The sequence below is a fragment of the Micromonospora sp. NPDC005173 genome, from assembly GCF_040608515.1.
In the GTDB taxonomy this organism is placed as follows: domain Bacteria; phylum Actinomycetota; class Actinomycetes; order Mycobacteriales; family Micromonosporaceae; genus Micromonospora.
In genome coordinates, this window is sequence record NZ_JBEXIK010000045.1 from 1 (window position 1) to 53,573 (window position 53,573).

Consider the following 53,573-nt stretch of genomic DNA (forward strand, 5'->3'; position numbering starts at 1 on the left):
CGACATCTACACCCCCGCCCACACCCTCTTCCCCTACCCGACGCTCTACCGATCTGGGCGGGCGCGCCCGCCCTCACCACCGCCCCGGCAGCGGGGTTGCTGACCCGGCCGGATCAGTCAGACGTCTCCGCGCGGAGCTGCCGGAAGAACGTTCGGATGTCAGCGACCAGCAGATCGGGTGTCTCCATCGCAGCGAAATGCCCGCCTCGGTCGAACTCCGTCCATCGCACGATGTTGTTCGTTCGATCGGCGATGTGCCGCAACGGAATGAAGTTGTCCCGTGGGAAGGCGGCCAAGGCTGTCGGTGCGGTCGACGGCTCCGGCGGCGACCCCCAGTAGTCCGCATGTGCCCGCTCGTAGTAGATGCGGGCGGACGAGCCGGCCGTTCCGGTGAGCCAATAGAGCATGACGTTGGTGAGCAGGTGATCGCGGTCGACGGCGTCCTCCGGGCGGGCCGACGAGTCCGTCCACTCCTTGAACTTCTCCGCGATCCAGGCCAACTGGCCGACCGGGGAGTCGGTCAGACCGTAGGCAAGCGTCTGCGGCCGCGTGGACTGGATAACCGCATAGCCCGCGCTGTCGCGGTCCCACTGTTGGGTGCGCCGCCACGAGGCCAGCGTTCGCTCCCGTTCCGCCGGGCTCAACGTGGCGAGCAGGTCGGCGTCCGGTTCCTCCGTCACGGACGAGTTCGGCAGCAGGTTCAGGTGTACGCCGATGACGTGGCCGGTCTGGGTACGGCCGAGTTCGCGGGAGATGACCGACCCCCAGTCACCGCCCTGCACGCCGTACCGCTGATAGCCGAGACGCCGCATCATCTCGGCGAATGCGGCGGCCACCCGCCGGAACTCCCATCCGGTCTCCCGCGTCGGCCCGGAGAACCCGAACCCCGGGATGCTCGGCATGACCAGGTGGAAGGCGTCGGACGGGTCGCCGCCGTGGGCCCGCGGATCGGTCAGCGGCCCGGCGACCTCGGTGAACTCCACGATTGAGCCCGGCCAGCCGTGCGTGATGAGCAGCGGAGTCGCGCCCGGCTCCGGAGACCGGACGTGCGCGAAGTGAATGTCCGCCCCATCGATCGTGGTAGTGAACTGCGGCCACTCGTTGAGCCTGGCCTCCGCGGCACGCCAGTCGTATTCGTGCCGCCAGTACCGCACCAGGTCCATCAGGTAGTCCCGCGGGATGCCGTACTCCCAGCCCACCCCGGGCAACTGGTCGGGCCACCTGGTGCGATCGAGCCGCTCGTACAGGTCGTCGAGATCGCGTTGCGGAATGTCGACCCGGAAAGGATGGATGCTCGAATCGGGCGAAGTTGTCACGACTGCGGATACTATGTTCTGTTCCGTCGAGCGCCCACCTCACAGGGGATCGTCGCGACCCAACTCCCAGAAGGCGACCGCGGCTGCGGCGGCGACGTTCAACGAGTCCACTCCGCGCCGCATCGGGATGACCACCCGTACGTCGCTGGCTGACTGGGCCGCCGCGGTGAGGCCAGGGCCTTCGGCCCCGAGGAGCAGCGCCGCCCGCGCACGCTGCGCCGCAGTGAGCCGCTGGATCGGTACGGCGTCCGGAGCCGGCGTCATGGCGAGCACGGTGAAGCCCGCTTCCCGCACCTGGTCCAGGGCCACCGGCCAGCGCTCGAGCTTGGCGTACGGCACCGCGAAGACCTCGCCCATGCTGACCCGTACGCTGCGTCGGTAGAGCGGGTCGGCGCAGGTGGGCGAGAGCAGCACCGCGTCGATGCCGAGCGCGGCGGCACCCCTGAAAACCGCGCCGAGGTTGGTGTGGTTGTTGACGTCCTCCAGGATCACCACCCGGCGCGCGGTGGCGAGCACCTCGGCCGCCGTCGGCAGCGGACGGCGGTGGAACGACGCCAGCACCCCCCGGTGTACGTGGAATCCGGTGGCCCGTTGCAGCACGTCCTGCGTCGCCGCGTAGACCGGCGCGTCGCCGGTGTCCAGGTCGGCGAGCTGGTCGGCCCGCTTGGCGTCGACCAGGTACGACCGGGCCGGGTAGCCGGCGCGCAGCGCGCGGCGCAGCACCAGCTCCCCCTCGGCGATGAACAGGCCGTGCGGCGGCTCCCAGCGGGTGCGCAGCTCGACGTCGGTGAGCGCGCGGTAGTCGGCGATCCGGTCGTCGTCGGGATCGGTGATCTGGTGGACGGGCACCCGACGATTCTGCCGGACGGCCCGCCCGGCACTCCGGGGCCGGTCGAGCCCACCCCACCCGGGGCGTTTTGTCCGGAAAGGAAGGGGAATGGCGGGCGGAGTAAAGGACTCAACCGGAAGGACCAGCCAGGTGAGCCCAGACCACGCCGCGCCGGGCGAAGCGGGTGCCCTGCCCAAGCACGCCACCGTCGCGGACCACATCGTCGCCCGCCTGTTCAGCTGGGGCGTGCACCGGTACTTCGGCTACCCGGGCGACGGCATCAACGGCCTCACCTCCGCACTGCAACGCACCAACGAGCGGGCCCAGTTCATCCAGGTGCGACACGAGGAGACCGCCGGCTTCGCCGCCTCGGCGCACGTCAAGTACGGCGGCGGGCCGCTGGGCTGCGCGCTGGTGACCAGCGGGCCGGGCGCAATCCATCTGCTCAACGGCCTGTACGACGCCAAGCTCGACCACCAGCCGGTTGTCGCTCTGGTCGGGCACACCGCGGTCACCGCCGAGGGCGGCGGCTACTACCAGGAGGTCGACCTGCTGGCCCTCTACAAGGACGTGGCCGCGGCGTTCCTGGCCCAGCTCGACCACCCGGCGCAGGTCCGCCATCTGGTCGACCGGGCGTGCCGCACGGCGCTGGCCCGGCGTACCGTCACCGCCCTGGTGCTCCCCTCGGACCTGCAGGACGAGCCGGCCATCCCGGATCCGCCGTACGCGCACGGCTACTACCACACCAGCAACGTGCCGAGCAGCCCGGCGACCGTGCCGCCGGAGGTGGACCTGCGCCGCGCCGCCGAGGTGCTGCGCAGCGGGCAGCGGGTGGCGATGCTGGTGGGGCAGGGCGCGCTCGGGGCACCGGACGAGGTCCGCGAGATCGCCCAGCGGCTCGGCGCGGGGGTGGCCACCGCGCTGCTCGGCTTCACCGCCGTCGACCACCGGGAGCCGTGGGTCACCGGCTCGATCGGGCTGCTCGGCACCCGGCCGAGCTGGCAGCTGATGACCGGCTGCGACCGGCTGCTGATCGTCGGCAGCAACATGCCGTACTCGGAGTTCTACCCGCCGCAGGGGCAGGCCCGCGCGGTGCAGATCGACGTGGACGGCACCCAGCTCGGGCTGCGATACCCGACCGAGGTGAACCTGACCGGCGACGCCGGCCCCACGCTGCGGGCCCTGCTGCACGAGCTGGGCCCCGGCCCCGGGCCGACCGCCTGGCGGGCGGAGATCGCTGAGGCCACCTCGTCGTGGCGCCGGGTGCAGCGCGAGCTGGCCGAGCAGACCGCCGACCCGGTCAACCCGCAGTTGCTGTTCAGCACCCTCAGCGAGCGGCTGCCCGACGACGCCATGATCGCCGTGGACTGCGGCACCACGACCGCCTGGTACGCCCGGCACGTGCAGGTCCGCCCCGGGATGCTGGCCAGCCTCTCCGGGACCCTGCTGTCCATGGGCGGCGCCATGCCGTACGCGCTGAGCGCCAAGTTCGCCCACCCGGACCGCCCGCTGGTGGCGCTGATCGGCGACGGTGCGATGCAGATGAACGGCGTCAACGAGCTGATCACCGTGGCCAAGTACTGGCGCAGCTGGGCGGACCCACGGTTCGTGGTGCTGGTGCTCAACAACCGGGATCTGGCGTTCGTCAGCTGGGAGCAACGCTCCAGCGAGGGAACGCCGATGTTCCCGGACAGCCAGCAACTGCCGGACATCGGCTACCACCAGTGGGCGCAGGTGCTCGGGCTGCACGGCGAGCTGGTCGACTCCCCGGAGCAGGTGCCGGCGATCTGGGACCGGGCGCTCACCGCCGACCGGCCGGTGGTGATCAACGCGCTGGTCGACCCGGCGGAGCTGATGCTGCCACCACACTTCACCGCCGAGCAGGCGCGCAAGACCGCGGCGGCAGTGCTACGCGGCGACACCGACTGGGCCGGAATCATCCGCCGCGGCCTACCCGCCACCCTGGCCAGCTACCGCCCCCGTCGTCGGCAGGGCTGACGGTCCCCCCGCTCCTCAGGAGCCGGGGCGGGGGCAGGCAGGGCGGTCAGCCGCGGCGGTCCAGCCAGCGTTGCAGGAGTGAGCGAGGGTCGTCCTCCCGGGTTGGTCGACGGTCCGGAACGGGGACGCGCTCGACCGGGCGGCGGGGTTCGCCGGCCAGCTCGCGGCTGGGCGCGACGAACGCCTTCTCCGGCTGGCCCTTCACGGCGGTGGCGATGACCCGGGCGACCGCGTCGATCACCTTGGCCTGCACCGCGGAGCCCACCGAGTCGGTCGGGTCGTCCGGGTTGGCGGCGATGCCGGCGACCGCGACCTGCGGGGTGAAGCCGACGAACGTCTCGGTCGAGTTCTGCTCCGAGCTGCCGGTCTTGCCGGCCACCGGGCGGCCGTCGAGGATGTCGTTCACGCCGGTGGCGGTGCCGCCGTTGCACTGCCCGTACGGCGACTGCTGGCCGACCGGGCAGCGGGCGGCGTCGGTCGCGGCGCGGGCCACGTCGGCGTCGAGCACCCGCTTGCAGGCCGGCTGCCCGACCGGCACCTTGTCCCCGTTCGCGGCGGTCACCGAGACCACCGGCACGGGCGTGCAGTAGGTGCCCTCGGCGGCCACCGTGGCGTACGCGTTGGCCAGGTCCAGCGGTGTGGTGGCGGCCACGCCCAGGGTGAACGAACCCCAGTTGGCGGCGTCGTCCTTGGCGAAGGCGGCGTCCGCGTCGGCGCGGAAGGTGATGCCGAGCCGCTGCGCCATCTCCACCACCTTGTCCTGGCCGACCTGCTCGGCCAGCCAGACGAAGTAGGTGTTCACCGAACGGCCGAAGCCGTCCCACATCATCCGGTACCCGTCCATCCAGTCCGGGTTGGCGTTGGCCGGGCACCAGGTGCCGTCACAGCTGCCCGGGCCCTCGGCGGCGTACCGGGTGGGCAGCTTGGCGGGTGCGTCGAAGCCGGTGGAGAGGGTACGGCCCGACTCCAGCGCGGCGAGCATGGTGAACAGCTTGAACGTCGAGCCGGCCTGGTACCCGTCGACGCTGGCCCCGCCGGAGATCAGCGGGTTGACGGTGTTCGGGTAGTTGGCCTGCCCGCCCGGGTTGTCGGCCAGGCTGTAGTGCCGGTTGACCGCCATCGCCAGCACCTGCCCGGTGCCCGGCTGCACAGCCGCGATCGGCAGGGCGCGCTTGTTGTCGTACCCGTAGACCTTGGTGGCCTGCTGCTGCGCGGTGGCCTGGATCTGCGGGTCCAGCGAGGTCACGACGGTGTAGCCGCCCGACCGCAGGGCCTGCTCGCGCTCCGGCACGGTGGCCCCGAACGCCGGCTGGGCGACCCACCACCGGCGCAGGTAGTCGCAGAAGTAGCCCCAGTCGTCGTGACCCTGGGCCACGGCGGTGCAGCCGTTGGGCTGCGCGGTGGGGTGCAGGGTCAGCGGCTCCGCCTTGGCCTGCGCGGCCTGCCCGGCGGTGATGGCGCCGGTCTCGGCCATCGAGTCCAGGACGTACGACCGGCGGGCCAGCGCGTCGTCCTTGTTCCCGTCGATGGGGCTGTACGCGTCCGGGGACTGCACCAGGCCAGCGAGCAGGGCCGACTCGGCGAGGGTCAACTGCGCCGGAGGCTTGCCGAAGTAGCGCTGGCTGGCCGCCGCGATCCCGTACGCATTGGAGCCGAAGTAGGCGATGTTCAGGTACCGGTTGAGGATCTCGTCCTTGCCGAGGCTCTGCTCCAACGCGCCCGCGTACCGGATCTCCTGGATCTTGCGCGGAATCGTGGGGTCGGTGGCGGCGGCGCGTTCCTCGGCGGTGCGGGTGGGGTCGGTCTTGAGCACGTTACGGACGTACTGCATGGTCAGCGTCGAGCCGCCCTGCTCGGTGCCGCCGCCCTTGACGTTGGACACCAGCGCGCGGGCCAGCCCGCGCAGGTCCGCGCCGCCGTGCGAGTAGAACCGCCGGTCCTCGGCCGCCACAATCGCCTGCCGCATCACCGGGGCGATGTCCGCCAGCGGGACGTCGGTGCGGTTCACGTCGTAGAACGTCGTGATCAGCGTCTTGCCGTCGTTGGCGTAGAGGTAGGAGCGCTGCGGGGTGGCCGGGGTGCGCAGCGCGTCAGGCAACGCGGCGTACGTCCCGATCGCGGAGCGGGCGGCGAACCCGAGCAGCAGGTTGCCCGGCAGCGCGGCGACTGCCAGGGCGAGCCCGGCCAGCAAGCCGGCGAGCAGCACGGTGAACAGCCGCGACAGCGGCGAGCGGGAGGCGGCCATGCTCCCCAGGATTGCCACGAATGCCGCCAACCGACCACCCTCGCAGCCCGATTGTCAGCAACTTCACCACCCCCCATCAGCCAACTCCCACCCAAACCCGCCCGCGCCCCCTCCTCCGACCCTCTCCGCCCCTCGCACCGGTGATCAAGAGGTTTGCGTCAGCCAAGAGGCCGTTTCCGACGCAAACCTCTTGATCACCAGGTGGGGTGGGGTGGGTGGGGCGGGGTGGGTGGGGTGGGTTAGGGGGTTGGGGTGGAGAGGCTGGCGCTGGCGGCGTCGCGGGCGATGTCACGGGGCACCAGGCGCCCGGAGCGGTAGCCGATGCCGATGCCGGCGATCAGCACGAAGATCGCGCCGAACGTCTGCAGCGACCCGATCAGGGCGCCGCCCAGGCCGAGCAGCGGCGCGGCGATGATCAGCATGACCCCGTCGCCGAGGCTGAACGTGCCCGACCGGGCGACCGCCCATCCGGTGAGGAACCAGCCCACGCTGTAGAAGGTGGCGCCGACCAGGACCAGCGAACGCGCCGTGGTGCCGAAGACCGGTGTCTGCTCGGCGAGCCCGGCGAAAGGCAGCATCAGCACGGTGCCGGCGATGCTGACCAGCAGACCGGCGGCGGCCACCCGACGACTGCGGGTCGCGGCGAGCAGCCCGGTGAGGGCCAGCAGCGCGAGCAGACCAAGCCAGACCGCGGCCACCCAACCAATCAGGTACGCCGCCCGACCGTCGGCCGGATACGGGTCGTTGCCCACCCCGCCGTCGCTGGCCATCGCCACCACGCCGTAGAGGATGGCGTACGCGGGCAGCAGCCACACCGCCGCCCGCGCGAACCGGCGTATCGACCAGGCCCAACTGGCGTTCGTTGCCGGCCCGGCCGGGGTCGGCTCGCCCACGAACGGCAGTACGCCGAACCCTCCGCCGCTGCTCCGGGAACCCAGTGGGCCGGCCGGGTCGTGCGCGCCGGGCACCGGGGCGGAGGACCACATCCGATTCGCCGGATCCTTCATGCGTCACCTCGCTCGTCCGCGAGCGGTGCGGGACGCGCCGGGGCGCCCCGATTGCCTGGTCACCACCCGTCCTAGGACCGATCGTGGCAGGCGTCGGAGCGCCCCATGAGTCTTTCTCGCATTTACCCGGCCGGGCGGCCGCTGTACTGGATCAGCCGCGCTCGCGCTGATCGGTCGGGTCGTTGACCAGGCTGGTCGGGGAGACCGGCTCCGGCGCGGGCAGCCCCTGCGGCCCCTTGGTGCCGGTGGCCTGCGCCTCGGCGACGCGGACCTCGTCGTGGATCTGCTGGGCGGCGGCCGCTGCGGCCTGCGCCGCCTCCGCGGCCTCGCGCTCGACCTGGCTCGCGTGGTCGGCTGCCTCCGGTGCGGGAAGGTCCCCCACCATCTGGCTCAAACCACCCAGCGCGCCACCCATCCCCTCAAGTGCCTTGGTCAGCTCGGCCGGGATGATCCAGACCTTGTTGGCGCTGCCCTGGGCGATCTGGGGCAGGGCCTGCAGGTACTGGTAGGCGAGCACCTTCTGGCTCGGGTTCGCCTGGTGGATCGCGTCGAACACCGTCCGGATCGCCTTCGCCTGGCCCTCGGCCTGCAGGATCCGAGCCTGCCGGTCACCGTCGGCGCGCAGCACCGCGGACTGCTTCTCGCCCTCGGCGGTGAGGATCTGCGACTGCTTGTGCCCCTCGGCGGTCAGGATCGCCGCGCGGCGGTCCCGCTCGGCGCGCATCTGCTTCTCCATCGAGTCACGGATGCTGGCTGGCGGCTCGATCGCCTTGATCTCCACCCGGGTCACCTTGATGCCCCAGCGGCCGGTGGTCTCGTCCAGCACGCCGGAGAGGTGCCGGTTGATCTCGTCCCGGCTGGTCAGCGCCCGCTCCAGGTCCAGCGAGCCGATCACGTTTCGCAGCGTGGTGACGGTGAGCTGCTCGATGGCCTGGAGGAAGCTGGAGATCTCGTAGGTCGCCCGGACCGAGTCGACCACCTTGAAGTAGAGGACCGTGTCGATCGAGACCACCAGGTTGTCCGAGGTGATCACCGGCTGCGGCGGGAAGCTGACCACCTGCTCCCGCATGTCTACCTTGGTACGGACCGCGTCGATGAACGGCACCAGCAGGTTGAGGCCGGGGCTGAGGGTGCGCTTGTACTTGCCGAGCCGTTCCACCACGTCCTGGCGTTGCTGCGGCACGATCCGCACCGCCTTGGCCAGCGTCACCACGGCGATCAGCGCCACCGCGATCACCAGCACCCCTATGACCGTCATCCCGTTCACCCTCTCGATTCCGGCAGCTCGCCGGCGGAAGAAACATCGTCCTGCCAGACCAGGGCGGTCGCGCCCCGGACCTTTATCACCCGAACCCGTTGACCGACGTCGTAGACCTGCGTCGTGTCGTACGACCGGGCGCTCCACAGCTCTCCGTCAATCTTGACGAGGCCGTGCTCGGCGTCCACCCGTTCCAGCACCAACGCCGTGGAGCCTTCGATCGCCTCCAGGCCGAACGGCTGCTCGCCGCTGTCCAGCGCGGTCCTCTGATGCCGCCGGATGACCGGTCGGACCACCACCAGGCTCAACGCCGACACCACCGCGAACACCAGCGCCTGCACCGCCACCGGCGCGCCCAGGGCGGCCGCACCTGCGGCGGCGAACGCGCCAGCCCCGAACATGATCAGAAACAGCGTCGTCGTGAAGATCTCGGCGACCACCAGCAACACACCCAACACGATCCACACCACGGCGTCCACCCCCTGATCGTGACACGCAATTGCACGCGCGGACGACCCGTGATGATCAGTAAGCTCGGCGAAACCCACCTGGCCGGCCGAAACGCCCCGTCTCGGTAGACCGGCCCGAGCCGACGAGCGAGGAGATCCCGTTGACCCTGCTGCCCGAGACCGCCCGACAGGTCGACGCCATGGTCGCCCAGGCACAGGTCGACGGCCGCGCCCCGTCGCTGGTGCTGGGCGTGGTCCGCGACGGCGCGCTGGTGCATCTGGCCGCCGCCGGAGAGCATCCCCGCCCGGACGTCGACCTGCAGTACCGGCTGGGCTCGATCAGCAAGACGATGACCGCCACGCTGATCATGCAGTTGCGCGACGCCGGCCGGCTGGCCGTGGACGACCCGTTGGAACGGCACCTGCCGGGCACCGGCGTCGGCACGCTCACCCTGCGCCAGCTACTCGGGCACGCCAGCGGCATCCAGCGCGAACCCGAGGGTGAGTGGTGGGAGCGGACCGAGGGCGCCGACCTCCGCACCCTGCTGGCCGGGCTGACCGCAGACAAGATCGCGTACCCGCCGCACGCCACCTACCACTACTCCAACCTGGCGTACGGGCTGCTCGGCGGCGTCCTCGAACGGCTCACCGGGACGCCCTGGGCCGACCTGCTCGGCGAGCGGATCCTCACCTCGCTGGGGATGGGCCGCACCACGTACGCGGCCACCGAGCCGTTCGCCCGCGGCTACGTCGTCCACCCCTGGCACGACACGCTGCGCGAGGAGCCCCGCACCGACACCGGGGCGATGGCCCCGGCCGGGCAACTCTGGTCGACGATCGAGGACCTGGGTCGCTGGGCAGCGTTCCTGGCCGACCCCGACCCCTCGGTGCTCGCCGCCGAGACGCTGACCGAGATGTGCTCCCCCGTGGTGATCAGCGACCTGGAGTCCTGGAACCACGGGCACGGCCTCGGGCTGGAGCTCTTCCGGGAAGGCGACCGGGTGTACGTCGGGCACGGCGGCTCGATGCCCGGCTACATCGCCTCGCTGGCCGTGCACCGGCCCACCCGCACCGCCGTGGTCGGCTTCGCCAACTCGTACGGCCTGCGTACCGGGCACCTCGGCGCGCTCGGCCGGCGGCTGCTCACGCTGGTGCTGGACGCCGAGCCCGCGCCAATCACCCCCTGGCTGCCGGCCGCCGCCGCGCCACCCGCCGAGCTGAGCGAGCTGACCGGCCGCTGGTGGTGGATGGGCAGCGAGATCGAGGTGTTCGCGGACGCCACCGGCGACCTGCACGCCGGCCCGGTCGGCGTACCGGATCTGCGCTTCGTCGCCGAGGGACCGGACCGGTGGCGGGGCCGCGCCGGTGGACAGGACGGCGAGATCCTCACCGTGCGCCGCGACGAGCAGGGCCGTGCGGTCGCCCTGGACATCGCCACCTTCGTCCACACCCGCCACCCCGACCAGGAACCCTGACCGCTCGCTGACTTCCTGGGCAAGATCCGCACAGAATCATGGATGTAGTGGCCTCCGAGGGTCGACGAGGCCACTACATCCTGGAAGTTGTGCGGACCTTGCGCGGCGCGGCGCGTTGCGGGTCAGGCCGGTTCGGTGACGAAGTCGATGAGGCGTTCCATGGCGTTGATCAGGGGGGTCTCCACGTCGGCGAAGCTGTTCACCCGGGACAGGATGTGCCGCCACATGTCGGCCGGCTCGGCCACGCCGAGAGCCGCGCAGACCCCCTCCTTCCACGGCCGCCCCGGCGGTACCACCGGCCACGCCGCGATGCCCAGCGCCGCCGGCTTGACCGCCTGCCAGACGTCCACGTACGGATGCCCGGTCACCAGCACGTAGGGCGAGTTCACCCGGGCCACGATCCGGCTCTCCTTGCTGCCGGGCACCAGGTGGTCGACGAGCACGCCGAGCCGCCGGGTCGGACCGGGGGCGAAGTCGCGTACCTCGGCGTCGAGGGCGTCGATGCCGTCCAGCGGCTCCACGACAACGCCCTCGATCCGCAGGTCGTCGCCCCAGATCCGCTCGACCAGCGCGGCGTCGTGGATGCCCTCGACCCAGATCCGGCTGGCCTTGGCCACCTGCGCGCGGACGTTGTCCACCGCCACCGAACCGGACGCGGTGCGCCGGCGGGCCGCCGGCACCGACGCGCGGGTCGGGCGGCGCAGCGTCACCGGACGACCGTCGAGCAGGAACGCCGCCGGCAGCAGGGGAAAGTTGCGCCGCTTGCCGTGCCGGTCCTCCAGCACCACCGCGCCGGACTCGAAGCCCACCACCGCGCCGCAGAACCCGGATTCGGCGTCCTCCACCACGAGATCCGGTTCGGCGTCCACCTCGGGGGTGACCTTCCGCCGCCGCCAGTCCCCCGCCAACACGTCCTCGCCGTATCGCCCCGCCATGTCGATCACGCTAACCCCGCCGCACCCACACATCACCCCGACACACCGCCGCCTGCCGGACACCACGCCCCACCGCCTCGATCACAGCGGCGGCGAAACGCCGCGAACCACCAGCGAACCCCCGCCACCACTGCGTTGTCGGCACGGCCGAGGCGGGGCGAAGGGGGCAGTTCGGGGCACGCAGGGCGGCCGGAGCGGCAGTCGAGACAGGGCCGCCGGTCACCACGTACCCTTTCGGCATGTCCACCCCCGCAACGGGCGCGGCCACACTCGCGCCGCGCCGGTCGAGCCGGTTTGTTGCCTGGGTGCGCGCGTGGCGCGCCGGGTTGGTGCCGTACGACGAGGTCGCCGACGCCATCGCCGGCGACGAGGAACACCTCGTGGCGGACGCTCCCGGCACCTGGACCGACGTCCCACTCAGCGCCGCGCTGCCCACCCTGGCCAAGCTCTCCCCGGACGAGATCCGCCTGGTGCTGCCCGCGCCGGGTGACCCCCGAGGGCTGCCCGGCCCCGGCGACTTCGCCGGCGCGGCACTGGTCACGGGCGAGGCGGTGGTGGCTGGCATGCTCGGGTTGATCCCGCAGGTCCGGCTGCACACCTCCGGCTCCGGGGACTGCTTCGAGACGGTGCTCTGGCGGGTGTACCCGCTGCCGGCCAACGCGCCCGCCGCGTCGCTCGTGTTGCCCGGTGCCGCCGAGGCGGAGGCCGAACTGGCCGCCGCGCTGGCCGAGACCACCGCCGCGCTGACCCGCCTGGACGTCGCCCAGTGGCGACCCGAGCTGGCCGGCGCACTGGCCGCGCTGCGCCGCCCGGACGGCGCCACCGATCTGCCGCCCGGCTTCGACCCCCGCGCCCGCCGGCTCTTCGCCCGGGCCGCGGTGCTCGACCGGGTGCTGGCGCTGGCCGGGCACGCCGCCCCCGGTGGCGCGATCAACAACTACGAGGCACAGCAGCGCGACGCCGCGCTCCGCCCGCTCACCGCGGCCTGCCGGCAGGCGCTGGTGGCCGCCTGCAACGCACCGCTGCGCCCCTGACGGGAGGCGGCAGGCCGGCCGGTCAGACCTCGTCGAGCAGGTCGGCGACCGAGTTGACGATCCGGGACGGGCGGTACGGGTAGCGCTCCGCCTCGGTGCGGCTGCTGATTCCGGTGAGCACCAGGATGGTCTCCAGCCCGGCCTCCAGGCCGCACAGGATGTCGGTGTCCATCCGGTCGCCGATCATCGCGGTGCTCTCCGAGTGCGCGTTGATGGTGTTCAACGCGGACCGCATCATCATCGGGTTCGGCTTGCCGACGAAGTACGGCTCCACCCCGGTCGCCTTGGAGATCATGGCGGCGACCGAGCCGGCGGCGGGCAGCGCGCCCTCCACGGAAGGGCCGGTCACGTCGGGGTTGGTGCAGATGAACCGGGCCCCGTCGTTGATCAGCCGGACCGCCTTGGTGATCGCCTCGAAGCTGTAGGTGCGGGTCTCCCCGAGCACCACGTAGTCCGGCGCGAAGTCGGTGAGCACGTAGCCCACGGCGTGCAGCGCCGTGGTCAGCCCGGCCTCCCCGATCACGTACGCGGTGCCGCCCGGCCGCTGGTCGGCGAGGAACTGGCCGGTGGCCAGTGCGGAGGACCAGATCGACTCCTCCGGCACGTCCAGCCCCATCCGGCTCAGCCGAGCCGTCAGGTCGCGCGGGGTGTAGATCGAGTTGTTGGTCAGCACCAGGAACGGCTTGCCGGAGGCGCGCATCCGTTTGATGAACTCCGGAGCGCCGGGCACCGGCTGGCCCTCGTGCACCAGCACGCCGTCCATGTCGGTCAGCCAGCTCTGCACGGGCTTTCGATCCTGCATCGATGATCCCAGGGTGTCGTTGGGCGGGTGGACGGTCAGGGGCGACGGGTCGGCACGCAGCAGACGGTGGGGCAGGTGTCCCACATCGGCAGCTCGCCCAGGCGGCGGCGCAGCTGTGCGCCGTCCGGGTCGGTCCGCTCGGTGACCAGCTCGCGGACCATGGTCACGAAGCGCGGGTCGGTGCCCGGGGTGCCGGCCCGGGCGAAGTCCAGGCCGAGCTGCTTGGCCGTCTCCAGCGCCTCGGTGTCCAGGTCCCACACCACCTCGAGGTGGTCGGAGATGAACCCGATCGGGCTGACCACCACGCTGGTGGTGTCGCCCTGGGCGAGGGTGGCCAGGTGGTCGTTGATGTCCGGCTCCAGCCACGGCACCTGCGGCGGACCCGAGCGGCTCTGCCACACCAGGTCGTACGGCAGGTCCGGGGCTGCGGCCGCGGCCACCAGCCGGGCGGCCTCGTGCAGTTGCGCCTCGTACCGGCCGCCGTGTGGGCCGGCGTTGGCCGCCATCGAGGTGGGGACGGAGTGGGCGGTGAAGACCAGTCGGGTGGTGGCCCGCTTGGCCGGGTCGAGCTGGCCCAACGCGGCCCGGACGGCGTCCGTGTGCGGCTCGATGAACCCGGGATGGTCCCAGAACTGGCGCAGCTTCTCGATCACCGGGGCGTCCGGACCGACCGCGGCCCGGGCGGCGGCGATGTCCTCCTGGTACTGCCGGCACGACGAGTAGCCGCCGTACGCGCTGGTGACGAAGGCCAGCGCCCGGGTGACACCGTCGTCGCGCATCTGGGTCACGGTGTCGGCGAGCAGCGGGTCCCAGTTGCGGTTGCCCCAGTAGACGGGCAGGTCGAGGCCGTTGGCGGCGAAGTCGGCGCGGACGGCGGCCAGCAGGTCACGGCACTGCTGGTTGATCGGGGACACCCCGCCGAAGTGCAGGTAGTGCTCGACGACCTCGGCCAGCCTCTCGGGCGGCACGCCGCGACCCCGGGTCACGTTCTGCAGGAACGGCATCACGTCCTCGGGCCGCTCCGGCCCACCGAAGGACACCAGCACCACCGCGTCGTACGCCATGGGCCCATTCTTGCCGGTCGGGCGGAACGACCCGGCGACGCCCCCTGCTCCGGCCCACACGGGACGGCGGTCGGGGGCGCCGCCGGGGACGTCAGGCGCCGATGGCGTGGTAGCCGCCGTCGACGTGCACGATCTCGCCGGTGGTGGCCGGGAACCAGTCGGACAGCAGCGCCAGGCAGGCCCGGGCGGCGGGCTCCTGGTCGGTGAGGCTCCAGCCCAGCGGGGCCCGCTCGGTCCAGGCGTCCTCGAACTGGTCGAAGCCGGGGATCGACTTGGCGGCGATGGTGCGCAGCGGCCCGGCGGCGACCAGGTTGCTGCGGATGCCCTGCTTGCCCATGTGCAGCGCCAGGTAACGGGAGGCGGATTCCAGGCCGGCCTTGGCCACGCCCATCCAGTCGTAGACCGGCCACGCCTTGGTCGCGTCGAAGGTCAGGCCGACCACCGCGCCGCCGGGGGACATCAGCGGCAGCGCCGCCATGGCCAGTGACTTGTACGAGAAGGTGGAGACGTGCAGCGCGGTCGCCACGTCCTCCCAGGGGGCGTCGAGGAAGCCGCCGCCGAGGCAGCTCTGCGGCGCGAAGCCGATCGAGTGGACGACGCCGTCGAGCCCGTCGACGTGCTCGCGGACCCGGTCGGCGAGGCTGGCCAGGTGCTCCGTGTTGGTCACGTCCACCTCGATAACCGGCGCCGGCTCGGGCAGTCGCTTGGCGATCCGCTCGACCAGGGAGAGCCGTCCGAAGCCGGTCAGCACGACCTGCGCGCCGTTCTCCTGGGCGATCTTCGCCACCGAGAAGGCGATCGAGGCGTCGGTGATGACGCCGGTGACCAGCAGCCGCTTACCGGCGAGCAGTCCGGACATGCAGGGGTTCCTCCGTACGTAGTCAGAAAGCGCTGGTCAGTGGCCCATGCCGAGGCCACCGTCGACCGGGATCACGGCACCGGAGACGTACCCGGCGGTGTCCCCGGCGAGCCAGGTGACCACGGCGGCGACCTCGTCCGGGTGGGCCATCCGGCCGGCCGGGATCGACTTGCGGATCTCCGCCTTGCGGTCGTCGGACAGGCCGGCGGTCATGTCCGTGTCGATGAAGCCGGGCGCCACCACGTTCGCGGTGATGTTGCGGCTGCCCAGTTCCCGGGTGATCGAGCGGGCCACGCCGACCAGGCCGGCCTTGCTGGCGGCGTAGTTGACCTGACCAGCACCTCCGGAGAGGCCCACCACCGAGGAGATGAAGATCATGCGGCCCCACTTGGCCCGGAGCATCTTTCCGGAGGCTCGCTTGGCGACCCGGAACGCACCGCTGAGGTTGGTGTCCAGCACGCCGGTGAACTGCTCCTCGGACATCCGCAGCAGCAGCGTGTCGTCGGTGATGCCGGCGTTGGCGACCAGCACCTCGACCGGCCCGAGCTCCGCCTCGATGGCGGTGAACGCCGCGTCGATCGAGGCCGCGTCGGTGACGTCGGCCCGCACCCCGAACAACCCCTCGGGGGCGTCGCCGCTGCGGTGGGTCACCGCCACCCGGTCGCCCTGCTTGGCGAAGGCCTGCGCGATGGCCAGGCCGATTCCCCGGTTGCCCCCGGTCACCAGCACGGTACGGGCCACGGTTCCCCCTTGCGAATGGTCAGCACGGACGCGTCGGAGCCTAGGCGTTACCGGCAGGTAAGCGCTAACGGGAACGCGTCACACCGGGGTACGACACCGGGATCAGCCCCTGGTGGCACGACCTGCGGGGGTGTTGGCCCGTAGCCTCCCGGTGGTGAACCGGCAACTGATCGCCGCGGCCCTGCGCGCTTTGCGGCAGACCCTGCTGGGCCCGGACGCCCCGGCCGGCCGTCCGTTGCTGGCCCGCTGGCCCAGGCTGGCCCGTTACTCCGCCCCGGTCGGGCTGCTCGCCGCGCTCGGCCTGTTCTGGATCACGTTTGCCGTGGAGAGCGACTGGGGCCTGCCGGCGCCGATCGGGGTGTTGTTCGCGGCGTTGACCGTGGCACCGCTGCTGGCGCTGCCCCGGCATCCGCTGCTGGCCTGGCGGCTGATGGTGCTGGCCCTGCTGGTGTGCACGTTCAACGCGCCGGCTGACGAGCCCTGGCCGTGGACCCCGCCGCTGGCGCTCGGGTCGATCGCGGTGGTCGCGGGGGTCGTCGCGCGGGTCGACCGGCCGGTGCTGGTCTGGCTGGTGACGATCACCACGGTGCCGGTGCTCACCCTGGTTCACCCCGAGAACCGGGCCGCCGTCCTGGCGCTACTCGGCGCGCTGGCGATCGTCGGCGACCTGGTCCGGCGCAACCGGTTGTCCCGCCGGGCACTGGCCGCGCAGACCGAGCTGAGCGAGCGGGAGCAGGAGCGCCGCGCGGTGCTGGAGGAACGCACCCGAATCGCCCGCGAAATGCACGACGTGGTGGCCCACCACATGTCGCTGATCGCGGTGCAGGCGGAGACCGCGCCGTACCGGCTGACCGACGTGCCGGCGCCGGCCGCGGCGGAGTTCGCGGCCATCGCCGGCTCGGCCCGCGCCGCGCTGACCGACATGCGGCGGCTGCTGGGCGTGCTGCGCAGCGAGTCGAACGGCCCGCAGACCGCGCCGCAGCCCGACCTGGCCGACCTGGGGGCGATGGTGGACGCGGCCCACCGGGCCGGGCTGCCGGTGACTCTGGACGCCGAGCCGGTGGACGACGGGCTGGTGCCCGCGCCGGTCGGGCTGGCCGCGTACCGGATCGTGCAGGAAGGGCTGGCCAACGCGGCCCGACACGCGGGCGGTGCCGCGGTGCGGGTCACCGTCCGCGCCGGCCGGTCCACCCTGGCGGTACGCGTGCAGAACGCGCCGCCCGACGACCTGGACGTCCGGCCGGCCGCCGAGGCCGGCGCCGGGCACGGGCTGACCGGCATGCGGGAGCGGGCCACCTCACTGGGCGGTACGTTCACCGCCGGGCCGCTGCCCGGCGGAGGCTACGAGGTGGCGGTCGAGCTGCCGTACGACGTTGAGGGCGGGGACCGATGATCAAGGTGCTGATCGCCGACGACCAGGCGATGGTCCGGCAGGGCTTCGGCGCGCTGCTCGCCGCCCAGCCCGACCTGCTGGTGGTGGGTGACGCCGCCGACGGCGCGCAGGCCGTCGCCGCCGCCCGCCGGCTCGACCCGGACGTGGTGCTGATGGACGTGCGGATGCCGGTGCTGGATGGGCTTGCCGCCACCCGCAAGCTGCTCGGCGACCGGTCGACGCAGGGCCCCCGGGTGCTCATCCTCACCACCTTCGACCTGGACGACTACGTGTACGAGGCACTGCGCGCCGGGGCCAGCGGCTTCCTGCTCAAGGACGCCCCGGCGGCCGACCTGGTGCAGGCGGTGCGGGTGGTGGCGGCCGGCGACGCCCTGCTCGCCCCGGCGGTCACCCGTCGGCTGATCGCCGAGTTCGCGGCCCGCCCGGACCGCCGCCGGCCCCGCCCCACCGACCTGGCCGGGCTCACCCCGCGGGAGACCGAGGTGCTGCGGTTGATCGCCCGAGGCCGCAACAACGCGGAGATCGCCGCCGACCTGGTGGTGGCCGAGCAGACCGTGAAGACGCACATCGGGCGGATCCTGGCCAAGCTGGGGCTGCGAGACCGGGCCCAGGCCGTCGTGTTGGCGTACGAGACGGGTCTGGTCGCCGCCGGCGAGTAGCTCCGCGGAGCCAGCCCGGGAACGGCTCTCCGGGACGACGACCGGGCGCCACCCACCAACGCACCCTGCCTCTGGACGACATTCCGGAGGGAGAACGTGATGCGACGACGAGGTGCCAGCCGGCTGGCGTTGGCCGCGCTGCTCGGCGTGAACCTGGTTCTACCCACCCGAGCCGAGCCGGTCGCGGCGGCCGGTTTCGTCGAGGCGTACCCGGTCACGGCGGCGGCGATGCGCGCGGCCGGCCCGCCATACGCGGACTGGGTGGCGGGCGGACGCCGGTTCCTGACGTTCGACCCGCGGGGCGACGGCCGTGCGGTCGAGGTGCTCGGCGACCTGGCCGACGCGGATCGGATCGCGGTGCTGGTGCCCGGTGTGGGCAGCACCCTGGCCGACTTCGACCGAGGGCTGGGCGGGGTCGCCCGTCGGGCGCCAGCGGTGCAGGCCGGGCAGTTGTACCGGGCACTGCGGGCGGCCGACCCGGCGGCGCGGGTCGCGGTGCTGGCCTGGCTCGGCTACGACCCGCCCGACGGGGTGCTGACCGCCGTCGGCGGCGCCAGCGCCCGGCGCGGCGCGGTCGGCCTGGCCGCGCTGTTGCGGGAGCTGGCCGGGCGCCGCCCGGCCGCGACGATCACCCTGGTCGGGCACAGCTACGGGGCGCTGGTGGTGTCGCTGGCCGCGGCGGCCGCCCCACCGCAGGTCAGCGACGTGGTCAGCATCGGCGGGATCGGCGCCGGGGTGCAGCACGCCGATGAGCTGCGCGGCGGTCGGCGGTTCTGGGCGGCCGAGGCACCCACCGACTGGATCCGCCGGGTGCCGTCGGTGCGGTTGGCCGGCCTCGGGTACGGCCGTCGCCCCGGCGACCCGGCATTCGGCGCCCGGCCGTTGCCGGTGGCCGGGGTGGCGGGGCACGACGGCTACCTGGTGCCGGGCAGCGCCACGCTGGTCGCGGTTGCGGCGGTCGTGCGGGACGGGGCCGCCGCCGAGCGGGCGGGGAGCGCCCGGTGAGCCGCCGCCGAGCGGGCGGGGAGCACCCGGTGAGCCGCGACCGGGCGGTCGACGCGCTGCGGGCGTACGCCATCGGCGGGGTGGTGCTGGGGCACTGGCTCGTCACCGGCCTGGTGCTGGGCGACGACGGCGGGCTGCACCAGGCCAGCCCGCTGACCGCGCTGCCCGCGCTGGCCCCGGCGACCTGGGTGTTGCAGACGCTCGGGTTGTTCTTCTTCGCCGCCGGGTTCGGTTCGGCCCGGTCGCTGGCCCGCCACCCGGGCGGGCCGGGCGGTTGGCTGGCCGGCCGGCTGCGCCGGCTCCTGCTGCCCACGGTGGCACTGCTGGGCGTGGGTGCCGCCGTGTTGCTCGCCGCCACCGTGGCCGGCACCCCGGACGACACGCTCGTGGTCGCGCTGCGGCTCGCGGTGAGTCCGCTGTGGTTCCTGCTGCCGCTGTTGCTGCTGGTCGCGTCGACCGGCCCGCTGGTCGCCGCCGTCCGCCGGTGGGGGGTGGCGCTCTGTGTCGCGCCGGCGGTGGTCGTGGTGGCGGCGGCCGACCTGGCGATGCGCCTGCTGCCGGCCGGCGCGGGACTGCCGCCGGTGAGTGTGGTGACGGCGTGGGCGGTGCCGTTCCTGCTGGGCGTGGCGCACGCCGACGGGCGGCTGGCCGGCCGGCGGGTGGCGGGCGCGCTGGCCGGTGGTGGCGCCGCGGCGCTGGCCGCGCTGCTGGCGCTGGGCTATCCGGTCAGCGCGGTAGGGGTGCCCGGGGCGGGGGTGTCCAACCTGAACCCGCCGTCGCTGCTGGCGGTGGCGTTGGCGGTCACCCAGGTCGGGCTGGGGCTGCTCGCCCGGCCGATGCTGGAACGGCTGCTGGCCCGGCCACTGCCGGGCCGGGCGGTGACCGAGGTGAACCGGAACGCGGTGCGGATCTACCTGTGGCACCAGCCGGTCCTGGTGGCGGTGACCGCGCTCGTCGCCCGGGGCGGGCTGGCCCTGCCGGGGCTGCACACCGCGCCGGACGACCCGGGCTGGGTGCTGGCCCGGTGCTGCTGGCTACCGCTTTTCGCCGTGGTGCTGGTCACCCTGGTGCGGGCGGGCCGGCCGGCGCAGCGGCTGGGCCAGCCGGGCGGTGGAGGGAGCGCCGGCCGGTCGGCCGAGTGCGTCCCGGCGGCGCCGCGGGTGTACGATCATCGACGTTCCGGCCCGGCCGACTTCAGGAGGTGATCGCTGTGCGAGATAGCGATCCTCCCAGTCGTGGCCGGGCCGATGGTCAGCCCCGCTGAGCCACGACTCAGTCTGGTGAGCTGACCCCGCTCCGCTCCCCGCCACCCGGCTCACGCCGAGGTGCGCGTGCCGCGCCGTCCGATTCCGGACGGTCGCCGGGAGCCGCCCGGTCACGACTTCGTGTGCGCGTCCCCACCCCTGCGGTCCGCCCCCGCACGCGGACCGTCCAGCCGCCACCCGGAGCCGTCCATGAGCCGCTACGTCGCCCCGTTGGGCTTCACCCTCGCCGCCGTCTGGGTGGCCGTCGTCTTCGTACTGGCCGGCGGCGGTCACTGACCCTCGTTCTCCCGCCCGCTCTCGTCACGCTGGCCGGACGAGCGGTGCCCGGGACCAGCCCGGGCACCGCCGACGTCAGAGCATTCGCGACGACCAGAGCAGGCTGAGCGCGCCGGCGCAGAGCGCCAACAGCAGTGCCAGACCGGCGTACCACTGGGTCACCTCGCGGGGCTCGGTGCGGAACCCGATCGAGCTGCCCATGTCCTGGTAGACCTGCTTCAACTCGCTCACCGAGGCCGCCTCGTAGAAGTAGCCCTCGGTGGTCTCGGCCAGCTCGGCCAGGGCCAGCCGGTCCACCGGCACCCGCTGGAGTTGGCCGCCGATGTCCACCTGGCCGGTGTCGGTGCCGAAGGCGATGGTGGAGACCGGCACGTTGGCCGCCTGCGCGGCCGCCGCCGCCTCCTCCACCGATCGGCCGGAGGTGCGGAACCCGTCGGAGAGCAGCACGATCCGGGCCGGCGGGATGCCCGCCGCGCCGTCGGCCGGCACCGACCGGATCGCCTCCAGACAGGTGAACACCGCCTCGCCGGTCGCGGTCGCCTCGGCCAGCACCAGCCCGTCGATCGCACTGGTCACCGCCGCCCGGTCCTTGCCGGGCGGGACCAGCACGTTGGCCGCCTTGGCGAACGAGACGAGGCCCAGGTTGTAGCTCTCCGGCAGCTCGCCGACGAACTGCTTGGCCGCCTCCTGGGCCGCCTCCAGCCGGTTCGGCGCCACGTCGTCCGCCTGCATGGACAGCGACACGTCGATGGCGAGCATCACGGTGGCCCGCTCCAGCGGCTCCTTGGTGTCCACCGCGGGCCGGGCCAGCGCGGTGGCCAGCACCAGCAGGCAGAGCAGGAACGCCGTCGCCGGAACGTGTCGTCGCCAGCCCAGCCCCTTCGGCGCCACGGTGCGCAGCAGATCCACGTTGGTGAACCGCATCGCGTACGTCCGGCGGTGCAGCTGCCGCCAGAGGTAGAACGCGGCGAGGGCGAGCACCGGCAGCACGGCCAGCAGCCACCACGGTTGCATGAAACGGATCATCGTGTCGTCCCCCGGGTGCGCGCGTGCCGCTGCGCGGCCACGAAACGCACCATGTCCAGCAGCCAGTCTCGGTCGGTACGCAGACGCAGGTGGGCCGCGCCGGCACCGCGCAGCGCGGCGGCGATCGTGGCCCGCTGGGCGGTGGCGGCCTCGGCGTAGCGCTGCCGCAACCGCGGGTCGGCGGTCTGCACCTCGTGCAGCTCGCCGCTCTCCGGGTCGACCACCGGCAGCACGCCCACGTCGGGCAACTCCAGCTCGCGCGGGTCGACCACCTCGATCGCCAGCACGTCGTGCCGGACCCGCAGCTTGCGCATCGGCCGGGCCCACTGCTCGGCCGGCGCGAGGAAGTCCGAGACCACCACGGCCACCCCGCGCCGTCGGGGCGGGCGGTTGAGCATCTCGATCAGTGCGCCCAGGTCACCCCGGCCGGGCTGGATCGCGGTGTTGGCGACGGCACGCAGCAGACCCTGCGCCTCCTTGCGGCCGGAGCGGGCCGGCAGCCGGGTGAGCACCCCGGGCCTGGCCGGCGGTGGTCCAGCCCGCCAGCGCCGGGTCGGCGCGGGAGCGCCGCCGCCGGTGCCGATCACCGCGCCGATCCGGTTGCCGCCGCGCACGGTCAGGTGGGTGATGGCGGCAGCGGCGGCCACCACCACCTCCCGCTTGAGCCACTGCCCGGTGCCGAAGTCCAGGCTGGCCGAGAGGTCCAGCGCCAGCCAGGTCTCCAACTCCCGGTCGGCGACCGTACGCCGCACGTGCGGCGTCGTGGTCCGCGCGGTGACCGGCCAGTCCATCCGGCGGACGTCGTCGCCGGGGCGGTACTCCCGCGACTCACCCGCCTCGCTGCCCGGGCCGGGCAGCAGCCCGGCGTAGTCGCCCTGGAGCATGCCGTCGAGCTTGCGGGTGACTAGCAACTGAAGCCGGGACAGCACGGCCTCGCTGCGATCGGCGAGAGGGGCGGGTCGAGGGGTGGGTGAGGTCACGGGCGCTGCCCGGGCCAGCCTGCGCCCGGCGGCGGGGCGGTCGGTGACGGGGATGCCTGCTGCCGGGGGGCGACCGCCGGGAGCGGGATGGTGGACATCACCCGGTGCACGATGTGGTCGGCCGGCACGTCATCGGCGAGCGCGTCGTAGCTGAGCACCAGCCGGTGCCGCAGGATGTCCGGGGCGATGTCCTGCACGTCCTGCGGCAGCGCGTAGTCCCGCCCGCGCAGCAGCGCCAGCGCGCGGGTGGCCCGGACCAGGCCGAGCGAGGCGCGCGGGCTGGCCCCGTACTGGATCAGCTGGGCGACGTCCGGCATGCCGTGCTCAGCCGGGGCCCGGGTGGCCAGCACCAGCCGGACCGCGTAGTCCACCAACGCGTTGTGCACGAAGACCTGGTCCGCCTTGCGTTGCAGGGCGATCAGGTCGGGGGTGTCGAACACGGCCGTCGGCTCCGGAGCGGCGACACCCATCCGGTAGACGATCTCCCGCTCCTCGGCGTCGGTCGGGTAGCCCACCACGATCTTCATGAGGAAGCGGTCCCGCTGCGCCTCCGGCAGCGGGTAGACGCCCTCCTGCTCGATCGGGTTCTGGGTGGCCATCACCAGGAACGGGTCGGGCACCCGGTGGCTCTCCCCGCCGATGGACACCTGCCGCTCGCTCATCACCTCGAGCAGCGCCGACTGCACCTTGGCCGGTGCCCGGTTGATCTCGTCGGCGAGCAGGAAGTTGACGAACACGGGGCCCAGCTCGACGTCGAACTTCTCGCTGGACTGCCGGTAGATGCGGGTCCCCATGATGTCGGCCGGCACCAGGTCCGGGGTGAACTGCACCCGGGCGAAGGACCCGCCGACGACCTTCGCGAGGGTCTCCACCGCCAGGGTCTTGGCCACCCCGGGCACGCCTTCCAGCAGGCAGTGGCCGCGGGCGAGCAGCGCCACGAACATCCGCTCCACCATCCGGTCCTGCCCGACGATGACCCGTTTGATCTCGAACAGCGCCCGCTCCAGCAGGGTGGCGTCCTGCGCGGGTGTGGTCACCGGCTCGGGTCTCTCCGGGGCCACCCCGTTCGGCGTCGGGGCGTCGGGCATGGTCGGCTGGGCCACCGGTCCTCCACAGCGTTGGTCGGTCGTCGCGGCTGGTGCGGTATCAAGACTCGCACGCCTTCCTGAGTGGCGAGGGGGGGAGAAGCCGATTTTCGCCGCGCCGTCCCGAGCGGCCGAATCGCCCACCACGGGTGGACACGGACCGGCCAGCCGCGTGTACGATTCACCCCGTCGCCGGGCGGCTCCCCCCGTGGCCGCCCGGCGCTCAAACCTTCCGTCCCGCCGTCCTAGACTGGCAGGGATGAGCACCCCCTCCCCCGCCGAAGAGGCCCTGATCTGCTCGGCCCGGGGCTGCCGCGCCCCCGCCGTCTGGGCGCTGGAGTGGAACAACCCCCGCCTGCACGACGCCGAACGGCGCAAGACCTGGCTGGCCTGCGGCGAGCACCGGGGCAGCCTCGGCGACTTCCTGGACGCTCGCGGCTTCCTGCGTGCCGTCACACCGGTGCCCGGATCGCCTACCCTCGACATGTGAGCGAGCGCAGCGGGCGAACCATGAGGCACAGCAGCGTGGCGTCTCGCGCCGCCGCAGAGCGAGGTGGCGCCGTGAGCGAGCGCAGCGAGCGAACCATGGGACACAGCAGCGTGGCGTCTCGCGCCGCTGCCGAGCGGAGCGAGGTGGCGGCGTGAGCGAGCAGAACGGATCCCATCGGTGAGCGCGGAGGACCGCGTCGACCCACCGGCTCCCCCCGGACCCACCTCCCCGTCCTGGCCGCCCACCCCGGCCACGTCACCTCCCCCACCGGCCGGCGTCATGCCAGCGCCCGGTGCCGTGCCGACGTCCGGCCCGCTGCCCGCCGCCGGTGGCCCCGGCCCGGCCAGCGCGGCACCCGGTCCCCTGCTGACGGGCGGGCCGGTCGGTCGGGGCCCCTTGGAGCCGTGGCCGGACACGGTCCGCTGGCAGCCGATCTCCTCCGACCTGATCTGGGTCGAGCTGATCCGGTTGGCGATCGTGGTCGCCATCGGGCTGGCGGTGACGGCGATCGGGTGGGCGCTGAGCGGTCACTGGTTGTTCGGGCTCGCCCTCGCCGTCGTGCTGGTGCTCGGCGGGTGGCGCGCCGTGGCCATCGTCCGCGCGGTCCGGGCCTGGGGGTACGCCGAGCGGGAGGACGACCTGCTCGTCCGGCACGGGCTGCTGGTCCGGCGGCTCTCCATCGTCCCGTACTCCCGCATGCAGTTCGTCGATGTCAGCGCGGGGCCGCTGGAGCGCCTCTTCGACCTGGCCACCGTGCAGTTGCACACAGCGGCGGCGGCGAGCGACGCCCGGGTGCCGGGGCTGCGGCCGGCGGAGGCGTCCCGGCTGCGCGATCGGCTCACCGCGCTCGGCGAGGACCGGGCGGAGGGGCTGTGAGCACTCGACCGGTCGACCACCGGCTGCGCCGGGGACCGGCCCGATGAACGACGGTCCCGCCGAGCCGGACACCCGGCCGCCCCCGCCACCCGGCGGCGCGCCCCCCGCCGGCCCGCCACCCGCCGACGCCGTGCCGTACGGCGCCGTACCGCCCGGCAGCGCCGTGCCGCCCGGCAGCGCCGCGCCCTACGGGGCTGGACCGCCCGGCGGTGCTCCGCACTACGGTGCTGTACCGCCCGGGGTGCCCTATCCCTGGCCGATGCCGCCGACCGATGGCGACGGCGAACCACGACAGCGGCTGCATCCGCTCAGCCCGCTGCTGCACGGAGCCAAGTCGCTGGTCGTGGTGATCGCCGGGCTGTCCTGGTCGACGCTGTCCCGGGTCGGGTTCGGCTGGTTCTCCGCCATGGTGGTGGTGCTGGCGCTCGGCGCGACCGTGCTGTCGGTGGTGAGCTGGTACAACACCGGCTATCACGTGGTGGGCCGCGAGCTGCGGGTGTACGAGGGGCTGCTCTGGCGGCGTACCCGGGCCATCCCGCTGGAGCGGTTGCAGGCCGTGGAGGTGGTCCGACCGCTGCTCGCCCAGCTCACCGGCCTGGCCGAGCTGCGGCTGGAGGTGGTCGGCGGGGGCAAGACCGAGGCGCCGCTGGCGTACCTCGGAGTGGCCGACGCGGCCCGGCTGCGCGAACGGCTGCTGGCCCTGGCCGGACGGGCGTCGCAGCCGCCCGCGCCGGGCCTCGCGGTGCCCGGGGCGGCCCCGGGAACCGTGCCGCCGGCGGCCGCGCCGGGCCGGCCGCTGCACGCGGTACGCAACCAGAGCCTGCTGGTCAGCCAACTGCTCACCCCGCAGGCGTTCCTGCTCCCGTTCGGTCTGGCCTTCGTCGTGGTGCAGTTCGTCACCGCTGGGTCGTGGTCGTTCGTGGCGGTGGCGAGCACGCTGACCGCGATGGCCGGTGTGCTGCTGCAACCGATCCGCCGGGTCCTCGACGACTGGAACTTCCGGCTGGCCCGCGACGGCGGCACGCTACGGGTGCACAACGGCCTGCTGGAGACCCGGGCGCAGACCGTGCCGCTGGACCGGGTGCAGACCGTACGGGCCACCTGGCCGCTGCTCTGGCGGGTGAACGGCTGGCTGCGGCTGCGGCTGGAGGTGGCCGGATACTCCGTCGCGGAGGCCGATGATCGCAACCGGCCGGACCGGCTGCTGCCGGTGGGTGACCTGCCGACCGCCACGATGATCGTCGCCGAGGTGCTGCCGGGGGTACGCCTCGACGCGCTGGCGTTGCAGCCACCGCCGCCCCGGACCCGCTGGCTGCACCCGCTCGGCCGTGGCGCGCTCGGCGCCGGCCTGTTCGAGCGGGTCTTCGCCACCCGGTCCGGGCTGCTCACCCGGCAGTTGGCGATCGTCCCGTACGCCCGGATCCAGAGCGTGCGGGTGGTGCAGGGGCCAATACAGCGCCTGCTGGGGCTGGCCACCGTGCACGCGGACACCGCGGGTGGGTCGGGTGCGGCGGCCCAGGACCGGGACCTGGCGGAGGCGTGGGCACTGGCGGCCGAGCTGACCGCCCGCTCGCACGCCACCCGGCTGCCCGGCTGACCCGTTCCGCCGGCCGCCGGCCGACCCTCGGCGTCAGCGGTCGACGGGTACCGGGGGCTGGTCGGTGGTGCTCGGCCCGACCGGTGCCGACTTCTCGCCGTCCGACCGGTCCGGTTCCGGCAGTCCGGCGGTGCCGTCGGGGCCGTCGGGGCCGGTGATCTTCCCTGGCTGCGGTCCCCCGGACCCCGCGCGGCGGGCCCGCACCGCCGCCCACCCGCGCTCGGCCAGGCCGACCACCAGGAACGTCAGCCCGACGTACGCCCAGCCGACCAGCACGTCGATCACGTAGTGCTCACCCGAGTAGACCAGGGTGAAGGTCATGGCCAGCGGGTACGCGAACAGCAGCGGCCACCAGTGGCGGCGGGTGGTGCGCAGGAAGAACAGCACCACGAACAATGCCCAGGCGGTGTGCAGCGACGGCATCGCGGCGACCGGGTTCGAGGCGATCTGGCCGGCGTTGAGCACGTTGCCGGCGCCGTGCATGCCGAATTCCCGCCAGCCCCGGGTGGAGATCCGGGCCACCTCGGTGAGCAGCCCGTTCTGCGCGGCCCACCAGGGCGGGGCGGCCGGGTAGAGGAAGTAGGTGGCCAGGCCTGCGGCGCAGAGGAAACCCCACCGCCGCATGTACGCCGCCCAGCGGTGCCGGTCACGCAGCCACAGCACCGCGGCGGCGGCAAACGCCACCACGAAGTGCGAGAAGTACACCCAGCTCGCCGCGACGTCGTACCACTGCACCTGCGGGTGGTAGAGGTGCTCCTGCAACCAGATGGTGGGCACCTCACCGCCGGTGGCCCAGCCGAACATGAACCGGTCGGCGACGATCAGCTCCATCGCGTGCGGGGTGGCCCCGTTGTCGGCGAACCCCCGGGAGAGGTTGTACGCGGCCAGCAGCAGCACCACCGGCACCCAGTCCCGGGCGAAGCGCAGGTGACTGCGCCACGGCCGGTCACTGTTCCAGGCGATGGTCCCCAACCAGATCCACACGAAGGCGTACGCGGGGTCGGTGGGTAGACCGATGCCCAGCCAGGCGGCCACGAAGGCGACCGCCCAGATCGACATGGCGACCACGCGCCGACGGCCCCCGTCGGGGGACGCGGGTGGGTCGGTCCGGGCGGGGGGCTGGGGGTCAGTCACGACGGCCATCGCGGTCAAGGGTAACGACGGGGGCGGCATCGACCAGCGGCGACCACCCGGAGGACCCGTCCGCAGGTGGTCGGCGGGCAGGTGCGGCGGGTGCGGCGGGATCGGCGGGCGCGTGGTCGCCGGGCTCGGTGAGCACCTAGGCTGACGACCATGCAGGAGCAGCCCGAGCCGGCCTTCGCGCCGGGTCTGACCGCCCGGGTCGAGTTGACCGTCACGGACGCGGACACCGCCTGGGCGGTCGGTTCCGGGGACGTACCGGTCCTGGGCACTCCCCGGGTGGTCGCGCTGGCCGAGGCGGCGACCGTCGCGGCGACGGCGCCCGCGATGCCGCCCGGGTCGACCACCGTGGGGACGCGGGTCGAGCTGGAGCACCTGGCGCCGACCGTGGTCGGCCGGACCGTCCAGGCACAGGCACTGCTGGCCGCGGTCGACGGCCGCCGGCTGTCGTTCGAGATCACCGTCAGCGACGGTGACGAGACGGTGGCCCGAGGCCGGGTGGACCGGATCCTGGTGAACCGGCAGCGCTTCGTCGACCGTGCCGGGCGGGCATCGTGACCATCGATGTCGTCGAGGTCGCCGACCGGGTGCACGTGCTGCGCGAGCCGTTGCTGCGGGTCAACGTCACTCTCGTCGTCGGCGACGACGAGGCGCTGCTGGTCGACACCCTCTCCTCGGCCGGCCAGGCCACCACGCTGGCCGCCGCCATCCGGGCGATCACCGACCGTCCGCTGACCCTGGTCAACACCCACCACCACTACGACCACTGCTTCGGCAACGCCGTTCTGGCCGGCGACCCACCCCGCCCGGTGTACGCGCACGAGCTGGCCGCCGCTGCCCTGCGCGAGCAGCCGGAGCGGCTGCGCCGGGAGGCGTACGAGGAGTTGCGCGAGGAGCACCCCGCGCTCGCCGCCGAACTGGCCGACACCCCACTGCTCGCCCCGACGCACACCGTGCACACCGAGACGGCGCTGGAGGTGGGCGGCCGGCGAGTGCTGCTGCGTCACCCGGGGCGGGGCCACACCGACGCCGACCTGGTGGTGCACGTACCCGACGCGGACGTCCTGGTCGCCGGTGACCTGGTGGAGCAGAGCGGCCCGCCCGCCTTCGAGGACTCGTACCCGCTGCAGTGGCCGGACGCGGTCGCGGACCTGCTCCGGCTGACCACCGCAGGCACGGTGGTGGTGCCGGGCCACGGCGACCCGGTGGACGTCGAGTTCGTCCGCGCCCAGCACGCCGAGCTGGCGAAGCTGGCCTGGCTGATCCGGGCCGCGCACACCGGCGGCGCACCACCGGAACGAGTCGCCGCCGAGGCCCCCTTCGGCGCCCGCGCCGCCCTGACCGCCGCCCGCCGCGGCTACACCGAACTCAACGGCACCGCCTAACCCCCGAAGCGGCGCTGGACGTCGGCGCGGGTGGGCATGGCGGTGGCCCCGCCCGGGGACTCGCAGACCAGGCCGGCCACCCGTAACGCGAACGCCACCCGCTCGACCCAGCCCGCCGGGTCGGCCGGTTCGCCGTCGAGGAGCAGGTCGGCGATCAACGCGGCCATCACCGAGTCGCCGGCGCCGGTGGCGTCGATGGCGTCCACCTTCGGCGCTGGCACGCGTACCGGATCCGCCTCGGCGGCGGCGAGCACCGCACCGGCCGCGCCGAGCGTCACCACCACCGTGGCGGCGCCAAGCTCCCGCAGGTACGCGGCCACCCCCTCGGCCGGCTCGCCCGGGTAGAGCAGCTCGGCGTCGGCGGTACTCAGCTTGACCAGGTGCGCACCAGCGGCGAACTCGGCCACCACCTCGCGCAGCCCGGCCAACGCGGCCAGCCCGTCCAGCAGCCGGGGGCGCACGTTCGGGTCGAAAACCCGCAGCCCGGGGGCGAGCGACCAGGCACGCCGGGCGGCGGCCAGCGTGGCGGGCTGGAGCAGCACGACCGACCCGCAGTAGAGCACGTCGGCGCCCTCCACCAGCGCCACGTCCAGATCGTCCGGACCGAGCAGGCTGTAGGAAGGCGGGTCGCCGTAGAAGCGGAAGTCGGGTTCCGGGCCGGCGAAGGTGACCACCGCGAGCGTGGTCGGCGCCGGCACCGTGACCACGCCGGCCAGCCCGACGTCGAGCGTGGTCAGGAAGGCGCGGATCCGGCCGGCCAGCACGTCGTCGCCGAGCGACCCGACGAACTGTGCCGCGCCGCCGAGCCGGCTCACCCCGACGGCGACGTTGAGCGGACCGCCGCCGATCGCCTGCCGGTAAACCCGCTCACCGTCGCGCTCGGTGTCGAGCAGGTCGACCAGCGCCTCGCCGAGCACCACCGCGTATCCCATGCCGGTCCTTTCGTCGTCGCCAGCCCCACCACCGCCCGCCGCACGCTGAGGCGACCGGCGTGGCACCAGGCTGGCACAGCGCACGGCCCGGCGGGCGCCGAAGGCACGGTCCGGCCCTACCGGGACACGGGCGAGGCGGCCAAGCCGGCCAACCCGGCGGCTATACCGGGTGGTGGATCGGCCCGGCGAGTGCTGTCAGCGGGTGGCCGGTCCCGCCCCAGCGGCCCGCCACGATCTGCGCGGCCACGCTCACCGCGGTCTCCTCCGGGGTACGCCCGCCGAGGTCCAGCCCGATCGGCGAGGCGAGCCGGGCGAGCTGCGCCGCATCGAGACCCGCCTCGCGCAGTCGCTTGTGCCGCTCGTCGTGGGTGCGTCGTGACCCCATCGCGCCGACGTACGCCAGCCGGTGGCGCAGCGCCAGCGCCAGCAGCGGCACGTCGAACTTCGGGTCGTGGGTCAGCACGCAGACGACGGTCCGTCCGTCGACCCGGCCGGCGTCCAGCTCCGCCCCCAGGTAGCGGTGCGGCCACTGCACCACCACCTCGTCCGCCTCCGGAAACCGTCGAGCGGTGGCGAAGACCGGCCGGGCGTCGCAGACGGTCACCCGGTAGCCGAGGAACGCGCCGATCCGGGCCACCGCGGCGGCGAAGTCGATCGCCCCGAAAACGATCATCCGGGGCGGGGTGGCGTGGACGACCACGAACAGGCTGAGGCCGGTGCCCCGGCGCTGCCCGTGATACCCGTACCGGAGCATTCCGCTGTGCCCGGTGGCGAGCAGCCCGAGGGCGTCGGCGGTGGCGGCGGCGTCCAGCCGCTCGGCGCCGAGCGAGCCGGTCACCTGGTCCCCGGTCAGCACGAGCCGCCGGCCCAGCCGCCCCGCAGGGTCGCCCGGCACCGCGCCCGGCAGGTCGCCGCCGTCGCCCGGCACCTCGCCGTCGTCGGCCGCCACGCAGGTGACCACCGCCGCCGGGTGGCCGGCCCGGCGCGCGACGGCGACCGCGTCCAACTCCGCGAGGGCGTCGGGCTCGATCCGCTCCACGAACACGTCGAGCACCCCGCCGCAGGTCAGGCCCACGGCGTACGCGTCGTCGTCGCTGACGCCGTAGCGGATCAGCTCGGGTACGCCGGTGTCGAGCACGCGGTGGGCCCGTTCGTAGAGGTCAGCCTCCACGCAGCCGCCGGAGACGCTGCCGGTGACCGTGCCGTCGGTCGCCACCAGCATGGTGGCGCCGGGCGGCTGTGGCGCGGACCGCCAGGTGGCCACGACGGTGGCCAGGGCGACCGCCTCGCCGGCCCGGCAGCGGCGGTGCACCTCGTCGAACACCTCCGGCACACTTCCCCAATCTCCGTCCCGGCGCTGATTCAGCCGAGCCAACCCCGGCCGAACCGCAGGCCGGAGTCCTTGGTCGCAAAAGCCGTAAAACGGCATTAAGCGAAGGATATGGTCGGTTTCACCAGAGGGGGTGTGAGTTGGTGAAGTCGTACGAGGCGCTGCGTACCGCGCCGAATCCGGACCACGCGGTGGTCAGAGGTCCCGGCGAGGTGGAGGTCCACCTGCACGTCAACGGGGAGAGTCGGACGACGACCGTGGAGCCACGGGTCAGCCTGCTCGACGCCCTCCGCGACCGGCTCGAACTGACCGGCACCAAGAAGGGCTGCAACCAGGGCGCCTGCGGCGCGTGCACGGTGTGGGTCGACGGTCGCCGCGTGCTGGCCTGCCTGACCTTGGCGATCACCTGCGAGAGCCGCGAGGTGACCACCATCGAAGGGCTGGCCGACGGAGACACCCTGCACCCGATGCAGCAGGCCTTCCTGGACTGCGACGCGTTCCAGTGTGGGTACTGCACCCCCGGGCAGATCATGTCCGCGGTGGCGCTGCTGGCCGAGGGGCATGCCAGCGACGACACGGAGATCCGGGAGTGGATGAGCGGCAACATCTGCCGCTGCGCCGCGTACCCGCACATCCGCACGGCCATCCGCCGGATCCGCGACGGAGGCGGCGCCGATGCGGCCCGTTAGCTATTCCCGGGTCTTCGACGTCGGCACCGCCATCGGCGCGGTGAGCTCCGACCCGGAGAGCGTCTTCCTGGCCGGCGGCACCACCCAGATCGACCTGCTGCGCATCTACGTCGAGCAGCCGCGCCGCCTCGTCGACATCAACGACCTGCCGCTGAACCGGGTCGAGGAGTTGCCCGACGGCGGGCTGCGGCTCGGCGGGCTGGCTCGGATGAGCGACGTGGCCCAGGAGCCGGAGCTGGTCCGGCGCTACCCGATGGTCGCCGAGTCGCTGCTGCTCGGCGCCTCCCCGCAACTGCGCAACATGGCCACCATGGGCGGCAACCTGCTGCAACGGGTGCGGTGCGGCTACTTCCGCGACACCGAGGCGGCCTGCAACAAGCGCCTGCCCGGCAGCGGGTGCAGCGCGTTGGAGGGCATCAACCGGGGGCACGCGGTCCTCGGCACCAGCGACCACTGCATCGCCACCCATCCGTCCGACCTGGCCGTGGCGCTGGTCGCGCTGGACGCCGTGGTACGGACCGAGGGCCCGGGCGGTGCGCGGAGCATCCCCATCGACGACTTCTTCCTGCTGCCCGGTCAGACCCCGGAGCGGGAACACCCGTTGACCCACGGCGAGCTGGTGACCGGCATCGACCTGCCACCGGCACCGGTGGCGGCCACCTCCCGCTACATCAAGATCCGCGACCGTGAGTCGTACGAGTTCGCGCTCGCCTCGGTCGCGGTGGCCATCGCGGTCGACGGCGGCCGGATCACCGAGGTCCGGCTGGCCCTGGGCGGGGTGGCCACCAAACCGTGGCGGGCACGGGCGGCCGAGCGGGAGCTCGATGGCGCCCCGGCGACCACCGAGTCGTTCACCCGGGCCGCGGCGGCCGAGCTGGCACCGGCGGTGTCGCACGGCATGAACGCCTTCAAGATCGAGCTGGCTCGGCGGACCATGGTCCGGGCTCTGGAGCAGATGACCCAGCGGGAGGGACAAGCATGAGCCCGGCGATCGGCGGCACGCTCAATCGGGTGGACGGCCGCGCCAAGGTGCGCGGGGACGCCCGCTACTCCGCCGAGGTCGCGGTGACCGGCCTGGTCCACGCCGTGCTGGTGAACGCGACGGTGGCCAGCGGCCGGATCACCGCGATCGACACCGCCGAGGCCGAGCGGGCCGACGGGGTGCTGGCCGTGCTCACCCACCGCAACCTGAGCCGGGTCGCCAGCGTGCCGAAGCTGCTCCCGTCGCTGGCCGGGCTGGCCGCGCCGGGGCAGACCTTCTTTCCGATGCAGGACGAGGCCATCCACTACTCCGGCCAGCCGATCGCCATCGTGATCGCCGACACCGTCGAACGCGCCGACCACGCCGGCACCCTGATCCGCGTCGAGTACGCCACCACGCCCTCCACCACCCTGCTCGACCAGGCCCGGGACCAGGCGTACGTGCCCGAACGGATCTTCGGCGGGCTGCTACCGGGGCAGGCGTCCCGTGGTGACGTGGCGAAGGCGCTGGCTGAGGCGCAGGTGTGCGTGGACGCGACGTACCGCTTCGCGCCCAACCACCACAACCCGATCGAGCCGTCGGCCAGCACCGCGGTCTGGGAGGACGTCGACCGGCTGACCATCTACGACTCGACCCAGGGGCCGAACGCCACCCAGTTCACCGTCGCGGCGCTGCTCGGCCTGCCACCCATCTCGATCCGAGTGGTGAGCCACGCCGTCGGCGGCAGCTTCGGCTCGAAGGCGATGATCTGGCATCACCCGGCGCTGGCCGCGCTCGCCGCCCGGCAGGTCGGCCGGCCGGTACGGCTGGCGCTGACCCGGGAGCAGATGTTCACCTCCTGCGGGCACCGCGAGGAGCAGGAGCAGCGGATCACCATCGGCGCGGGCACGGACGGCCGCATCACCGCGCTGCGCCACCACAAGCTGTCGCTCACCTCGCGCTTCGACGACTGGGCGGAGCCGTCGTTGCAGAGCCCGGCGGTGGCGTACACCAGCCCCCACTACGAGGGGATCTACCACCTGGTCCGGGGCAACACGATCACCCCGACCTTCATGCGCGCCCCGGGCGAGGCGACCGGCATGTTCGCCCTCGAGTGCGCGATGGACGAGCTGGCCGAGCGGATCGGGATCGACCCGCTGGAGCTGCGGCTGCGCAACTACTCGGAGACCGACCCGGAGAGCGGGCACCCGTGGTCCAGCAGCGGGTTGAAGGAGTGCTACCAGCGGGCGTCCGAGCTGTTCGGCTGGCGCGACCGCGACTCCCGGCCCCGGCGCGAGGGCCAGTGGTTGATCGGCAGCGGCATGGCCAGCGCGCTCTACCCGGTGACCCAGCCGGTGAACCCTCAGCGAGCCCGGGCCCGGCTCTACAACGACGGTACGGCCGTCGTCGAGGCGGGAGTGTCGGAGTTCGGCACCGGGGTCTTCACCGCGATGACCCAGGTCGCCGCGGACGCGCTCGGCCTCCCGGTGGAGCGGGTACGGTTCGTCGGCGGCAGCAGTGACCTGCCGAACGTCACCGCCGCCGTGGGTTCCACGGGTACCAGCGCCGTCGGCTCCGCCGTACACCTCGCGGCGACGCAGCTGCGCGACGAGCTGATCCGGCGCGCGGTCGCCGACGCCCACTCGCCGTTGCACGGCGCCGATCCCGGCACGGTGGTGGTCCGGGACGGTCGGATGGTGCTGCGCGACCATCCCGACGTCGGCGAGGCGTACGCCGACATGATGGCCCGCACCCTGACCCCGGACGCGGAGGTGCTCGGCACCTGGACGCCGCCACCGCAGGACGCCGGGTACGGGGTGCACACCTTCGGCGCGCAGATGGCCGAGGTGGCGGTCGACGCCGACCTCGGCGTCGTACGGGTGCGCCGGATGGTCGGGGTGTTCGCGCCCGGCCGGGTGCTCAACCGCAAGACGGCGCACAGCCAGTTGATGGGCGGCATGCTCTGGGGGCTCGGCCAGGCGCTGCTGGAGGCCACCCGGATGGATCCCCGGTCGGGTCGCTGGGCCAACGCCAGCCTCGGCGACTACCTGGTCGCGGTCAACGCGGACGCGCCGGACGTCGTGGTGGACACCATCGAGGTGCACGACGAGGTGGTGAACCCGCTCGGGATGAAGGGGGTCGGGGAGATCGGCGTGGTGGGTGCGGCCGCCGCGATCGCCAACGCCGTGCACCACGCCACCGGACGCCGGCAGTACGAGCTGCCGATCACGCTGGAGAAGCTGCTCTGAGGGTCGCCCGGCACCCGGTCTGACGCATCGAGGATCGGCTATTGCGCTGCGGCCGGGCGGCGTGGTGGGATGACGCATACCGGGCGGTGCGAGGGCTGCCGCGCCGCCGGTTGCCGGGTTCGTTTGACGCGAGGGCGCCGGTCCACGACAGGGACCGTTGACGGCACGTGTCCACCGGCCATTTTCCTGCCGAGGCACATCGCCGTGACCGTCGCACCCGCTCACCGCAGCGGGGCGACCAGGCCACACCCACCCGATTGCGGCGGGGCGGCTCGGGCGGCGCGCCTCGCGAGTCAGGAGAACCCGTGAAACGATCCCGTACGGCCGCGTTGCTCATCGCGGCCGTGACCCTCGCCCTGGGCGCCGTCGCCCTGACCTCCAGCCCGGAGCCCGCCGCCGCGCACGGTGCGGCGATGACCCCCGGCAGCCGTACCTTCCTGTGTTGGCAGGACGGCCTGAGCCAGACCGGTGAGATCAGGCCGAACAACCCCGCGTGCTCCGCCGCCGTGGCGCAGAGCGGGGCGAACTCGCTCTACAACTGGTTCAGCGTGCTGCGCTCCGACGCCGGCGGCCGGACCGTCGGCTTCATCCCGGACGGGCAGCTGTGCAGCGGCGGAAACTCCGGCTACAGCGGCTACGACCTGGCCCGTACCGACTGGCCGTTGACCCACCTGACCTCGGGGGCGCGGCTGGACTTCCGGTACAGCAACTGGGCGCACCACCCGGGCACCTTCTACTTCTACGTGACCAAGGACAGTTGGAGCCCGAACCGGCCGCTGGCGTGGGGCGACCTGGAGGAGCCGTTCCTGACGGTGACCAACCCGCCGCAGCGCGGCGGGGTCGGCACCAACGAGGGGCACTACTACTTCAGCGGAAACCTGCCGTCGGGCAAGAGCGGCCGGCACATCATCTACTCCCGTTGGGTGCGCTCGGACTCGCAGGAGAACTTCTTCGGCTGCTCCGACGTGACCTTCGACGGCGGCAACGGCCAGGTGACCGGCGTGGGTCCGGGCGGCACTCCCCCGCCGACCCCCACCCCGACCACCCCGCCGCCGAACCCGACGACTCCCCCGCCAACCCCCACCCCGACCACCCCGCCGCCGCACGGCGGTGACTGCATGGCGGTCTACAAGGTCGTCAGCGCCTGGCAGGGCGGCTTCCAGGGCGAAGTCATGATCATGAACCACGGCAGTACGCCGTTCGCCGGCTGGACCGCGAGCTGGACGTGGCCCAGCGGGCAGTCGATCAGTCAGATCTGGAACGCCACCCAGAGCTCGTCCGGCTCGTCGGTGACGGCGAGCAACGTCTCGTACAACGGCACGGTCGCACCGGAGGGCACCACCACCTTCGGCTTCCTGGCCAGCACCACCGGCACCAACACCCTGCCAACAGTCACCTGCGCCCGCCGCTAAACCCAACCCCGTCCCCGTCCAGCCCCATCCCGAAATGATCAAGAGGTTTGCGTCATCCGGAGGCGTTCCGGTGACGCAAACCTCTTGATCAACAGGGTCGGGGCGGGCAGCGGGGTCAGCGGACCATGGAGCCGACCACCGGTTTGGTCAGCAGGGCGGACTGGTTGCGCTGGATGCCGGGGTCGAGGGTCTTGGCCACGAAGATGGCGTGCCAGATGCAGAAGATCAACACGGTCCACACCTTGCGGGAGTGGTCGGCCTCCTCCCGCTTGTGCTCGTCCAGCAGCCGCAGCGCGTACGACAGGTCGAGCAGGTCGCCAGCGCCTGAGGTGCTCAGCACATGCCGGGCCCACTCGTACATCTCGCCGCGCAGCCACACCCGGGTGGGGGTCGGGAAGCCCAGCTTCTTGCGGTTGACGATGGCCGGAGGGACGACGCCCTGCAACGCCTGGCGCATCGCGTACTTGGTGGCGTCCGAGCGCGGCGGCAGCTTGAGGTCCACCGGGATCTTCGCCGCGACGTCGAACACCTCGCGGTCGAGGAACGGCACCCGCACCTCCAGCGAGTGGGACATCGAGATCCGGTCGGCCTTGACCAGGATGTCCCCGCGCAGCCAGGTGTAGAGGTCGACGTACTGCATCTTGGTGACGTCGTCCAGCTCGGTGCACTCGGCGTAGATCGGCGCCGTCACGTCCGTGTAGCGCACCGAGGGGTCGTAGCGGCGCATCAGGTGCTGCTTCTCCTCCTCGGTGAACATCCGCGCGTTGCCGTAGTAGCGCTCCTCGATCGGGGTGGTGCCGCGCTCCAGGAAGCTCTTGCCCTTAACCCCCTGCGGGATCGCCTTGGAAACCGCGCGCAGCCCCTTCTGCACCCCACCGGGCAGGCCGTTGACGGTGCCGAGCGACAGTGGCTCGCGGTAGATCGTGTAACCGCCGAAGAACTCGTCGGCGCCCTCACCGGAGAGCACCACGGTGACGTGCTCGGCGGCCTTCTTGGCCACGAAGTACAGCGGCACCAGCGCCGGGTCGGCCACCGGGTCGTCCAGGTGCCAGACGATCTTCGGCAGCGCGTCGATCATGTCCTGCGGACCGATCTTGGTGGGGATGGTGGTGACGTCCAGGTGCCGGGCCGACTCCTGCGCGACGTCGATCTCCGAATATCCCGGTACGTCGTACCCGACGGTGAAGGTCAGGATGTTCGGGTTGAACTCCCGGGCCAGCGCGACCACCGCGGTGGAGTCGATGCCGCTGGACAGGAACGAACCGACCGGCACGTCGGAGCGCATGTGCATGCGCACGCTCTCCCGCAGCGTCTCCCGGATCTCGTGGTAGAGCTTCTGCTCGTCGTCGACCGGCGCCGGCCGGAACACCGGCCGGTACCAGCGGCGTACGTCGATCCGACCGCCCGGGGTCCAGGTCAGGTACTCCCCGGAGCCGATCCGGTTGACGCCCTTGTGCAGCGTGCCGGGCTCGGGGACGTACTGCAGGGTCAGGTAGTGGCTGAGGTTGGCCGCGTCGACGCCCGCGTCGCCCTGGTAGTTGCTGTGCGCGAACGGCAGCAGCGCCTTCTTCTCCGAGGCCAGGTACAGCCCGTCGGCTGTCTCCAGGTAGTGCATCGGCTTGATGCCGAAGTAGTCGCGGGCGCCGAACGCGCGCCGTTCCTGCCGGTCCCAGATGACGAAGGCGAACATGCCGCGCAGCCGGGTGAGCACCTGCTCGCCCCAGAAGTGGTAGCCGGCGACGATCACCTCGCCGTCACCGGCGGTGGCGAACTGGGCGCCGAAGTTCCGGACCAGCTCGTCGCGCAGCTCGATGTAGTTGTAGATCTCACCGTTGAAGGTGAGCAGGTAACGGCCGTTCGCGTAGGGCAGCGGCTCGTGACTCGACGCGACGTCGATGATGGCGAGCCGCTTGTGGGCGAACACTCCGTCCGCGTATCGGCCGGAGGCGTCGCCGACCACCTCGACCCCTGTCTCGTCGGGGCCGCGGTGGTGCAGGCATTCCAACGCTCCGGCGATGTGGTCGCGGTGCGCGGCGGCGTTACCGTTCGCGCTGAAGAAGGCCAGGAGTCCGCACATGGTGGACATCTTTCCACGCGCGCCATCGGCCCGTCGCAGCCGTCCGTTGATCCGGAGCCCCCTGGCCGGCACCATCGGGAACCGGGCGCGCGATACGGTCTGGACCAGCAACGAAGCGGAGGGAGCGGCGCAATGACCGAGGGACGCACCGACGGAACGCCGACGAACGGTACGGAATCGCATGATCCGGACTTCCCGGAGGCGTTCCTGTCCTTCATGCGGCAGGGCTGGCGGGACACCGCGCTCCCGGTAGCGCCCCGGCAGGAGGCCCCCAACTACGCCAAGCGGCGGGCCGCGCTGTCGGCGGCCTTCCCGGGCGAGACGCTGGTGATCCCGACCGGCCCCGAGAAGGTCCGGGCCAACGACACCGGGTATCCGTTCCGGCCGGGCAGTGACTTCGTCTACCTGACCGGCGACCACGACCCGGACAGCGTGCTGGTGCTGCGCCCGAACGGCTCGGGGCACGACGCCACCCTGTACATGCGGCCCCGCTCGTCCCGGGAGACCGACGAGTTCTTCCGCAGCCGGCACGGCGAGCTGTGGGTGGGCCGGCGGCACACGCTCAGCGAGAAGTCCACCGAGCTGGGCCTGCCCACCGCAGACCTTACCGGCCTGGAGGCGACGCTGGCCGACCTGGCGCCGGGGCGGACCCGGGTGCTGCGCGGCTTCGACACGCAGGTGGACGCAGCGGTACGCCCGTACGACGGCGTCCGCGCCGAAGGGCAGCCGCCGCGCGACCGGGAGCTGGCGATCGCCATCTCGGAGCAGAAGCTGGTCAAGGACGAGTGGGAGATCGGCCAACTCCAGGACGCGATTGACGCCACGGTGCGTGGCTTCGAGGACGTGGCCCGGATCCTGCCGGCCGACCGGGCGGTCTCGGAGCGGCTGCTGGAGGGGATCTTCGCGCTGCGTGCCCGGCACGACGGCAACGACGTCGGGTACGGCTCGATCGTCGGCGCTGGCGAGCACGCCACGATCCTGCACTGGGTGCACAACCACGGCGCCACTCGACCGGGTGACCTGCTGCTGATGGACATGGGTGTCGAGGGGCGCAACCTCTACACCGCCGACGTGACCCGGGTGCTGCCGGTGAGCGGCCGGTTCACCGCCCTGCAACGCCAGGTCTACGACATCGTGTACGCCTCGCAGCAGGCCGGGATCGAGGCCATCCGGCCCGGGGTGAAGTTCAAGGACGTCCACCTGACCTGCATGCGGGTGCTCGCCGAGGGCCTGGCCGAGCTGGGCCTGCTGCCGGTGAGCGTGGACGAGGCGATGGACGAGAAGTCCTCGGTCTACCGGCGGTGGACGCTGCACGGCTTCGGCCACATGCTCGGCATCGACGTGCACGACTGCTCGAATGCCCGCAAGGAGAACTACCGCGACGGCACGCTGGGCGAGGGCTACGTGCTCACCGTCGAGCCGGGGCTGTACTTCCAGCCGGAGGACGAGCTGGTCCCTGCCGAGCTGCGCGGCATCGGCGTGCGCATCGAGGACGACGTGCTGGTCACCGCGACCGGCGCGGTGAACCTGTCGGCCGGCCTGCCGCGCACCGCGGACGAGGTGGAGACCTGGCTGGCCGAGCAGCGCGAGGCGGGCCCGCGCCTGCCGGTCTGACCTCGCACGTACAACAACGGCGGGCCCCGCCACCGGCGTCTGCGACGTATTCGTCGTGAGACTCCGGCGGCGGGGCCCGCCGGCGTCTTGGGCTGATCTTGCCTCCTACCGCGCCGTACGGGATGAGTGTGCCCGACCATCACCGTTGATCCTCCCCGGCGTCCCCGCGAGCTTTCCGCCACCAGCCACGGCCTGGCGGCATCCGTGAGCTTTCCGCCACCGGCCGCGTTCTCAGCACCGGTCATGCCCAGGGGCCCTGGGCGTCCCCACTCCTGCCGTCCGCGCCGGGCATGCCCAATGTGGGGTTTCTTCGGATTCGCCCGCATAGTGAAGAACTCTCCCATACGGTGTTGTTCAGCAGCTACAACCGATTTGTAGCGAAGGCCGCCTCGCCACGGCGAAGCGACCTTGTCTGGGTACAAGGAGAGGGCAGAGAGCTCCGATGTCCAAATACCTTCGCAATAGCGATGACGCGACAGGCGAGAAGAACTCGCCGTTCCGCCGCCGCCGGCTCTGGCTTGTCACCGGCGTTGCGGGCCTCACGGGAGCGGTCAGCCTCGCGGGCGTCGCCTACGCCACAACCGGGGTAACCGGCGGACACCGACTGACCGACGTCAAGTGGTCGACCTCCCAGCTGGTCAGCGACGACGGCAAGGACGCGGCCAAGGACGACAAGGGCAAGGACGACAAGGGCAAGGACCACGAGGGCAAGGACGACAAGGACAAGGACGACAAGGACAAGGACGACCGCGATCGCGTCCGGGAGGTGGAGTGCGACGACGATGCCCTCGTCGAGGCCCTCGACCTGGCCAACCGCGACGACGGCGGCACCCTGAAGCTGGCCAAGGACTGCACCTACGAGCTCGACCAGCACGACAAGAAGTCCGAGGCGGGCCTGCCGACGATCAAGCAGGAAATCACCATCGAGGGCAACGGCGCGACGATCAAGCGGGAAGCCGAGGAGGGCTTCCGGATCTTCCGCGTCGCCAACGGCGGTGACCTGACCCTGAAGGACGTCACGATCCGCAACGGCGCCGCGGGCGAAGACCGCAAGTACGAGAAGGACGGCAAGGAAGACAAGCACGACAAGCCCAAGCCGCCGCCGAAGAAGGCGGTCCCCAGCAACCAGAACGGGATCGGGGGCGGGGCTCCGGTCGCGGAGCCGCTCGCCGATCCCGCTGCGGCTCCGGCCGCCGCCCCGGCAGCGGCTCCCGCCAAGGCTCCGGCTGCGGCTCCGGCTGCGGCTCCCGGTGGTGCCCCCGGTGGGGCTCCCGCTGTGGCTCCGGCTGCGGTCCCCGGTGGGGCTCCCGCTGCGGCTCCCGGTGGGGCTCCCGGTGCGGCTCGCGCTGCGGCTCCGGCTGCGGCTCCCGGTGCGGCTCGCGCTGCGGCTCCGGCTGCGGCTCCCGCAGCGGCTCCCGCTGCGAAGCCCACCGCCACGTCCACCAAGCCGGCCGAGGACAAGCGTGAGTGGGACGGCAAGGACAAGTCCGAGTGGGACCGCAAGGACAAGTCCGACTGGGACGGCAAGGACGACAAGGAGCACGAGGGCGACGGCGGTGGCATCCTGGTCGAACGCGGCGGCGAGGCCCACCTGGTGAACGCCAAGTTCGTCCTCAACAGCGCCGAGAACAACGGCGGCGCCATCGCCAACTTCGGCCGGGTCGAGGCCGAGGGCAGCACCTTCGACAACAACCACGCCGGAAAGGACGGCGGCGCCATCTTCAACGCCGGCGTCCTCGACGTCACGGGCTCGCACGACGGCAAGGGCCCCGAGTCCCGCATCACCAACAACACCGCGGGCAAGAACGGCGGCGGCGTCGCCAACGGCCACGGCGACGAGGACAAGGACAAGGAGAAGGACAAGGAGAAGAAGTACGAGTCGGGCGCCAACGGCTACGGCAAGGACGGCAAGGACAAGGACGGCAAGGACAAGGACGGCAAGGCCGGCACCGTCACGATCGAGAAGACCCTGATCGAGGGCAACACCGCCAAGAAGAACGGCGGCGGCCTGTTCAGCAACGACGGCTTCGTCGAGGTCAGCTGGACCTTCATCAAGAACAACACCGCCGGCGAGAACGGCGGCGGCATCGCCGCTGTCGACACCGTCCTGACGGTCAAGAAGAGCACCATCGAGAAGAACAAGGCCCACAAGGACGGCGGCGGCGTCTACAACGTCAGCAGCGACGAGAAGAACCACGGCAAGTCCAAGGGCAAGGACGAGGAGAAGCGTGGCACGGCCACCATCACCGACAGCGAGATCTTCGAGAACAGCGCGAACCGCTTCGGTGGAGGCTTCTTCAACGGCGAGCCCTTCGAGGACAAGCACAACGGCGGCGGCATGACCGGCCCGGCCGCCTGGCAGGGCTCCTGGTCCAACAAGGACCACGAGGACGACTCGGCCACCCTGGTCCTGCGTGACGACAAGATCAAGGAGAACTTCGCCGGCAAGAACGGCGGCGGCATCTACAACAACGAAGGCAAGGTGACCCTGACCAACACCAAGGTCACCAAGAACAAGGCCGACAACGGCAACGAGAAGGACAAGGGCAAGGATCACAAGGGGATCGCCGGCGGCATCTTCAACAACGATGGCAAGGTCAAGCTCGACGACGACTCCACCGTCACCGACAACGACCCCACCAACTGCGCCAACACCGTCGAAGACTGCTTCAACTGAGCAACGCGACAGCGGAACAGCGACGGAAAAGGTCGACCCCCTGCCACCTCCGGTGGCAGGGGGTCGACCCGTGCGAACTAGGGCTGTACGAACACCGCGACGCTCCGCGCCGGCACGGTGAACGTGCCGGTCGTCGCGTCGAACGAGGCGGTCCGCAGCACCGGGTCGGCCGAGGTACGCAGCACCGGGTGCAGCGTCACGTCCGCCCCGCGCAACCCGGACAGCCGCTGCGTAGCAGCCTCCGGAGTGCCGTTGAAGACCACCGTGACGGAGGCCCACCGCGTATCCAGGCCACGGCCGTCCAACGTCATGGTGAGCACGCCGGGCGTCTCTGCGGTGCCGGACAGCGGGAACGCCAGCCGCCGTTGCACCTCGTCGGCGCTGCCCAGCCCGAAGACCGGCGAGGACTCGCGGATCTTGAGCAGCTCGGCGTACCGGGCGTCGGTCGTGTCGATCGCCGCGCAGCCTGGCACCAGCGCCGCATCGGCGAGCAGCGGCCGCGCGTACGACCACTTGTCCTGGTTGTCGGCCGCCGGCGGCAGGCCGGCGCCGAACCCGTTGCCCCGCGTGCAGTCCCAGCGGATCTGGTTGAACCAGTCACCGGAGTTGTACGAGTTGCGGTCCAGCGACTTCGACCGCAGCCGCTCGGTGCCGGCGGTGACGAAGCCGGTGCCCTGCCCCAGCACCACCGTGCCCAGCGCCAGCACCTGCATCCGGGAGCGGTCCACCGCTGCGGTGGCCTGCGGCAGCTTGTACGCCAACGCGTCGTACAGGATCTCGTTGTCGTGCGCGTCGACGTAGGTGACCGCCTCCCCCGGCGCGGCGGTGTAGCCGGCCGGTGAGCCGTTGTAGTCCACCTGCGCGCCGGTGACCTGCCGTCCGGCGGAATCCGTGAACCGGTACCCGCGCAGGTTGCCGGTGAGCCCCACCTTGATCAGATCGTGGGCGTGCAGCAGCCGGGCCTTCTGCTCGGCCGGTGACCCGTTGACCGCATCGCCGTTCGGGTCGGTGTAGAGCCCGGAGGCGAAGCCCTGCGCCCGCGGGTTGGCGTCGAACGGCCCGCCGCCGCGCACCGCGTCACGCAGCCGGTCGTTGAAGGTGCCGATACCGGTGCCGGCCATGTTGGCCTGGGTGGCCTGCACGAACCGGGCGTCGTTGGCTACCTCGCCGAAATTCCAGCCCTCGCCGTAGAGCAGGATCGACCTGCCGTCCACCCCGTCGCGGGCGACGGTCAGCCGGTCCAGTGCCTTACGCACGGCCAGGATGTTCGCCTTCGGGTGGTGACCCATCAGGTCGAACCGGAAGCCGTCCACCTTGTACTGCCGCGCCCAGGTGACCAGCGAGTCGACGACCAGCTTGCCCATCATGGCGTGCTCCGGCGCGGTGTTGGCGCAGCAGGTGGAGTTGGCCACCGCGCCGTCCTCCAGCAGCCGGTGGTAGTAGCCGGGCACCACCTGGTCGAGCACCGACTTCGCGTCGGTGCCGGCCGCCGACGTGTGGTTGTAGACCACGTCCATGACCACCCGCAGGCCGGCGTCGTTCACCCCGGCGACCATCCGCCGAAACTCGGTGGTCCGCGCCGCGCCGGCCGGGTCGACCGCGTAGCCGCCCTCCGGCACGGTGTAGTGCAGCGGGTCGTAGCCCCAGTTGTAGCCGTCGGACTCGGCGACCGCCGCCACGCACTTCTGCTGCTCCTCGGAGTCGGGCGGCAGCGCCGGCAGGTCACAGGCCGGCTGGCGCTGGTCGGCCCGCTTCTCGGGGATGGTGGCGAAGTCGAACGCCGGCAGCAGGTGCAGGTGGGTGACGCCGGCGTCGCCGAGCGCCTTCAGATGGGTCATGCCGGCGGTCTTCGGGTCGGTGAAGGCAAGGAAGGTGCCCCGCCGCTCGGCCGGCACGGTGTCATCGGCGATCGAGAAGTCCCGCACCGACAGCTCGGAGACCTGCGCCTTCGCCGCCGGCACCGGGGCCGGCTTGCGCAGCGTCCGCCAGCCCGCCGGCGCTAGCGCCGGGTCGTTCAGGTCGACCAACCGGCTGTGCGTGGAGTCCGCCGCCAGAGCCACCGAGTACGGGTCGGTCACCGACGCGGTGACCACCTGCTGCCCCGCCGGCTGCCACGCCTGCACCTGGTATCGGTAGTACTTCCCGATCCAGGCATGGCTGCCCCGCGCCGACCAGACCCCGGTGCGGTCGTCGCGGCGCATCGGCACCGTCTTCGGCTGCGCGGTGGGCGAGTCGAACAGTTGCAGCGCCACCGACCGGGCGGTCGGCGCCCACAGCGCCACGCTCGGCGTGCGACCGGCGAAGGTCGGCCCGAGGGTGGCGTCGGCGGCCCCGGCGTACACGTCGTCGAGCACACCGGGGATCTGCACGCCGGTCGCGGCGAGCAGAGCGCCCTCGGCGTCGCGCTCGGTGACCAGCAACTGCCCACGCAGCGCCGCCGGCACCTTGGCCAGGTCCCCCCGGTCCAGGTTGAAGCCGCGGTACGACCACAGATGCGGGAACGCGGTGCGCTGGGCCTCGGTGAGCCCGTTGCGCTGCGCCCGCAGCAGCAGCGTGGTGTACGTCCCGGTCAGCTCCCCGTCGACCACACTCACCCCGCCGGTCGGCGCGGCGACCAGCGCGTACGTCCTGCCGTCGGTCGGCCCGGTCTGCCAGGCCACGGTGGACCGGTCGATCCAGTGCGCCTTCTGCTTGCTGATGTCGGTGTCCCCGCTGGTGCTGGTCGCGGTCGACGGCAGCAGCCGGCCCGGGGTGGCGGCGAGCAGCCACACCTCCCGGCCCGCGCTGGCGAAGTCGAGCCGCTGGTCGCCCGGCAGGTCCTTGGTGTCGCCCTGGTGGATGATGTAGCTCAGCCCGGTGGCCCCGGCCGCCAGCGGCACCCGGAACACCGCGCCGAACGCGTCGGTGGAGGTCGGCGGGACCGGCGTCGACCACTCGGTCGGGTTGGCCGCTCCGTCCCACAGGTGCAGGCCCCAGCCGTCGTAGTTGCCGTCGGCCCGCCGGTAGTGGATCACCGCGGTGCCCTCCTCGACCGGCGGCGCCGGTTCACCGGTGGCCGCCTGCCGGGTCGGGTAGATCGCCGGGTCGCCCTGCTTGAGCCAGACCTCACCGGTCTGCGTGACGTCAATGCTGCGGTCCGCGCCGACGTCCTTGGTGCCGTTCTTGTCGACCACCACGAAACCCACGGACTTCGCGCCCGGCTTGAGCTTCACCCAGGCGAACCGGCCGTAGGAGTCCTCCCCGGCGAACGGCTGCCCCTTCGGCCACTCGGTGACGTACGCCGGGTCGATGTCGCCCCAGGCGTACAGGCCCCAGTCGTCGTACCCGCCGGCGGGGCGCTGGTAATGCACCACCGCCCACTCCCGGGACCCGCCCTGCTCGGGCGTGCCGACGATGGCGGTGGACCGGGCGGTCGCGGTGCGGCCCCGCCCGTCGCGGACCACCGCCTTGTACTCCACCGGCGTTCCGCCGGCCAGCCCGGTCAGGTCGTGCTGCACGGTGTACGGCGCGTGGTCGGCGCTGCCGAGCAGCGTCCACCGGCCACCGGCGACCCGGGCGACGACGGTGACGGTGGCCAGCGGGTCACCGGCCACCTTGGCGGTGACCGCGGCCCGGGTGGCCACCAAAGCGTCCGGGGCGGGGGTGGTGATGGTGACGGTCGGTTTGCCGGCCGGCTGCGCGATGGCCGTACCGGACCGGTGCACCACCGCCGACAGCGGCGGCACGGTCACGGTCAGCTTGCCGTCGGCACCCGCCGTGGCGGCACCGGACGAACCGTAGATGCCGGTGAACGTGGCGCCGGCCGACCAGGTGTCCACGGTGACAGTCTGCGCGGAGTCGGCGTTGTTCACCGCCACCACGTACTCGATGCGGTCGGCGGGAGCGACCCGGGAGGCCGCGAAGACGCCCGGCCCGTCGGCGGCGTACCTGGTGACCTGCACGCCGTCGCGCAGCGCCGGGTGCGCCTGACGCAGCCGGCCCAGCTCGGCGATGGTCCGGTACAGCGGGTGGGTGGGGTCGAACTGGTCACTGGCGTGGGTGCGGTCGGTGCCGAGCAGGTCGTCGTCGAGGTAGTCGGGGACCTTCGAGGCGAACATGTCCTGCCGGGCGTCCTTGTCCCCGCCGGGGCCGGTGAAGCCCTGCTCGTCGCCGGAATAGATCACCGGCTGACCGCGGGTGAGGAACATCAGCTGGTGGGCCAACTGGTCGCGGCGAAGGTGGCTCGCCGGGGCGGTGCCGCCGCCAGCGATGAACGAGCCGATCCGGCCCATGTCGTGGTTGCCGAGGAAGGTGGTCAGCCGGCCGGCGTCGGTGTCCCGGGCGGCGTAGAGGTCGTCGCGGGCGTACACGTCGGCCAGTGCCTTCGCCGAACCGGCGCCGGCGGTGTAGCCACGCGCGGCCTCCTGGAAGGCGAAGTCGATGGTGGCCGGCAGGCCACCCTGCCGGACGTAGCTGGAGCTGATCTCCGGGTCGGCGCTGTACACCTCGCCGAACATGAAGAAGTCCTTCTTGCCGGCCTTCTCGGCGGCCCGCTCGATGCCCTTGCTGAACTGCGGCCAGAAGTCCATGTTGACGTGCTTGACGGTGTCCAGCCGGAACCCGTCGACGCCGGTCGCGCCGATCCAGTCCCCGTACGCCTTGGTCAGACCCTGGACCACCTCGGGTCGCTCGGTCCACAGGTCGTCGAGGCCGGAGAAGTCGCCGTACTCGCTGTTCTCGCCGGCGAAGGTGGAGTCGCCCCGGTTGTGGTACATCGTCGCGTCGTTCAGCCAGGCCGGCACCTTGACGGTGGCGTCCCCCGGGTCGGGAAAGACCGGGGTGTACGGCGCCGACGCCTGGTTCACCGGCGGGAAGGCGCGGCTGCCGTCGGCGTAGTTGCGGTCCTCGAACGCCCGCCCCTGCGCGTCGGTGTACGGCGAGGTGGCCTTGTCCACGTAGGCGTACCGGTCCTCGGCGTACTTGATCACGTCGGCGGTGTGGTTGACGATCACATCGAGGTAGATCTTGATACCGCGCTGGTGGGCGAGCTTGACCAGCCGCTTCATCTCCTCATTCGTACCGAAGTGCGGGTCCACCTGGGTGAAGTCCGTGATCCAGTAGCCGTGGTAGCCGGCCGAGATGTCGTCGCCCTTGCTCTGCACCGGCCGGTTCTTGAAGATCGGGGCGAGCCAGATGGCCGTGGTGCCCATCCCCTGGATGTAGTCCAGCTTGTCGATGACGCCCCTGAGGTCGCCGCCGTGGTAGAAGCCCTTGTCGGTCGGGTCGAGCCCGGTCCGCAGCCGGTCACCGGCGAGGCCGCCCCGGTCGTTGCGCGGATCGCCGTTGGCGAACCGGTCCGGCAGGACGAAGTAGAACTGCTCGGCGCGGGCGGTGTCGCTGCCCGCGTCGAGCAGCACCTCGGCGGTGGGCTCGTCGCGCCACTGGACCGCGCCTGCGGCGGCCAGCGGGTCGGTGCCGGACGGCCGGGGGTCCGCCTCGCCGCCGAGCTGGTGCACGGCGTCCGGGGTGCCGACGAGGGTGAGGGTGAGCAGGGAGACGAGGGCCAGCAGGGCGGTGCGCGGTATCGGCGGGGGTTTCATCGACGCCTTCCTCTGGTCGCTGATTGGCCGCACGCTAACCCTCGCCGAAACATTCTGCAATACCTTGCAAACACAGTCGCAACAAAGCAGCTTCCTTGCGAAAGCAGGCGCCAGCCGACGACCGTCCAGATCAGAACCCCGTGCAGCGCACCCCGTCGACCGTGCACCCCTGCGGACGGGTGGACGCCCGTTCCAGGTGGAACCGCAACGCCACCGAAGCGCCAGCCGGCACGTCCACCCCACTGACGTACGTGAAGTCGGCCCCGTCGGTCTGCCGCACCGTCCCCTGTGGCACGCCCTCCACCCAGGTGGTCACCAGTCGCCCACCCGAGAAATCCAGCCGCACCGTCCACCCCCGGTCCTCGCCGGTCGCGTTGGCGATCAGCACCTCGCCGATGAAACCGCCGTCGAAGCTCTGCACCACCCGGTACCGGCCACTCACCGCCGGCGGCCGATCCGGTGCCCGCGTCGTCGACCTCGGCCCGGCCGACGGGCTGACCGTCGGCGCTCGTGACCCGGCCGCGAGGCTCGGCGGCAGCCCGGTCGCGCGCGGCGACAGCCCGGGCAGCAACGGCCGCGCCGACGACGTCGGAGCCGGGCCGGTGAGCGGGACCGGCGTCTGCGGCAATGGCAGCGTCGGCGCCGACACGTCGTCCGGCGCCGGACTACGCCCCCGGTACGCGCCCAGGACCACGAAGAGCAGCACCACCATCACGACGAACCCGACGCACACCACTATCCAGGGCGACGACGTGACGGCGACCGGACCGTGGGACGGTCGCGGGGCGCGACGCATGCCGGACATGTACCTCCCTCAGCGGGCCGTCCGGGCAGCGTAGCGATCGGCGGCCAGGCCTGGAAACGCCGACAACACCCGCCCTGCCCCACCGAACCGGGCACCAGGTCAGCCGAGCTGGCAGTCGGCCCCGTTGACCGTGCACCGGACCGGCCGCTCCGCCGAGTCGTCCCAGCCGACCCGCAACCGCAGCGTCCGAGTGTCGCCCGGGTCCAGTGAACGGGTGCCCCGCAACACGAACTCGCCGTCCCCGCGCGCCGACACCGAGATCCCCGAGTCGTCGCTGACCCGCAGGAACCGCATGTCGTCGTCGAACGCCAACTCCACCCGCCAGTCCACCGACCGACTCGACCCGTTGGTGATCGACAGCACCGCCTCGGTCCCGTCCCGGCCATCCGTACCGACCTGGTACCGGGCAGTGACCGTGTCGCCCGCCGGACCCAGCGGCACCGCCGGGGCGCTCGTCCGGCCGGGAGCAGGCGAGCTGGTGGCGACCCGCGGCGACGGCGTCCTGGTGCTGCGCGACGGCCGCGGCGACGCCGAGCGCCGCTCCGCACCAGGCGTCGGCCCCCCACCGGACGACGCGGCGGCCGGCACCGTCGGCAGGAACACCGGCGGCGCCGCCACGGGCGCGCCCTCCCGCTCCCGGGTACGGAACGACAGCAGCGCGACCACCAGCAGCACCACCAGCACGCAGACGCCGAGCAGCACCACGATCCACGGCACCGAAGCCAGCACCCGGGTCGCAGTCCGCGCATCTCCCGCACCGTCCGGCCGCACCGCCACCAGGTCTCCCCTCGTCCCCCGCCGAGGCGCCAGCGTAGCCAGCACCGGCCAGACCGGAAATCGGGCGAGTAAGGATCGAACCGACCGGCCGGCCCGGACCGGAAAACGGCCGGCCCGCGCGGACGGTCCCGGTCGTCTCGGTCAGGCCGTCCGGATGACCGTGCAGATGGCCGGCCCCTCACCCGTGGTGCGCAGCAGGTATCGGTACCGCTCCCCCGGCACCGCGAGCCCTTGGCTGTCCAGGAACTCCCACTCCACCGCCACCATCGTCAGCAGCGCGGACACCGGCTGCACATCCCCGATCCGGGCATGCGCCGCAACCAACTCCCGGTCCTGGTAGTCGGGTGCCGCGCCCACGAAGGACAGCGCCACCGCCGCCGGTGAGGTGAACGAGAAGCTGTACGTGTCGGCCACCACCAACCCCGGCAGGGCGTAACACCTGACGATGGCCGGCACGTCGCCGCAGGTCAACGCCACGCCGTACCGGTCGAAGAAGTCGGCCAGCGTGTCGAGGTCGGTGGAGGCGCTCACGGCGACACCAATTGCCGGTCACCGGGCTGGCCAAACCTCAACGCGGCGGAACCAGGACCTCGATCTCCGCACCCAGCCCGGCGCCGCCGGCCAGACCCAGGTCATCCCCGCTCCAGAACCGCCCCGGGTCGTACCAGTTCGGACGCCGGCCGCCGGGCAGCAGCCCCATCGCCTCGTAGGTCACCGCCACCACCTCGGCGCAGTACGCCGTCTCCAGCGCCCGGTCCCGCGCCCCCGCCGACCCACCCGACGGCGTGACCGGCGCCGGCGGCGGTGCGAGCCGGCCGGGACGCGGCAGCGCCGGCACCCGACCCCGCACCCACCGCCAGGCCAGCTGGGCGGTGGACGGGAACGGCGTGCCGTCCAGCCGCGCGATCGTCCGCAGCACCGCCCGCTCCATCTCCCCGTCCGCCGGCGGGTCGAGCTGCCGTAGCCAGGCCCGCTGGCCGTACCGGTTGGCCCAGACACAGACCGCGTCCCGCAGGTCGTGCAGCTGCACCCCGCGCTGGTGGGTGCCCGACCACAGATCCGGCAACGACCTGCCCAGCTCCGCGTGCCACATCAGCGGCGGCATGTCGTCCAGCACCACCGCCATCCCGACGTGGTTGACCGGGCTGTTGGTGGTGAACTGGATCGCCCGGTCCGGCACGCTGCGGCCCCGGAACACCCACACGTCGCCGGTGCGGGTCAACTCGACCGCCTCATCCAGGCTGATGCTCATGAGGGTCTACCCTAGGCCGATGCGGCAACGGATGCGGTGGTGGAAGGTCCTCGGGCTGGCCGGCCTCGCCGGGGTCGCGGCCTCCGGCGTGGTCATCGCGCGGGCCGAACGGCGCCGGCGCGCGTACACCCCCGAGGAGATCCGGCAGCGACTGCTGGAGCGGCACGCCCAGGCCGGCGACGCCTCGAAGCCCGCCGACCCCGCCTGACCATCCGCCCCCGACGCTCCCCCGTGGACGGTCGACGGGGCAGATGGGCAGGCCCATGATCGCTACCATCGGGGCATGACGACGCCCGTCGCGCAGCGACCCTTCGTCCTGTCCACGCCCGCCGCGCCCGTCGAACGGCACGGCAACGTCGATCTGCACCTGCCCGACGGTGCCGGTCCCGCGCCCGCCGTCGTGCTGGTGCACGGCGCCCCGCTGCCCCCGGGCGTACCCGATCCCCGCGACTGGATGCTCTACCGCGGCTACGGCGCGCTGCTCGCCGAGCGCGGCCTGGTCGCCGCGCTGGTCAGCTACCAGGTGGCCGACCTGTCGGCGCTGCCCGCCACGGCCCACGACATCGCCGGGATGATCGAGCAGGTTCGCGCCGACCCCCGGGTCGACCCCGACCGGGTGGTGCTCTGGTTCTTCTCCGGCGGGGGCCTCTTCTCCGCCGACTGGCTGCGCGTCGCGCCGCCGTGGCTGCGCGGGATCGCGCTGACCTACCCGCTGCTCATCCCGCTGCCCGGCTGGGAGATCGACGCGAGGTTCCTGCCCGTCGAGGCGCTCGGCTCCGGCGCGGGTGTCCCGCTGGTGCTGACCCGGGCGGGGCGGGACATACCTCCGGTCCTGGCGGGTATCGAGGCGTTCCTCGCGGCGGCAACCACACACGGCCGGCCGGTCCGGGTGATCGAGGTTCCCGACGGGCAGCACAGCTTCGACATCCTTGACCACACCCCGCAGTCCGAGGCGGCCGTCCTCGCCGCCCGCGACGCCGTCCTGGACCTGCTCGACGCAGGCTTACCTGCGCACTAAGCGCGTCACGCGCGCTGAGCTGCCGGCCTGCGCCGCATGCACGGGTCCCGTTTTCGTCCAGCGCCCCGCCCCACGTCGTATGGCGCCCCATTCACGCGGCGTCACACGCGCAGGCCACCGTCATACGCGCGCGGCACGCCGAGGCCACACCTTCCCGGAAAGGGCGCAGACCTAGGAGGCCGCCGCTCGGCGGGCGGGCGCGTGCTTTTGCGCGTGATGACTCTGAGGGCTCAATATGACTCGCAGGTATCACGCTCAAACGTGCGGGTGTCCCCCGCCGTCGACCCGCCCGACTTCTGGTCTCCCAGCCAGGCTCGCCCCCGAGGGCCGGGGTGACGGGTGAGGTGAGGCCGCGGCCGTGACGCAGGCCGCGGGCCGCAGGCGTGACGGGTGACGGGGCCAAGGGCGTGACGCGGGGCGCGGGACGCGGGCGTGACGTGGGAGGCAGCGTTTTCCCGGAAAGTGCGCGGCTGGACGCCGGTCGACGTGGGCGGCCACGTGGGTGTGGTGTCCGGTTCGGGATGCGAGTCCGATCGGGTGTGACGCGCTCGGGGTAGATCGCCGGTGGGTCCCGGTTGTGGGGGCGGACGGGTGGGATGGGGTTGTCGGCCCGCGGCGGGCTGGGGGTGTCGTCCCGTTTGGGGTGGGCCGTCCCGTGGTCGGGGCCACCCTCAGCGTGGAATCGGGGGCCGGCCCGGGTCGTTATACCTGGGGATGCGACCGTGGCCCGGTGCGCGGCAGCCGCCGGGAACACCGGCCAGGCCGCCACGGTTACATCCCCTGTAGCCAGCCGCCAGCCGCCGGGAACACCCGACCGGCCGGCACGGTTACACCCCCCGTAGCCAGCCGCCAGCCCGCCGGGAACACCCGACCGGCCGCCACGGTTACATCCCCGGAACCCCGAGCAGGTCCCCTCCGATCGCCGGACCGTTCCCCCCTTCTTGAACTTCCTTGACGCGGCACCCCCCTGCCGCGTGCACCCCCGATGCAGAGGAGCACGCCATCATGCGTA

The 53,573-nt window shown here is 72.6% G+C and carries 44 protein-coding genes; 21 read left to right on the forward strand and 23 right to left on the reverse strand.

The annotated features are described in order from the left end of the window. Positions 1-113 precede the first annotated feature (113 nt). Both ABZV00_RS30920 and ABZV00_RS30925 read right to left on the reverse strand, forming a co-directional pair. Positions 114-1,292: an epoxide hydrolase family protein gene (locus ABZV00_RS30920; protein WP_355612801.1), complete on the reverse strand. Its 1,179-nt coding sequence runs from the start codon at positions 1,290-1,292 to the stop codon at positions 114-116. A 63-nt stretch (positions 1,293-1,355) separates the two neighbouring features. Next, positions 1,356-2,165, reverse strand: a complete 810-nt coding sequence (locus ABZV00_RS30925; RefSeq protein ID WP_355612723.1) for an RNA methyltransferase — start codon at positions 2,163-2,165, stop codon at positions 1,356-1,358. Between the two features lie 130 nt (positions 2,166-2,295). Between ABZV00_RS30925 and ABZV00_RS30930 the strand changes: the two genes are divergently transcribed. Beyond that, positions 2,296-4,143, forward strand: coding sequence for a thiamine pyrophosphate-requiring protein (locus ABZV00_RS30930; protein ID WP_355612726.1), 1,848 nt, complete (start codon positions 2,296-2,298; stop codon positions 4,141-4,143). Positions 4,144-4,189: 46 nt separating this feature from the next. On the opposite strand, the gene ABZV00_RS30935 is transcribed toward ABZV00_RS30930, so the two are convergent. The 4 genes from ABZV00_RS30935 to ABZV00_RS30950 form a co-directional block, all read right to left on the reverse strand. Further along, the gene (locus ABZV00_RS30935) at positions 4,190-6,388 is read right to left on the reverse strand and encodes a transglycosylase domain-containing protein (protein ID WP_355612729.1); all 2,199 of its coding nucleotides are present in this window, start codon (positions 6,386-6,388) and stop codon (positions 4,190-4,192) included. Positions 6,389-6,627: 239 nt separating this feature from the next. Beyond that, positions 6,628-7,395 carry a hypothetical protein gene (locus ABZV00_RS30940; RefSeq protein WP_328418678.1) on the reverse strand — a complete coding sequence of 256 codons (768 nt, stop codon included), beginning with the start codon at positions 7,393-7,395 and terminating at the stop codon, positions 6,628-6,630. 151 nt (positions 7,396-7,546) lie between these two features. Further along, positions 7,547-8,653, reverse strand: a complete 1,107-nt coding sequence (locus tag ABZV00_RS30945; protein WP_328418679.1) for an SPFH domain-containing protein — start codon at positions 8,651-8,653, stop codon at positions 7,547-7,549. 5 nt (positions 8,654-8,658) lie between these two features. Beyond that, complete coding sequence (locus tag ABZV00_RS30950) at positions 8,659-9,132, reverse strand: NfeD family protein (protein ID WP_355612804.1); 474 nt, start codon at positions 9,130-9,132, stop codon at positions 8,659-8,661. A gap of 131 nt (positions 9,133-9,263) precedes the next feature. Between ABZV00_RS30950 and ABZV00_RS30955 the strand changes: the two genes are divergently transcribed. After that, the gene (locus ABZV00_RS30955) at positions 9,264-10,577 is read left to right on the forward strand and encodes a serine hydrolase domain-containing protein (RefSeq protein WP_355612734.1); all 1,314 of its coding nucleotides are present in this window, start codon (positions 9,264-9,266) and stop codon (positions 10,575-10,577) included. Between the two features lie 122 nt (positions 10,578-10,699). Here the strand turns inward: ABZV00_RS30955 and ABZV00_RS30960 are convergent, their stop codons facing one another. Further along, entirely contained in the window at positions 10,700-11,512 is an 813-nt protein-coding gene (locus tag ABZV00_RS30960) for a DUF3097 domain-containing protein (RefSeq protein WP_328418682.1), read from the reverse strand. 239 nt (positions 11,513-11,751) lie between these two features. Here ABZV00_RS30960 and ABZV00_RS30965 point away from each other — a divergent pair, with 239 nt between their 5' ends. After that, positions 11,752-12,546 (forward strand): hypothetical protein, encoded by a 795-nt coding sequence (locus ABZV00_RS30965; protein ID WP_328418683.1) that lies wholly within the window; start codon positions 11,752-11,754, stop codon positions 12,544-12,546. A 22-nt stretch (positions 12,547-12,568) separates the two neighbouring features. Here the strand turns inward: ABZV00_RS30965 and ABZV00_RS30970 are convergent, their stop codons facing one another. From ABZV00_RS30970 to fabG, 4 genes are all read right to left on the reverse strand, one after another. Beyond that, on the reverse strand, positions 12,569-13,432 hold the full coding sequence (locus tag ABZV00_RS30970) for an HAD-IIA family hydrolase (RefSeq protein ID WP_355612737.1): 864 nt from the start codon (positions 13,430-13,432) through the stop codon (positions 12,569-12,571). After that, a complete protein-coding gene (locus ABZV00_RS30975) occupies positions 13,384-14,412 on the reverse strand; it encodes a ferrochelatase (RefSeq protein WP_355612740.1) in 1,029 nt (342 codons plus the stop codon). The genes ABZV00_RS30970 and ABZV00_RS30975 overlap by 49 nt, the downstream gene beginning before the upstream one ends. Positions 14,413-14,503: 91 nt before the next feature. Next, complete coding sequence (fabI, locus tag ABZV00_RS30980; RefSeq protein WP_355612743.1) at positions 14,504-15,271, reverse strand: enoyl-ACP reductase FabI; 768 nt, start codon at positions 15,269-15,271, stop codon at positions 14,504-14,506. 36 nt (positions 15,272-15,307) lie between these two features. Then, a complete protein-coding gene (gene fabG, locus ABZV00_RS30985) occupies positions 15,308-16,012 on the reverse strand; it encodes a 3-oxoacyl-ACP reductase FabG (protein WP_328418686.1) in 705 nt (234 codons plus the stop codon). A gap of 154 nt (positions 16,013-16,166) precedes the next feature. Between fabG and ABZV00_RS30990 the strand changes: the two genes are divergently transcribed. The 5 genes from ABZV00_RS30990 to ABZV00_RS31010 all read left to right on the forward strand — a co-directional run bounded on the left by ABZV00_RS30990 (position 16,167) and on the right by ABZV00_RS31010 (position 20,610). Then, positions 16,167-17,405 carry a histidine kinase gene (locus tag ABZV00_RS30990; protein WP_355612747.1) on the forward strand — a complete coding sequence of 413 codons (1,239 nt, stop codon included), beginning with the start codon at positions 16,167-16,169 and terminating at the stop codon, positions 17,403-17,405. Then, the gene (locus ABZV00_RS30995) at positions 17,402-18,064 is read left to right on the forward strand and encodes a response regulator transcription factor (RefSeq protein WP_355612750.1); all 663 of its coding nucleotides are present in this window, start codon (positions 17,402-17,404) and stop codon (positions 18,062-18,064) included. Before ABZV00_RS30990 ends, ABZV00_RS30995 begins: the two co-directional genes overlap by 4 nt. 99 nt (positions 18,065-18,163) lie before the next feature. Further along, positions 18,164-19,069 (forward strand): alpha/beta hydrolase, encoded by a 906-nt coding sequence (locus ABZV00_RS31000; protein WP_355612753.1) that lies wholly within the window; start codon positions 18,164-18,166, stop codon positions 19,067-19,069. Next, entirely contained in the window at positions 19,066-20,274 is a 1,209-nt protein-coding gene (locus tag ABZV00_RS31005) for an acyltransferase family protein (RefSeq protein WP_355612756.1), read from the forward strand. The genes ABZV00_RS31000 and ABZV00_RS31005 overlap by 4 nt, the downstream gene beginning before the upstream one ends. Positions 20,275-20,400: 126 nt before the next feature. After that, the gene (locus tag ABZV00_RS31010) at positions 20,401-20,610 is read left to right on the forward strand and encodes a hypothetical protein (protein ID WP_328418691.1); all 210 of its coding nucleotides are present in this window, start codon (positions 20,401-20,403) and stop codon (positions 20,608-20,610) included. Between the two features lie 75 nt (positions 20,611-20,685). On the opposite strand, the gene ABZV00_RS31015 is transcribed toward ABZV00_RS31010, so the two are convergent. From ABZV00_RS31015 to ABZV00_RS31025, 3 genes are read right to left on the reverse strand one after another with little or no spacing between them, the layout of a single operon-like run. Next, complete coding sequence (locus ABZV00_RS31015) at positions 20,686-21,636, reverse strand: VWA domain-containing protein (RefSeq protein WP_328418692.1); 951 nt, start codon at positions 21,634-21,636, stop codon at positions 20,686-20,688. Further along, positions 21,633-22,634, reverse strand: coding sequence for a DUF58 domain-containing protein (locus ABZV00_RS31020; RefSeq protein WP_355612807.1), 1,002 nt, complete (start codon positions 22,632-22,634; stop codon positions 21,633-21,635). Before ABZV00_RS31020 ends, ABZV00_RS31015 begins: the two co-directional genes overlap by 4 nt. Beyond that, positions 22,613-23,719, reverse strand: coding sequence for a MoxR family ATPase (locus ABZV00_RS31025; RefSeq protein WP_328418693.1), 1,107 nt, complete (start codon positions 23,717-23,719; stop codon positions 22,613-22,615). The genes ABZV00_RS31020 and ABZV00_RS31025 overlap by 22 nt, the downstream gene beginning before the upstream one ends. 241 nt (positions 23,720-23,960) lie before the next feature. Between ABZV00_RS31025 and ABZV00_RS31030 the strand changes: the two genes are divergently transcribed. The 3 genes from ABZV00_RS31030 to ABZV00_RS31040 all read left to right on the forward strand — a co-directional run bounded on the left by ABZV00_RS31030 (position 23,961) and on the right by ABZV00_RS31040 (position 26,664). Further along, entirely contained in the window at positions 23,961-24,191 is a 231-nt protein-coding gene (locus tag ABZV00_RS31030; protein ID WP_328418694.1) for a hypothetical protein, read from the forward strand. A 279-nt stretch (positions 24,192-24,470) separates the two neighbouring features. Further along, positions 24,471-25,067 (forward strand): PH domain-containing protein, encoded by a 597-nt coding sequence (locus ABZV00_RS31035; RefSeq protein WP_328426749.1) that lies wholly within the window; start codon positions 24,471-24,473, stop codon positions 25,065-25,067. A 259-nt stretch (positions 25,068-25,326) separates the two neighbouring features. Next, positions 25,327-26,664 (forward strand): PH domain-containing protein, encoded by a 1,338-nt coding sequence (locus tag ABZV00_RS31040; protein ID WP_355612810.1) that lies wholly within the window; start codon positions 25,327-25,329, stop codon positions 26,662-26,664. Positions 26,665-26,697: 33 nt separating this feature from the next. Here ABZV00_RS31040 and ABZV00_RS31045 read toward each other — a convergent pair whose 3' ends face one another. Next, on the reverse strand, positions 26,698-27,807 hold the full coding sequence (locus ABZV00_RS31045; protein ID WP_355612761.1) for a phosphatase PAP2 family protein: 1,110 nt from the start codon (positions 27,805-27,807) through the stop codon (positions 26,698-26,700). A gap of 150 nt (positions 27,808-27,957) precedes the next feature. On the opposite strand from ABZV00_RS31045, the gene ABZV00_RS31050 reads away from it, so the two are divergent. Together ABZV00_RS31050 and ABZV00_RS31055 are read left to right on the forward strand one after the other, a co-directional pair. Then, entirely contained in the window at positions 27,958-28,362 is a 405-nt protein-coding gene (locus tag ABZV00_RS31050; RefSeq protein ID WP_328418696.1) for a hotdog domain-containing protein, read from the forward strand. After that, a complete protein-coding gene (locus ABZV00_RS31055) occupies positions 28,359-29,189 on the forward strand; it encodes an MBL fold metallo-hydrolase (RefSeq protein WP_355612764.1) in 831 nt (276 codons plus the stop codon). Before ABZV00_RS31050 ends, ABZV00_RS31055 begins: the two co-directional genes overlap by 4 nt. Here ABZV00_RS31055 and ABZV00_RS31060 read toward each other — a convergent pair. Beyond that, on the reverse strand, positions 29,186-30,121 hold the full coding sequence (locus tag ABZV00_RS31060; RefSeq protein WP_355612767.1) for a PfkB family carbohydrate kinase: 936 nt from the start codon (positions 30,119-30,121) through the stop codon (positions 29,186-29,188). The genes ABZV00_RS31055 and ABZV00_RS31060 overlap by 4 nt on opposite strands. A 160-nt stretch (positions 30,122-30,281) precedes the next feature. Beyond that, positions 30,282-31,454 carry an XdhC/CoxI family protein gene (locus ABZV00_RS31065; protein ID WP_355612770.1) on the reverse strand — a complete coding sequence of 391 codons (1,173 nt, stop codon included), beginning with the start codon at positions 31,452-31,454 and terminating at the stop codon, positions 30,282-30,284. A gap of 209 nt (positions 31,455-31,663) precedes the next feature. On the opposite strand from ABZV00_RS31065, the gene ABZV00_RS31070 reads away from it, so the two are divergent. The 4 genes from ABZV00_RS31070 (at position 31,664) to ABZV00_RS31085 (ending at position 36,762) form a co-directional block, all read left to right on the forward strand. Continuing rightward, positions 31,664-32,140 carry a (2Fe-2S)-binding protein gene (locus tag ABZV00_RS31070; protein ID WP_355612813.1) on the forward strand — a complete coding sequence of 159 codons (477 nt, stop codon included), beginning with the start codon at positions 31,664-31,666 and terminating at the stop codon, positions 32,138-32,140. Further along, complete coding sequence (locus tag ABZV00_RS31075; protein ID WP_355612773.1) at positions 32,127-33,122, forward strand: xanthine dehydrogenase family protein subunit M; 996 nt, start codon at positions 32,127-32,129, stop codon at positions 33,120-33,122. The genes ABZV00_RS31070 and ABZV00_RS31075 overlap by 14 nt, the downstream gene beginning before the upstream one ends. Further along, a complete protein-coding gene (locus ABZV00_RS31080; RefSeq protein WP_355612776.1) occupies positions 33,119-35,350 on the forward strand; it encodes a xanthine dehydrogenase family protein molybdopterin-binding subunit in 2,232 nt (743 codons plus the stop codon). The genes ABZV00_RS31075 and ABZV00_RS31080 overlap by 4 nt, the downstream gene beginning before the upstream one ends. A gap of 305 nt (positions 35,351-35,655) precedes the next feature. Further along, on the forward strand, positions 35,656-36,762 hold the full coding sequence (locus tag ABZV00_RS31085) for a lytic polysaccharide monooxygenase (RefSeq protein WP_355612779.1): 1,107 nt from the start codon (positions 35,656-35,658) through the stop codon (positions 36,760-36,762). A gap of 115 nt (positions 36,763-36,877) precedes the next feature. Here the strand turns inward: ABZV00_RS31085 and asnB are convergent, their stop codons facing one another. Beyond that, entirely contained in the window at positions 36,878-38,839 is a 1,962-nt protein-coding gene (gene asnB, locus ABZV00_RS31090; protein ID WP_328418703.1) for an asparagine synthase (glutamine-hydrolyzing), read from the reverse strand. A 132-nt stretch (positions 38,840-38,971) separates the two neighbouring features. Between asnB and ABZV00_RS31095 the strand changes: the two genes are divergently transcribed. Then, positions 38,972-40,453, forward strand: coding sequence for an aminopeptidase P family protein (locus ABZV00_RS31095; protein ID WP_328418704.1), 1,482 nt, complete (start codon positions 38,972-38,974; stop codon positions 40,451-40,453). Between the two features lie 442 nt (positions 40,454-40,895). Then, a complete protein-coding gene (locus ABZV00_RS31100; protein ID WP_355612784.1) occupies positions 40,896-43,130 on the forward strand; it encodes a hypothetical protein in 2,235 nt (744 codons plus the stop codon). A 77-nt stretch (positions 43,131-43,207) separates the two neighbouring features. On the opposite strand, the gene pulA is transcribed toward ABZV00_RS31100, so the two are convergent. The 5 genes from pulA to ABZV00_RS31125 all read right to left on the reverse strand — a co-directional run bounded on the left by pulA (position 43,208) and on the right by ABZV00_RS31125 (position 51,543). Beyond that, positions 43,208-48,709 (reverse strand): pullulanase-type alpha-1,6-glucosidase, encoded by a 5,502-nt coding sequence (pulA, locus tag ABZV00_RS31105; RefSeq protein WP_355612787.1) that lies wholly within the window; start codon positions 48,707-48,709, stop codon positions 43,208-43,210. A gap of 130 nt (positions 48,710-48,839) precedes the next feature. Then, complete coding sequence (locus ABZV00_RS31110; protein ID WP_355612789.1) at positions 48,840-49,514, reverse strand: cellulose binding domain-containing protein; 675 nt, start codon at positions 49,512-49,514, stop codon at positions 48,840-48,842. A 99-nt stretch (positions 49,515-49,613) separates the two neighbouring features. Then, a complete protein-coding gene (locus ABZV00_RS31115; RefSeq protein ID WP_355612792.1) occupies positions 49,614-50,291 on the reverse strand; it encodes a hypothetical protein in 678 nt (225 codons plus the stop codon). Between the two features lie 141 nt (positions 50,292-50,432). Next, complete coding sequence (locus ABZV00_RS31120; RefSeq protein WP_355612795.1) at positions 50,433-50,822, reverse strand: hypothetical protein; 390 nt, start codon at positions 50,820-50,822, stop codon at positions 50,433-50,435. 37 nt (positions 50,823-50,859) lie between these two features. Continuing rightward, positions 50,860-51,543 (reverse strand): hypothetical protein, encoded by a 684-nt coding sequence (locus tag ABZV00_RS31125; RefSeq protein ID WP_328418710.1) that lies wholly within the window; start codon positions 51,541-51,543, stop codon positions 50,860-50,862. A 19-nt stretch (positions 51,544-51,562) separates the two neighbouring features. Here ABZV00_RS31125 and ABZV00_RS31130 point away from each other — a divergent pair, with 19 nt between their 5' ends. Together ABZV00_RS31130 and ABZV00_RS31135 are read left to right on the forward strand one after the other, a co-directional pair. Continuing rightward, the gene (locus ABZV00_RS31130; protein ID WP_355612816.1) at positions 51,563-51,751 is read left to right on the forward strand and encodes a hypothetical protein; all 189 of its coding nucleotides are present in this window, start codon (positions 51,563-51,565) and stop codon (positions 51,749-51,751) included. A gap of 75 nt (positions 51,752-51,826) precedes the next feature. Next, positions 51,827-52,561 (forward strand): hypothetical protein, encoded by a 735-nt coding sequence (locus ABZV00_RS31135; RefSeq protein WP_355612798.1) that lies wholly within the window; start codon positions 51,827-51,829, stop codon positions 52,559-52,561. The last annotated feature ends 1,012 nt before the right edge of the window (positions 52,562-53,573 follow it).

Coding starts and splice junctions, on each gene's coding strand:
- ABZV00_RS30935 (WP_355612729.1), bottom strand. CDS start 6,388: ATGGCCGCCTCCCGCTCGCCGCTGTCGCGGCTGTTCACCGTGCTGCTC.
- ABZV00_RS30940 (WP_328418678.1), bottom strand. CDS start 7,395: ATGAAGGATCCGGCGAATCGGATGTGGTCCTCCGCCCCGGTGCCCGGC.
- ABZV00_RS30945 (WP_328418679.1), bottom strand. CDS start 8,653: ATGACGGTCATAGGGGTGCTGGTGATCGCGGTGGCGCTGATCGCCGTG.
- ABZV00_RS30960 (WP_328418682.1), bottom strand. CDS start 11,512: ATGGCGGGGCGATACGGCGAGGACGTGTTGGCGGGGGACTGGCGGCGG.
- ABZV00_RS30965 (WP_328418683.1), top strand. CDS start 11,752: ATGTCCACCCCCGCAACGGGCGCGGCCACACTCGCGCCGCGCCGGTCG.
- ABZV00_RS30975 (WP_355612740.1), bottom strand. CDS start 14,412: ATGGCGTACGACGCGGTGGTGCTGGTGTCCTTCGGTGGGCCGGAGCGG.
- fabI (WP_355612743.1), bottom strand. CDS start 15,271: ATGTCCGGACTGCTCGCCGGTAAGCGGCTGCTGGTCACCGGCGTCATC.
- ABZV00_RS30995 (WP_355612750.1), top strand. CDS start 17,402: ATGATCAAGGTGCTGATCGCCGACGACCAGGCGATGGTCCGGCAGGGC.
- ABZV00_RS31000 (WP_355612753.1), top strand. CDS start 18,164: ATGCGACGACGAGGTGCCAGCCGGCTGGCGTTGGCCGCGCTGCTCGGC.
- ABZV00_RS31015 (WP_328418692.1), bottom strand. CDS start 21,636: ATGATCCGTTTCATGCAACCGTGGTGGCTGCTGGCCGTGCTGCCGGTG.
- ABZV00_RS31030 (WP_328418694.1), top strand. CDS start 23,961: ATGAGCACCCCCTCCCCCGCCGAAGAGGCCCTGATCTGCTCGGCCCGG.
- ABZV00_RS31035 (WP_328426749.1), top strand. CDS start 24,471: ATGCCAGCGCCCGGTGCCGTGCCGACGTCCGGCCCGCTGCCCGCCGCC.
- ABZV00_RS31040 (WP_355612810.1), top strand. CDS start 25,327: ATGCCGCCGACCGATGGCGACGGCGAACCACGACAGCGGCTGCATCCG.
- ABZV00_RS31045 (WP_355612761.1), bottom strand. CDS start 27,807: ATGGCCGTCGTGACTGACCCCCAGCCCCCCGCCCGGACCGACCCACCC.
- ABZV00_RS31050 (WP_328418696.1), top strand. CDS start 27,958: ATGCAGGAGCAGCCCGAGCCGGCCTTCGCGCCGGGTCTGACCGCCCGG.
- ABZV00_RS31060 (WP_355612767.1), bottom strand. CDS start 30,121: ATGGGATACGCGGTGGTGCTCGGCGAGGCGCTGGTCGACCTGCTCGAC.
- ABZV00_RS31075 (WP_355612773.1), top strand. CDS start 32,127: ATGCGGCCCGTTAGCTATTCCCGGGTCTTCGACGTCGGCACCGCCATC.
- ABZV00_RS31080 (WP_355612776.1), top strand. CDS start 33,119: ATGAGCCCGGCGATCGGCGGCACGCTCAATCGGGTGGACGGCCGCGCC.
- asnB (WP_328418703.1), bottom strand. CDS start 38,839: ATGTGCGGACTCCTGGCCTTCTTCAGCGCGAACGGTAACGCCGCCGCG.
- ABZV00_RS31095 (WP_328418704.1), top strand. CDS start 38,972: ATGACCGAGGGACGCACCGACGGAACGCCGACGAACGGTACGGAATCG.
- ABZV00_RS31100 (WP_355612784.1), top strand. CDS start 40,896: ATGTCCAAATACCTTCGCAATAGCGATGACGCGACAGGCGAGAAGAAC.
- pulA (WP_355612787.1), bottom strand. CDS start 48,709: ATGAAACCCCCGCCGATACCGCGCACCGCCCTGCTGGCCCTCGTCTCC.
- ABZV00_RS31110 (WP_355612789.1), bottom strand. CDS start 49,514: ATGTCCGGCATGCGTCGCGCCCCGCGACCGTCCCACGGTCCGGTCGCC.
- ABZV00_RS31125 (WP_328418710.1), bottom strand. CDS start 51,543: ATGAGCATCAGCCTGGATGAGGCGGTCGAGTTGACCCGCACCGGCGAC.
- ABZV00_RS31130 (WP_355612816.1), top strand. CDS start 51,563: ATGCGGCAACGGATGCGGTGGTGGAAGGTCCTCGGGCTGGCCGGCCTC.
- ABZV00_RS31135 (WP_355612798.1), top strand. CDS start 51,827: ATGACGACGCCCGTCGCGCAGCGACCCTTCGTCCTGTCCACGCCCGCC.